This is a genomic window from Streptomyces sp. NPDC096048, assembly GCF_044763415.1.
GTDB lineage: Bacteria > Actinomycetota > Actinomycetes > Streptomycetales > Streptomycetaceae > Streptomyces.
The window spans coordinates 393,373-440,038 of sequence record NZ_JBIWGG010000006.1; the positions used below are offsets into that span (position 1 = coordinate 393,373).

The window sequence follows — 46,666 nt, forward strand, 5'->3', positions numbered from 1 at the left end:
GTGCTGCTGCTCGCCCGCGCCGCCCGCGACCTGGACGACCCCGGCGTGGCCGAGGACGTCACGCCCACCGCACTGGTCGTCCTGGAGCAGCGGCTGCGCCCGGACGCCGCCGACACCCTGCGCTACTTCGCCGACCAGGACGTCCGCGCCAAGGTCATCTCCGGTGACAACGCGGTGTCGGTCGGCGCGGTGGCCGCCAAGCTCGGGCTGTCCGGCGCCACCGTGGACGCGCGCCGGCTGCCCGCCGGGCGGGAGGAGATGGCCGAGGCGCTCGACGGGGGGACCGTGTTCGGGCGGGTCACCCCGCAGCAGAAGCGGGACATGGTGGGCGCCCTCCAGTCGCGCGGCCACACGGTCGCGATGACCGGCGACGGCGTGAACGACGTCCTGGCGCTCAAGGACGCCGACATCGGTGTGGCGATGGGCTCCGGATCGGAGGCCACCCGGGCGGTCGCGCAGATCGTGCTGCTCGACAACAGCTTCGCCACGCTGCCCTCGGTGGTGGCCGAGGGCCGCCGGGTCATCGGCAACATCACCCGGGTCGCGACCCTGTTCCTGGTGAAGACCGTGTACTCGGTGCTGCTGGCGATCCTGGTGGTCTGCTCACAGGTCGAGTACCCGTTCCTGCCCCGCCACCTCACCCTGCTCTCCACGCTCACCATCGGCGTCCCCGCCTTCTTCCTGGCCCTCGCCCCGAACAAGGAACGGGCCCAGCCCCACTTCGTACGGCGCGTGATGCGGTACGCGATCCCGGGCGGGGTACTGGCCGGGGCGGCGACCTTCACGACGTACCTCGTCGCCCGGCAGCACTACTCCGGGCCGGGCGCGCTGGACGCGGAGACCAGCGCGGCGACGCTGACGCTGTTCCTGATCTCGATGTGGGTGCTGGCGATCATCGCGCGGCCCTACACGTGGTGGCGGGTGGCGCTGGTGGCGACGATGGGACTGGGCTTCGTGGTGGTGCTGGCGGTGCCGTGGCTCCAGGACTTCTTCGCGCTGAAGCTGGTGGGGGTGACGATGCCGTGGACTGCCGTCGGCATCGCGGTGGCGGCGGCGGGCCTGCTGGAGCTGACCTGGAGGTGGGTGGACCGGCGCCTTCCGGCGTAGCGGTCCGTGGTTCGCCGCGGGCCCGTTGTGGCCGGCCGCGCCCACGCCGTGGAGCCGCATGCCGTACACCGCCCCGCGCCCCCTTCGGGGCGCGATGCACCCCCGTCAGTCGAACCAGCGGTCCCGCGCCAGCTCCTCCGTGCGCGACTCGTCCTCCAGCAGCGCCGCGACCTCGAAGCGGCGGGGCCACTGACCGGCCGCCCAGGCCAGCCCCGCCGCCACCCCCTCCAGCGTCGCGGCGTGCAACGCCCCGTCGGCCGTCAGCCGCCAGTCGATCTCCACACCGTCGACGACCAGCTCCTCGTGCTCCACGTACGACGCCGGGGTCCGCGCCCCGAGCAGCGTCCGCACCGGCTCCGGTACGTCGTGCTCGGCACCCTCGGAGTCCACCTCGCCGGTGACGGACTCGCTCAGCCGCCGCACCTGGAACAGCTCCGCCAGCTCGGCGGCCCGGGACGGCCGTACGGGCAGCAGCGGTACGCCCGACGTGAAGGGCAGCAGGTCCGGCGAGTCGACGACCACGGCGTCGGCGGCGTCCACCACCTCCACCCGGCCGTCGACCACGGCCCGCACCTCGTCCGGCAGGGTGACCTGATCCGGGTCCAGCTCGGCCAGCGCGCCGTACAGGGCGTGCAGCTGGGCGGCCGTGACCGGGCGGTCGGGGTCGGCGAGGCGGTCCAGCAACTCCGCCGCGCCGCCGGGTTCGTCGAGCAGGGCGGCCACCGACGTCCGTACGCCCAGCGCCCGCAGCACCTGCTCGTCCTCGAAGCCGGTGGCGTCGGCCTCGTCGTACAGGCCCCGCAGCAGCGGGTCGCCGCCCGCCGCGCGCAGACCCGCCGGGCGCCGCCCGCCGAGCACCGGGTGCCCGCGCAGCCACCACGCGGTGTACGGCCGTACGACCTCGTGGGTGCCGTCGGGCAGGAGCACGCGCACGGACTGGACGAGCGCGTCGCGCAGCGGGGGCCGCGACAGCAGGGCGAGGGCCTCGGGCCACCGGTCGTCGTCCACGAGGTCCAGGTCGCGCACGGCGACGATCTCGGTGGCGACCGGCGGGACGGTGCTGTCCGGGAAGCGGTCGAGGATGTCCTCGCTCCACACGTCCACGGCGTCCAGCAGACCCGCGTCGTCCGGTTCGGCGAAGTCGCCCTCGCGGGGCTCCAGTTCGTCCGGGTCGAGCACGACGTCGGTGGCGCGGACGAGGGCGAAGGTGACGAGCACCCCGCAGGCGGCCAGGGGCTCCGGCCCCCACTTCTCGGCCAGCTCCGCGTCCACGGAGGCGAGTTCGTCCTCGCGCATGACCTGGGCGAACGGGCCGCCGGGGAAGACGAGTTCGCCCGCCGGGGAGAGTTCTCCGTCCTCGTCGGGCAGGGCCAGCGCACCGAGCCAGGGCTCGTCCCCCGGGTCGAGTCCGGCGTCGCGGACCAGACCGAGGACGGTGTCGGCCAGTTCGTCGGCGTCGAGGACGTCCTCCTCCCAGTTCGTGCCGCCGTCGTCCTCCAGGGAGGCGGCGACGGCGGCCCGGACCTGCGGGGTGGTGAGCACGGCACGCGGGGTGGCCGGGAGGGCACCGAGCTTCTCCAGCAGCCCGTGGGCGGCGTCCGGGTGGGCGACCTTCAGACCGAGGCGGGTGAGGACCTCCGGGTCGAGGGAGGCGGCCGCCCCGGAGGGCAGCAGCACCTGCCGGGGGCCGATGGTGGTGCGTCCGTCGGCGAGGGGCACGGGCAGCCCGGACAGCCGGTCGGGGTCGACCCCGGCGAGGCTGTCGTAGAGCCGCCGCCACCAGTCGGGGGCCTTCTCCAGACCCGCCAGCCGGTCGATCGCGTCGGTCAGCGGCACCCGGGCCACGCCCAGCGTGCGCAGTTCCGCCCGGCGTTCGAGTCCGGCGGGCAGCAGGGTCGGCAGCACCTCGGCGAGGACCCGCACGGTGTCGGCGCCCGCGCCCTCCACCACTTCGGCGTCGCGGGGCCGCAGGGACTCGGGCAGGTCGGGGTCGTCCTCGCGCGGTCCGGCGGCGGGCGGCAGGAAGGAGGTGCGCGGCAGCCGTTCGAGGATCGCCTGCCGCAGCGCGCCGTCCAGCTCGCCCTTGCCCAGCGGGCCTGGCACCAGGTCGATGAGGCCGGCCGTCACCGGCCGCCAGTCGGCGAGGAGCCCGGCGTAGGCGTCCGCGGCCCGTTCCGTCAGGAAGTCGGTCAGCGGGCCGCGCGCGGCGTGCCGGCGGGTGGAGTCCAGCGGGAAGGACGCGATGAGCAGCGCGGGCACGCCGAGGGGCTCGTCACTGGGCGTCGGCGCGTGGACGAAGGGGCTGGTGCGGGGGCGTTCGGGGCCGCCGTCCGCGTCCACGGGCACCGCCCACGTCACCGACCAGTGGGGGCGCAGCCGCTCCTCCACCGGCCGGTCGGCGAGGAGGTCGGGGGTGAGGGGGCCGTGCGCGGCGACGGTGCGCCAACGGGTGACGCCCTCCCGGGAGTCGTCCACCACGGTCAGGACGCCCTCGGTACGGCGGCCCAGGGTGCGCACGTCGTCCGCCACCTCGACCACGACCTCCTCCAGCCCCGGCAGGGCGAGGAGCAGGGCGTCGTCCACCGCGTGCAGGAGCCGTTCGGCGAGGTCGGCGGCGGCCGTGTCGCGCAGCGGGAGGATAACGGCCGTGTCGTACGGGCCGGGGGCGGTGCCCTCGGCCGGGAACGGCAGCCGCAGCAGCGGGACGTGCCCGTCGCGCCGCCGGATCTCGTCCCCCAGGCCGGGACTGTGCAGGGCGGTGTCGGCGGCCAGGCCCCGGGCCTCGACCAGGGACCAGCGCACACCGCCGTGCCGGCCGACGACGGCGGGCTCGTCGGTGACGGCCAGGACGGCGGCGAAGCCGACCCCGAACCGGCCTACCGCGCTGTCCCCGGCGTCCCGCTTGGCCGAGGCCCGCAGCGTGGACAGCGACTCGACACCGGCCGCGTCCAGCGGGGCGCCGGTGTTGGCGGCGACCAGGACACCGTCCCGCAGAGTGAGACGGAGCCGGCCGGGCACACCGGCCCGTGCGGCGGCGTCGGCGGCGTTCTGCGCCAGCTCGACGACCAGCCGGTCGCGGTAGCCGCCGAGGACGAGGTCCTCCTCCGCGTTGGCGTCCTCACGGAACCGGGCCGGGCTCGTGGCCCAGGCGTCCAGCACACCGCGCCGCAGACGCGCCGTACCGAACGGATCCGCGCCCTCGGCGGCAGGCCGCACGAACATGCTCACGGTGACTCTCCTCTTCGACGGACCATGAAGGTACCGCCCCGGCACTCACCCGTTGGAACGCCGACCGGCACCATCAGCCCGTCCGGCGCCGGAGGACGAGGGCGACAAGGCCGAAGCGGGGTCCGGGGGCGCGGCCCCCGGGAGCCCGGCCGCAAGCCCGCGCGCGCTACGAGTGCCCCAGCTCCGCCGACGCCTCGTCCTCGGCCGCCGGAACGGACCCGGAGTCCGCCGCCGGCCGCAGCGGGAACGGATCGACCCGCGTCTCGTCGATCACCGGCGGAGCCACCCGCGGCGGCTTCGGCATGACCGCGGCCTCGGAGTGCCCGCCGCACCCGTAGGCCAGCGACACCACCCGTCCGTCCGCCGGGGAGAACTCGTTGGCGCACACCCCGAAGGCCTGCCCCAGCGAGCCGCCGATACGGGCCAGGAAGCCGCAGCTCACGCAGGACGCGGGGGCCGCCTGGGCCATCGCGGTCTTGGGACCGAATTCGTCCTCCCAGCGGTCCGCGGCGATATGCAGGCCGTACCGGGACAGGACCCGGGTGCGGCGCAGGCCCAGTTCCTCGGCGACGGCCGAGATCGTGCCGCGGGCCGGGACGGCCGACAGCTCGGCGGGTCCGGCCGTGACCTCGGCGTCCTCCGCCTCCGCCAGTTCGGCCATCTCGTGGGAGACGGCGGAGTTCGGCGGCGGCTCGTCCTCGCCGGTCCAGCCGGGCTCCAGCCGGAGGTCCTCCGCGTCGGTGGGCAGCAGGTCGCCGGGGCCCATGTCGCCGGGGCGCAGCCGTTCGCTCCACGGCACCCACTCGGGGGCGAGGAGCGCGTCCGGGCCGGGCAGCAGTACCGCCTCGTCCACCGTGACGATCTTGGCGCGGGAGGCGCGGGCCACGGTCACGGCCCAGCGCCAGCCGCGGTATCCCAGCTCCTTGCAGGCGAAGTGGTGCGTGACGACCCGGTCGCCCTCCGACACCATGCCCTCGTGCTCGCCGACGACGCCTGGTGCGGCGGCCTCCTCGGCTGCGGCGCGGGCGAGGTCGACGGCCTCGGCGCACAGACGGTCAGGGGTGCGGCTTCGCGTTGTCGCTGCGCTCACAGGTATCGCTTCTCTCCATACGCCGTCTCACGAGTGCGCCGCTGCCTGCGAGGGGCGGACGGAGCGGACCTGTGGACCGCGTCGACGTCCGCGCCCGATCGCGCTCGGGCACACCTACGTCATCCATTCTGCGGGATGGCCGTAAGGCGCGCGGCCGAGAACGTTCGCCACGGCGCGCTAGGCACGCTACCTGCTCATGTGCGCTGGGCCTACACCGACGGGAGTTTCGGCCGGGTAAGGTCCCGCGTTCCCCGGTGCCGCCGGGGCCGGTGTCACCCGACTCGATCACCGCCATCCGTGCCGTATCGACGCTATAGTCCCCGCTCTCGGGGCACTATGACGGGGTGGCAGCCGCGCGGACAGAGTTCAAGGGCGGGAGCCGGAGGCGCGGCCCCGGCTCCCGGTTCCGTGCGGTCGGCCGCGCCCTGCGCCTGCCGGTGACCGGGACCGCGCGCGGCATCCGCAAGGCGACGCACGCGCACGGCGCGGGCGAGTCCGGCCTCGGCAAGCTGATCGAGCTGCACGGGGTGAACGGCGCCGGCGACGTCATGATCACGGTCGCCCTCGCCTCCACCGTCTTCTTCTCCGTCCCCACCGACGAGGCGCGCGGCCGGGTCGCGCTCTACCTGGCCATCACCATGGCGCCCTTCACGCTCCTCGCGCCGGTGATCGGCCCGCTCCTGGACCGGCTGCCGCACGGCCGCCGCGCGGCGATGGCGGCCGCCATGGGCGCCCGGGCGCTGCTCGCGCTGGTGCTGTCCGGGGCGGTGATCAGCGGCAGCATCGAGATGTATCCGGCCGCGCTCGGCGTGCTGGTCGCCTCGAAGGCGTACGGCGTGGTGAGAAGCGCGGTGGTGCCCCGGCTGCTGCCGCCGCGCTTCTCCCTGGTGAGGGCGAACTCGCGGGTCACGCTGTGCGGGCTGCTCGCCACCGGCGTCGCCGCGCCGATCGCGGCGGGGCTCCAGCAGGTCGGGCCGCGCTGGCCGCTGTACGGCGCCTTCGTGATCTTCGTGGCGGGCACCGTCCTGTCGTTCACGCTGCCGCCGAAGGTGGACTCGGCGCGCGGCGAGGACCGGGCGCTGCTCGCGGCGGACGAGCGGCATCTGCACGGCCCGCACCGCAAGCCGGTCAAGCGGCCCGGGCTGCGCACGGTGGGCCCGGCGGTGACGCACGCGCTGGCCGCCAACGCCGGCATCCGCTGCCTGTCCGGCTTCCTGATCTTCTTCCTGGCCTTCCTGCTGCGCGTGCATCCGCTGTCCGGGCAGAGCGCGGCCGTGTCGCTGGGGATCGTGGGCGTCGCCGCCGGTACGGGCAACGCGCTGGGCACGGCGGTCGGGGCGTGGCTGCGGTCCCGGGCGCCGGAGATCATCATCGTGACGGTCGTCGCGATCGTGCTGGGCGCGGCGGTCACGGCCGCGGTGTTCTTCAGCACCGTCCTGGTGGCGTGCCTGGCCGCGGTCGCCGGGTTCGCGCAGGCGCTGGCCAAGCTGTCCCTGGACGCGCTGATCCAGCGGGACGTGCCCGAGCAGGTCCGCACGTCGGCGTTCGCGCGCTCCGAGACGCTGCTCCAGGTCGCCTGGGTGTTCGGCGGCGCGGTGGGCATCGTGCTGCCGCTGAACGGCACCCTGGGCCTGTCGGTGGCCGCCGCGATCATCGCCGCCGGGTGGCTGACGACCGTACGGGGCCTGATCGGCTCGGCCCGGCACGGGGGACCGGCGCGGGCGAGGGTGGCGTGACCACGCCACGCCGTACCCAGGTGGGGGACGGGCCGGAGGCGCCGTATAGCCTTCGCCCATGACCACGTTGCAATCCTCTGTGCGACGCCGCCGCGCCGTCGCCGCCGCAGGCGCCGTATCCGCTGGACTGCTCCTGCTGTCCGCCTGCGACCAGCCGACGCCCATGGCGACGGTCACGGTCGGCAGTGACTCGGTCAGCTCCGAGGCCACCTGTGGCGGTGAGGGCAAGGTCCTGAAGGCCGCCGACATCCAGAAGTGCCTCCAGAAGGACGACGTCGAGTCGATCACGGTCAACCCCGACGACACGGTGCGCTTCGGTGTGGACCCCGAGGTCGCCGACGAGCGGTGGACGATCCTGATGAACGGTCAGCAGCTGACCGACGACACGGACAACACGTACCGCACGGTCCCGGGCAGCGTGTTCTTCAACGCCCAGTACGGCGCGCAGGGCGACTCGACGCTCGTCACCATCAAGGCCGGCGACGGCAAGGACGACAGCGAGGAGGCCACCGGTCTGTGGTCCTTCAAGCTGAAGAAGGACGACTGACCACGTCCTCCGTGCGCGTCCTCGTGGCCACCGCGGTCCCCGTCGAACGGGACGCGGTGGCTCGGGCGTTCCCGGAGCGGGGCACCGAGGTGTCCCGCCCCGGCGTGACCCTCCACCGGCTCCCGGGCGGCTTGGATCTGCTGGCCGCCGGTGTCGGCCCCGCCCTGGCCGCCGCCTCCACCGCCGCCGCCCTGACCGCCGCGGCCCTCGACGGCGCCCCCTACGGGCTGGTCGTCTCGGCCGGCATCGGCGGCGGTTTCGTGCCGGACGCGCCCGTCGGCTCACTCGTGGTCGCCGACGAGATCACCGCGGCCGACCTGGGCGCCGAGACGGCCGACGGCTTCCTGCCGGTCACCGACCTCGGTTTCGGCACCGTCACCCACCGGCCGCCCGCCGGCCTCGTCGCCGCCGTCGCCGCCGCGACCGGGGCCCGCCCGGGCACCGTCCTGACCGGGTCCACCGTCACCGGCACCGCGGAACGCGCCGCGCTGCTGCGCGCCCGCCATCCGCGCGCGCTGGCCGAGGCCATGGAGGGCTTCGGCGTCGCCGAGGCCGCCACCGCGCACGGGGTGCCGGTGCTGGAGCTGCGCGCGGTCTCCAATCCGGTGGGCCCGCGCGACCGCGCCGCCTGGCGCATCGGCGACGCGCTCGGGGCCCTGTCGGACGCCTTCGGGAAGCTCGCACCCGTCCTCACGAGTTGGAACCCACATGACGACTGAGCCCTTGCAGACCGCGTACTCGCCCTGCCCCAACGACACCTTCGTCTTCGACGCCCTGGCCCACGGCCGGGTCCCCGGCGCCCCCGCCCTCGACGTGACGTTCGCGGACATCGACATCACCAACGGCATGGCCGAACGCGGCGAGTTCGACGTCCTGAAGGTGTCGTACGCCGTGCTGCCGTACGTCCTCGGCGAGTACGCCCTGCTGCCCTGCGGTGGCGCGCTGGGCCGGGGCTGCGGGCCGCTGGTGCTGACCCGGGAGGCGGACGCGGACCTGAGGGGCCGTACGGTCGCGGTGCCCAGCGAGACCTCGACGGCGTACCTGCTGTTCCGGCTGTGGGCGGCGGACAGCGTGCCCGGCGGGGTCGGCGAGATCGTCGTCATGCCGTTCCACGAGATCATGCCGGCCGTGCGGGACGGGAAGGTCGACGCGGGTCTCGTGATCCACGAAGCGCGCTTCACGTACCGGGACTACGGCCTGCACAAGCTCGCCGACATGGGCGAGCACTGGGAGCACACCACCGGGCTGCCGATCCCGCTCGGCGCGATCATCGCCAAGCGGTCGCTGGGCGCGGAGACGCTGACCCGCCTCGCCGACTCGGTCGTCGCGTCCGTACGCGCGGCCTGGGACGACCCGGAGGTGTCCCGGCCGTACGTCATGGAGCACGCGCAGGAGATGGACCCGGGCGTCGCCGACCAGCACATCGGGCTGTACGTCAACGAGTTCACGGCCGACCTCGGCGAGGACGGCTACGCGGCGATCCGGGGCCTGCTGACCCGCGCGGCGGCCGAGGGACTGGTACCGGCCCTCGGCCCGGACGCGCTGGCGTTTCCTTGACGTGCTTTCTGGCCTATAGGCCAGGGATTCCGGCCTGGGTCGTCTGACCCTTCCGGGGGCTTCCTGCTTCACCGCGCTGTGCGGGCACGGGTGCCCGTCTTAAGGTGCGGCCGTGCAGAGCCGCCTTGTACTCCAGCATGCCGACGAACGCGGACCATCCCGCGTCGTGCACGGACTTGGCGAGCCGGGTGCGTCCGAGACCGGACACCACGAGGTCTTCCACGTACACCGCTTGGTTGTCGCGAATGATCTGTGTGGATGCCTTGTGGTGGAGGTCCCGGCGCCGGTCTCCAGCTCGGGGAGGATGTCCGGCTCGGTGTCCACGACGAAGCTGAGGAAGTACCGGCCGCAGCTGTCCTTGGTGACGGTCAGGGAAGTCGGGGCTGCCGGAAGCCTGCGAGACCACTTGACCTTGAGGCTGCCGACCTTGGCCACGTACACCGTGCCGTCGCTCTGGAGGCAGAAGGCGTTGGTGTCGAGGCGGATCGACTGCCGGGTGTCCTTCTTCGACTTGTAGCGGGGCGGGCCGACCTTGCGGCCCTGCCGCTTGCCCTTGAGGCTGTCGAAGAAGTTCTTGTAGGCGGTGTCCAGGTCCCGCAGGGACTGTTGCAGGACGGACGACCGCCGACACATCGGCGAGCCAGGCACGTTCCTCTGTGCGTTGGCCTGGGTGATGCGAAGCCGGGACAGCTCGGCCGACTTCACATACGGCAGCCCCGCCGCGTGCGCTTCCTTCCGGTCGCGCAGGCAGTCGTTCCACACCACGCGGGCGCACCCGAACGCACTGGCCAGCGCACGGCGCTGTGCGGCGTCCGGGTAGGCCCGGTAGGTGTAGCGGAGCTGCATAACCAAGATCCTCATACCATTGGTCTCATGGATGGTCAGAACGCCTGTGGTCGCCCTCATACTTCTCCGCATCGTGCGGCGGAGCACCGTTGGCGATCGTCCGCCAGTACATCGAGCAGCAAAAACGTCCGCTCTGACGTGCGCGTCAGAGCGGTCTTGAGATGCATTCATCCCCGGCGTGAACGCCGGGGCTTTCTGCAAGAGTCCCGGTAAGGCGTGACGAGGTAGGACGTGCGGCGCGCGGGTCAGACGTCCAGCTGGTCGGCGACCGCGCGGAGCAGGCCGGCGATCTTCTTGCCGGCGGTCTTCTCGGGGTAGCGGCCCCGCTCCAGCATCGGGGTGATGTTCTCCAGGAGGGTGGTCAGGTCCTGGACGATGGAGGCCAGTTCGTCGGGCTTCTTGCGCTGCGCTGCCGCGACCGACGGGGCCGGGTCCAGCAGGGTGAGGGACAGTGCCTGGTCGCCGCGCTGCCCGGCGACGACGCCGAACTCCACGCGCTGGCCCGGCTTCAGTGCCTCGACTCCGGCGGGGAGGACCGAGGAATGGACGAAGACGTCACCGCCGTCGTCGCGGGAGAGAAAGCCGAAGCCCTTCTCACTGTTGAACCACTTGACCTTGCCAGTCGGCAAAGCACACGCTCCCTCGATCGCTCCCGGACTGGCCGGACACCCTTGTTCTGCCGTTGAGACAGCCTACCGGGGGTCTCTCCACCGGGACACGCCTTAAAACGACACTGAGCCCCTACCAGTGAAGGCAGAGGCTCAAAGTGGTGCAGGAAGCGTGAGGGGCTACCCAATGTGCCGGTAGAGCGTCGCGCGGGAGACTCCAAGAGCCTTGGCAATGGCAGTGATGCTCTCCCCCTTGGCCTTACGAGCCTTGGCCACAGTCAGCACGTCCCAGTGATGACGGTAGGACGGCCACCGGTACGCCCCTGAGCCTTGGCCGCATCCAGACCAGCATGAGTGCGCTCTACGATCATGTCTCGCTCAAGCTCAGCAAAGGCAACCATCATGGTGAAGAAGACAGGGGCTCTCTAGGTCGTGCCGGCTCTTCAGGCTTCCGGCTGGATGTTCCACCCCTCAAGTGCGGCCCTATTGGTGCTGGCGTCTTTGAACTCAAGGGTCCAGGGTCCCGTGTTGACGTCGAACTCCTTGCCGAACCCGAGCCACTTCCCGACCATCCGCCTACCGGTCGGCTCGATGAGCATCTGTACGGCACCGTGATACCGAGCCCCGGCGTAATAGCCATCGGTTGCCGTCTCCTCCACCCACGTACCGGTGACCACGTTCCCGTCAAGGGTCGGATCCATGGTGAGAGGGGAGTTCGGATTCAAGGAGGCATCCGGCAGAGAGCGCACCGTGAGCTTGTTCCCGCGCTGGAGAAGAACGACGTAGTGAAGCCCCGTGAACGTCTCATCCCGTCCGGAAGAGAAGAACTCGTACCGGCTGAGCCAGATGCCCGAGTAGTTCCCGTTCGGGGTCCTGGTGGCCGTCTGAGCCGTTGGTGCGGTGGACGTGGGAGCCGTTGCCGACGACGGCTCCACGTCGTGTCCCCCGTGGCCGTCCTCAGAGACACGGGCAAGAGGTACCGGGGAGGCGAACCCCAGAGCCTCAAGGGGGAGCCCTGTGACCCTCTCAAGGGCTCGGGCATAGACCGGGCGGGGAGCTTGTCGTCGTACCGCCCTCCCATCGCTGTACGAGCCTCTAGGAGGCGTCGTTGGGCTCTCCTGCTGACTGTCCGGCGTCACGGATAGCTCGGGCAAAGTCGCCTTGGCTCATGAGCATCCCCATACGGACCGCCCTGAGCTTGGCGTTAGGTACCGGCCGGACCGGAGTTTCTCATGCCGAGCCGTCCGGTAATTCACTGCCTGCCGGTATCGCGTATACCCAGAAGCTATTAGGGTGTCTTCCGGCTAGTGCCCATCCCCTGGGAAGCCCTAGGCACTCGAAAGACCGGGCCACCCCCAATTGTTATTCAACCGTTAAAGGTAGGGGGTCCGAATTCATAAACAAATAAGGAAGAGAATAAGGCCGGCCCTGCTATTCAGCGGAACCTTACCCCCATACCCCTTCCCTTTACATTGCTCCGAGTTCTTCCAGGAATGAGGGGACGGGCTTCAATTCCAGACCGGGAAATTTCCTTAGTTCGGGATCAGTCCAGTGCGCCGGTACGTTCTGGTTGATCAAGAGCCTGTCCATTCCCTCTTCCTTATTCAGGCGCAGCTCTTGTGCCATGGTCTGGATATCCCCTAGGTCAATTACCATTCCCAGGTCATTCGGCATATCTCCTTTCTTCCAAGCCCAGACCTTTACGTCGTAGGTGCGGAGGAATTCCCTACGGTCTTCCTGATCTTTGACTGCCCAGACTTCCCCGTACTTCTTTCCCATGGGCTTGAGAGCCGGGTTAGCCCTTTCCTCTTCCTGCTTGGCCAGGAGAGCAACCTTTGCCGACAGACTCTTATGCATACGGCGGTAGGACTCTTCCTGTCCCTCTCCGTCGTATTCCCCCGCCAGGAAGTCAGTTTCCAGCTTTTCCAGGCGCACCTTTGCCGACTGGAGTTCCCTTGCCTGAGAGGGCCCCGTACCGGCTCGCTCGTACATGTCCCACGTACCTACGCTGTCACGGATTGCCTGGTCAACCGCAGCATCGAGAGCGTCAGCACGGATGTACAAGCCGTCCGTACACGCTCCGCCCTTGAACTTATTGGAGCAGCGGTAATACCTGTTTCCTGGAATTCGCTCCCCGTCTTTCCTGGTGTGCCCTGAATTCAGAAGAGAAGTAACCGGCGCTCCACAGTTACCGCAGCGCGCAATACTGGAAAGGAGACTCTTTGCGCTGACTCGGGTTCCACCTGTGTAGGCATTGGGAGCCGGTTTAATTCTGTCGACCAGGTCTGTCCATTCTTCCATGGAAGCCAAAGGCTTCTCTGGAAGAATCACCGGCTCTCCCTGGTCATCCAGAACAGCCTCGCCCTTATAGGCGTAGATACCAGGAACCCAAGAGGAGCGGATGAACTTATTGATGATGGTGGACTGCCATTGAGTTCCCTTGGTTTCCTCCCCCTTCAATTTCCGGAGGTGGTCTCCCCATGTGAGTACGCCACGGCCATTGAAGTCTCGGGCAATCCTGTGTGTGGACTGTCCCTCACGGACGCGAGTGAAGATCTCTTCCACGTAGGGGTGGAAGTCCTGGTCAATCTCCAGAACCTTCCTCTTGCCACCCTCTACGGCTTTGATCCGGTAGCCGGTAGGCGGAGCACCAACGAGCCATGAACGGTTCTCCAGGCGGCTCTGTACGCCGTTCAGGATGCGTGCCTGGATCGTGTCCCACTCAGCCTCAGCGAATACGGCTGTCATGCGCGCCATCATCTTGCCTTGGGGAGTCGAGAGGTCGAACCCCTCTTCTACGCAGACGATGAACTTCCCGTTTTCCTGCGCCCACTCCAAGAGTTCGTTGAAGTGCATCGAGCGACGGGTAAGCCTGTCCATCCTGGCCGCAATGATCACGTCGAACTCATCGGCTCGGGACGTCAGCCACTTACCGAGTCTCGGACGCTTGAACGGGGAGATGGAGCCTGAGACGTCCGTGTCCTCTGCCTCCCCCACCAGGACGCCGGACAGGAGCGGAGAGCTGACGTGGTGTCGGATCACGCCACGCTGCCACTCGATGGAGGTGGAGCCGTCCGAGTCGGCAGAGAGACGGAGACAGGCGAGGTAGCGCAGACCAGGTGTCATAGCAGGAGCGTAGCGCTCTCTGTGTGCCTAGGTAACCGGCTTGACCTTGCCGGTAGGCACGTCTGTCCTCGTCCTCGTCCTCGTCCTCGTACTCGTCGGAAAACTGCTCGGAAACGGCTTCTGATAGCACTTGGGCGGGTCGTCCTGACCCGCCGGTACCAAGGCTAATGGTCTATGGGCCGGTGACAAGACGTCCCCCGGTCGTTCCCCAGGCCTGGGAACTACCCTGGTCGGGTGCGTGACAAAACCCAAACGAATTCCGCCGCTCCCGGTGACCGACTGATCCGTGCCGGTGCGATCGTCTTCTTCGTCGGTACCGTGGCCACTCTGGTCACGGTGGCCCCGCTGTTTCTGGGGACGACGCCCTTTCCCACCTACATGTTCGGATTGAGCATGCTGATGGGAGTGGGCTTCCTGATCGCCGGTGCGGGGGTCTTCCGGTCGATCGCGGCGGGCCGGCGTCAGGCGCGTGCCGCGTCGAGCCCTTCGGCGTCGCCCTCGCCCTCGCGGTAGCCCGCGAGCCATTCCGGGAACTCCGTCAGATCGGCGAGGACGACGTCCGCGCCGGCCGCGCGCAGTTCCTCGGCGCTGCACGGCCCGCTGGCCACGGCCACGGAGTGGGCGCCGGCGGTGCGGGCGCCGCGTACGTCGCCGAGGTGGTCGCCGACGTACACGTCCGCGCCGTGCTCGCGCAGCGCCACGGCCTTCTGCTCGGCCCACAGGTCGCCGATCACCGCGTCCGGCTCCATGCCGAGGTGCGCGAGGTGCAGTGCGGCGTTCGGCTCGTACTTGGCGGTGACGACGATCGCCCGTCCGCCCGCCTCGCGTACGGCGGCGATGGCCTCCCGCGCGCCGGGCAGCGCGGGCGTGGCGGCGACGGCGTACGTCGGGTACATCTCCCGGTACAGATCGGCGGTGGCGGCGATCGCCTCGGCCGGGAACCAGTGGGCCAGCTCCTCCTCCAGCGGCGGCCCGAGCCGCGTGACGGCCAGGTCGGCGTCGACGTACGTCCCCGTCCGCTCGGTCAGCGCCAGGTAGCAGGCGCGGATGCCGGGGCGGGAGTCGATCAGCGTCATGTCGAGATCGAAGCCGACGGTGAGCGCGGGACGGGTCGTGGAGGCCATGGGGCCCATTGTGCCGGGCGGGCCGGCGGGTCAGCCCCGGGGGCGGCGGGAGCGCCAGAGGAGGTACAGGGCCGTGGCGACGGCGGCGGTGCGCAGGACCCAGGGCCAGGTCTCGGTGACGGCGTCGTTCATGTGGCCCTCGGCGATCGGATCGCCCCAGCGGCCCTCCGTGCGGCCCCACAGCCAGACGACGCCGGCGGCGGCGACCGTACCGGGCAGGCCCAGTACCGCCCACTTCGACTGGGCCGGGGTGAGGCGGCGGGAGAGGTAGGCGATCAGCCAGCCCAGGCCCAGCGGGACGAGGCTGCCGAGGACGGCGCCGGCGATCAGCAGGGCGGAGGCGAGCAGCAGCAGCGGGTTGTTCCAGCCGCCCTCGGGCCACAGGCGGGGCAGGCGGCGGCGCGGGGCCCCGCCCGGCGCCCCGGCGACCGGCTCCGCGGCCTCCACCACCGCCCCGGCGGCCGGCTTCTCGGCGGCCGCGTCCGCCTTCGCCGCGCCGTCCTTCTTCCCGGCCCCGTCCGTCTCGTCCTTGTCCCGCGGCGGGGGCTTGAGGAGTTCCGGGATCTCCACGCCGCCGACGAACCCCGGCACGCTGTCGACGCCGCCTCCGAACGGGCCGTTGTCCACCCGCCACCAGTCCGGCTGTGCGCCGCCGCCGTCTCCCAGCTCGTGTGCGCTCGCCATGTGCGGCGGCGAGGGAGCGGGTGCGGGTGCGGGCCGGGGCGCGTCCGGGCGGGGGCCCGGTACGGCGCGCCGCAGGCCCTTGAGCCGCTCCGCCTTCCGCGGCCGGCCCTCCCGCTGTTCGGGGACGGCGGTGGGCGGCGGCACCGACGGCTGCGGGGCACCGCTCGTGCCGCCCGCCGCGTCGACGATGTCGGCCGGGCTGCCGAGCCGGTCCAGGATGCGGCGGACGGCGGCGGGACTGTCCACGGTCGTCCTGGCGCGGTGCCGGTCGATCTCGTCGCGCAGCTCGGAGACCAGCCGCATGCGGGTGGCCGACGGCAGCTGCCGTTGCTGGGCCACGTCGCCGACACGGCTCAGGTACTCGTAGACGACCTGGTCGCTCTCGATCCCCACGGAGCCCTCCGGGGCGGTGTGTTGTGGTACGCCGTCGGACGAAGGTACCGAATCCTCCCGGGTGCGGCGGACCCGCACCGCGCGACCGCACGCGCACCCCGCCGTCGCGCCCACCCGCTAACGTGGGCCGGATGAGCACCGAGGAGAAGTCCGCGGCCCCCCGGTCCCTCGCGGAGGCGCTCCGCGTCAGGGACGACGTCTCGCTGGCCGCCCTCCTGCGCAGCCGTCCCGACCTCATCACCCCCGTGCCCACGGACCTGACGCAGCTCGCCACCCGGGCGGGCACCCGCGCCTCGGTCGTACGGGCGCTGGAGCGGCTGGACCGGTTCGCGCTGCAGACGGCGGAGGCGCTGGCGGTGGCGGCGGATCCGGCGCCGTACGACGAGCTGCTCCGGCTCATGGCCGGTGACGAGCGGGACCCCGTCATCACGGCGGCCCTGCCCCGGGCCGTGGCCCTCCTGCGCGAACAGGCCCTGGTCTGGGGTGCCGACGACCGGCTGCGGCTGGTGCGCACCGCCCGTGAGCTGCTCGCGCCCTCCCCCCAGCACCCCTCCCCGACGGGGCTCGGTCCCTCCGTGCGGGAGGCGACGGCGGGGATGTCGCCGGGCCGGATCCAGGAGATCCTGGCCGCTGTCGGCCTGCCCTCGACCCACGACTCCGTCTCCGCCGTGTCCGCGCTCGGTGCGCTGTTCGCCGACCGGCCGCGGATGGCGAGGCTCCTCGCCGGTCTGCCCGAGGAGTCCCGCGAGGTGCTGGCCCGGCTGGTGTGGGGCCCGCCGTACGGCCAGGTCACCCACGATCCGGCGGCTCATCTGCGCCGGCTGCTGGACACCGGCCTGCTGCTGCCGACCGCGCCCGGCACGGTCGTCCTGCCCCGCGAGGTCGCCCTGCACCTGCGCGCGGGCCGGGCGCACCGCACGCCCGAGCCGGTGCCGCCGCCGGTGGAGGCCGCCGCCGCGCACCGTCCACAGGTTGTGGGCGCCACCGCGGCCGGGCAGGCCCTGTCGGCGCTGGCGACCGTCGAGGAGCTGCTGAAGGAGTGGGACGAGGGCGGCCCGACGGTGCTGCGGGCCGGCGGGCTGAGCGTGCGCGACCTGAAGCGGACGGCCGTCGCGCTGGACGTGCCGGAGCCGGTGGCCGCGTTCTGGGTGGAGCTGGCCTACGCGGCGGGGCTGGTCGCCTCCGACGGTGAGGCCGACGAGCGGTACGCGGCGACCCCGGCGTACGACGAGTGGCGGGAGCTGCCCACGGCGGAGCGCTGGGCGCGGCTCGCCGGGACGTGGCTGACGGCCACCCGCACGCCGGGGGTGGTCGGCGGCCGGGACGCGAAGGACCGTACGCTCTCGGCGCTGGGCCCCAACCTGGACCGCTCGGCGGCGCCGGAGGTGCGGCACCGGGTGCTGGCCCTGCTGGCGGGGCTGCCCGAGGGGGCCTCGCCCACCGAGGAGTCGGTGCTGGCCCGGCTGCGCTGGGAGCGGCCGCTGCGCGGGCCCCGGCGGGACGGGCTGGACGGGCGGGACGACGACCTGCGTACCCGGCTGGCGCGCTGGACGCTGTCCGAGGCCGAGCTGCTGGGCGTCACCGGGCGCGGTGCGCTGGCGGCGCCGGGGCGGGCGCTGATCGGGGCGCCCGAGCCGCCGCACCCGGCCGAGGCGCCCGTGGCGGCCGGGGGTCCCGGTGACAAGCTCCCCGTCCACCACCACCGCACCCCGCCCGTGCCCGCGCCCGCGACCCCCGCCGAGCGGGCCGCCGCCACCGCCCGGGCCGCCGTGCTGCTCGCCCCGCTGTTCCCCGAACCGCTGGACCACGTCCTGCTCCAGGCCGACCTGACGGCGGTGGCGCCGGGGCCGCTGGAGCGTGAGCTGGCCGACGTGCTCGGGGTGCTCGCGGACGTGGAGTCCAAGGGCGGCGCGACCGTCTACCGGTTCACGCCGGGGTCGGTGCGCCGCGCGCTGGACGCCGGGCAGACCGCCGCCGACCTGCACGCCTTCCTCGCCCGGCACTCCCGCACGCCGGTGCCGCAGCCGCTCACGTACCTGATCGACGACGTGGCCCGGCGGCACGGGCGGCTGCGGGTGGGCGCGGCCTCGGCGTACGTGCGCTGCGACGACGACGCGACGCTGGACGAGATCCTCGCCGACAAGCGGGCCGCCGGCCTCGGCCTGCGCCGCCTCGCGCCGACCGTGCTGGCCGCGCAGACCGACCCGGCGGCGCTGCTGGAGGGGCTGCGCGCGATGGGGTTCGCGCCGGCCGCGGAGTCCGCCGCGGGCGATGTGCTGATCGCCCGTGCCGACGCCCACCGCACGCCGCCGCGGGCGGCGCCGGAGCCGGTCCCGGACGGTCCGCCGGCGCCCGACGACACGCTCCTGGCGGCGGCGGTCCGCGCCGTCCGGGCCGGCGACCTGGCCGCCACGACCCCGCGCAAGCCGGGCCCCGGGAGCGAGGCGGGCGACGCTTCGGCGGCGGGCGAGCTGCCCCGTACCGCCGCCGCCGAGACCCTCGCCACCATGCAGGCGGCCGTCATGACGGGCGAGGCGCTGTGGATCGGCTACGTGAACGCCGAGGGCTCCGCCAGCCAGCGCGTCATCGCCCCGATCCGGGTCGAGGGCGGCTTCGTGACGGCGTACGACCACACGGCGGACGAGGTGCGCACGTATCCGCTGCACCGCATCACCGGCGTGGCCGAGCTCGCCGAGGACGCGACGTGAGGTGACGGGCCCCTCCCCCACCTTCGACGCGCCCCTCTTTCGGGGGTACGGGCCGGATCATGCACGCCACGCCGGGTGATTAGCACCTGCGAGGGAGCTTTTTTCATAATCCGCATCGATTTTTCGTCGGTCGGGCAGCCACCGGGTGTCCTGCACACCGAACCGGAAGGAATCACCTGATGCGTGCCGTTCGTCGAGTCGCCACTGTCCTGACCTCTACCGCCGCGCTGATCGCGGCGTTCGCCGCCGAGGCCGCCGCGGTCGGCATCGACCTCGGTGGGGGCGTGACCCTCTGACCGGTCAGTGACCGGTCAGCGACCGGTCTCCGGCCGCGCTCCGAGCACCCTCTGAACGCCACGTCGCACGTCCCCTGACGGCGGGCCGGGTCTCAGCCCCCCGGGCCCGGCCCGCCTTCCCCCTCCCCTCCCCTCCCCGTCCTCGGCCCTCGGCCTTTCGAAAGGCACGTCATGCGCTCCAAGCTCACCGATCCGGACGGCGCCGCCCGTTCCGCCGTCGCCGTCTCCGTCGCCGCCCTGATCACCGCCGCCGCGCTCTTCGGCGCGCTCGCCCCCGAGGCCACCGCGCTGCCGCTGCCCCTGCCGGCCACCGGCGTCGAGTCCCTGGTCACGGAGGGGGTCACGGTCGAGGGACCGCTGATCAACAACCTCACTCTCCGGTAGCCCCGCTCCGCGATCAGGCACACTGGACGTTTGGCCGATCCGTCCAGTCGCTGTCGGCCGTACGCGCGCGAAAGGGTGCCGCCCGTGAATGGTCCGCTCATCGTCCAGTCCGACAAGACCCTGCTCCTCGAAGTCGACCACGAGCAGGCCGGCGACTGCCGTCGGGCCATCGCGCCGTTCGCCGAACTGGAGCGGGCACCGGAGCACATCCACACCTACCGGGTGACCCCGCTGGGCCTGTGGAACGCGCGGGCGGCGGGCCACGACGCCGAGCAGGTCGTGGACGCGCTCGTCGAGTACAGCCGCTACCCCGTGCCGCACGCGCTGCTCGTCGACATCGCCGAGACGATGGACCGCTACGGCCGCCTCACCCTCTCCAAGCACCCGGCGCACGGGCTGGTCCTGACGACCACCGACCGGCCGGTGCTGGAGGAGGTCCTGAAGTCGAAGCGCATCGCGCCGCTGGTCGGGGCCCGTATCGACCCCGACACGGTGGCCGTGCACCCCTCCGAGCGCGGGCAGATCAAGCAGACGCTGCTGAAGCTGGGCTGGCCCGCCGAGGACCTCGCCGGGTACGTCGACGGCGAGGCGCACGCCATCGAGCTGGCCGAGGACGGGTGGGCGCTGCGGCCGTACCAGAAGCAGGCGGTGGAGAACTTCTGGCACGGCGGCAGCGGCGTCGTCGTCCTCCCCTGCGGCGCCGGCAAGACGCTGGTCGGGGCGGGTGCGATGGCGCAGGCCAAGTCGACGACGCTGATCCTGGTCACCAACACCGTCTCCGCCCGGCAGTGGAAGCACGAGCTGATCAAGCGGACCAGCCTGACCGAGGACGAGATCGGCGAGTACAGCGGGACGAAGAAGGAGATCCGGCCCGTCACCATCGCCACCTACCAGGTGCTGACGACGAAGCGGAAGGGCGTCTACCCGCACCTGGAGCTGTTCGACTCCCGGGACTGGGGCCTGGTCGTCTACGACGAGGTGCACCTGCTGCCGGCGCCGGTCTTCAAGTTCACCGCCGACCTCCAGGCGCGGCGGCGGCTCGGCCTGACGGCGACGCTCGTCCGGGAGGACGGCCGCGAGTCGGACGTGTTCTCCCTCATCGGCCCGAAGCGTTTCGACGCGCCGTGGAAGGAGATCGAGGCGCAGGGCTACATCGCGCCCGCCGACTGCGTGGAGGTCCGGGTCAACCTCACCGACTCCGAGCGGCTCGCGTACGCCACCGCCGAGACGGAGGAGAAGTACCGCTTCTGCGCGACGACGGCGACCAAGCGGAAGGTGACCGAGGCGATCGTGCGGCGCTTCGCCGGGCAGCAGATCCTCGTCATCGGCCAGTACATCGACCAGCTCGACGAACTGGGCGAGCACCTGGGCGCGCCGGTCATCAAGGGCGAGACGTCCAACGCCCAGCGGGAGAAGCTCTTCGAGTCCTTCCGCCAGGGCGAGATCAGCGTCCTCGTCGTCTCCAAGGTCGCGAACTTCTCCATCGACCTGCCGGAGGCGACCGTCGCCGTCCAGGTGTCGGGCACGTTCGGGTCCCGGCAGGAGGAGGCGCAGCGCCTCGGCCGGGTGCTGCGCCCGAAGGCCGACGGCCACCAGGCGCACTTCTACTCGGTCGTCGCCCGCGACACCCTCGACCAGGACTTCGCCGCCCACCGCCAGCGCTTCCTGGCGGAGCAGGGCTACGCGTACCGGATCATGGACGCGGACGAGCTGCTGGCGGAGAGCTGAGCGGACGGCCGGTTCACGGCGCGGGGAGGGTGAACACCAGCAGCAGCACGAAGACCGGCGGCAGCAGCGAGGCGGCGGCCAGCCAGGCGCGGGTGGCCGACCAGCGGCGGGTCCAGGGGAGCACCCAGGCGGCGAGCCAGGCTCCGAAGGCGAGGAAGCCGCCGAAGAACAGGGTGCCGTAGATCAGGGTGAGCGCGTTCGTCAGCGACTGCGGGCACTCGGTGCCGCAGCCGTCGGTCGCCATGACCGACATCAGGCCGAGAAGTCCCGCCGTCGGCCCCAGCACGCTCAGGAGCACGGTGGCGACGGTCGGCGCGATCCAGGCCAGCGGGTCGCGGTGGTCCCGCGGGGCCGGGTACGGCGGCGGGGACGGCGGGGGCCACGCCGCGAAGTGCTGTGGGCTCATGCGGCCAGTCAAGCCGCGCGGCCGGGCCCCGCGCACCGGCGTAGGTACTCAGACCGGTACGCGTCGGTACTCAGTCGGCGCGGCGGGGGACGCGGGCGTCAGCGGCGCCGGACGCCCGCCTCCTCGCCGTACTCGCCGAGCACGACCACGTCGAAGGCGGCGCCCGCGAACACCCTGACGACACGCAGGGCGTCGCCGAGCCGGTGCCGGTGGCTGCCGGCCACGGGCGTGGCACCGGACGCGCGGCCCGGTGCCGGGGCGGGGGAGATGGTTGCTGCGCTCATGTCTCCATGGTGCGACCGCGGCCCCCGGACCGGCATCGGTCCATGGACCGAACCCCCTCCCCCGCCCCGTACGCCTCCGGGTGGACCCGTCCCCTCAGCCCGGAGGGCGCCGACCCCTAGGGGTCGGAAAACCCGTTGGCCCGCGCCGTGCCCGCTCCCCTAGACTCTCCGCTCTTGCCCGCCTCCCCACGGAGTGCCGCCGTCCGGTCGGAAACCGGTCGGCCCACCGCGCGCAGCCAGCGCCCACCACACCGCAGGTCACCCGGAGGCACCCCCTTGTCCACGCCCGTCCACGACGACCCCCTGTCCAAAGAGCGCTCCCATCTGGCCGCCTCCCGTTCCGCCCTGCGCACCATGCGGGAGGACGTCGAGTCGCTCGACATCACCGACGTCACCGCGAACTGGGTCAACGCCGCCGTCCTGGAGAGCCAGATCGAGCAGCGCGTCAAGGCCCTGGCCGACCTCAGCGAGACGCCGCTGTTCTTCGGCCGCCTCGACTACCTGCACGCTCCGGGCGCGGAGCAGGCGGAGGGCGGGGAGGGGGAGCGCCCGCAGCCGGAGGCTGCTTATCAGACACTGCATGTGGGGCGGCGGCACGTGCACGACGCGGACGGCGATCCGATGGTGATCGACTGGCGGGCACCGGTCTCGCAGCCCTTCTACCGCGCGTCGAAGAAGGACCCGCTGGGCATCTCGCTGCGCCGCCGCTTCGGTTACACCGGCGGGGACCTCACGGCCTACGAGGACGAGCACCTGTCCGACCCGGCCGAGGCGGCGGTCACCAGCAAGCTGCTCCAGCAGGAGATCGAGCGGCCCCGCGTCGGCCCGATGCGCGACATCGTGGCGACCATCCAGCCGGAGCAGGACGAGATCGTGCGCGCCGGGCTGAGCGGTTCGGTCTGTGTGCAGGGCGGCCCCGGCACCGGTAAGACCGCCGTCGGCCTGCACCGGGTCGCCTACCTCCTGTATGCCCACCGCGAGCGCCTCGCCCGCACCGGCACCCTGGTCATCGGGCCGAACAAGTCCTTCCTGCACTACATCGAGCAAGTGCTCCCGGCCCTCGGTGAGCTGACGGTCCGCCAGGCAACCGTCGACGACCTGGTGGCGCACGTCGAGGTGCGCGGCGCGGACGAGGCGGCGACGGCGGTGATCAAGGGCGACGCGCGGATGGCGGAGGTGCTGCGCAGGGCCCTCTACTCGCACGTCACCCTGCCCACCGAGGAGGTCGTCGTCGTGCGCGGCTCGCGCCGGTGGCGGGTGGCCGCGTACGAGGTGGAGGAGATCGTCCGCGAGCTGCTCGCCCGCGACATCCGCTACGGCGCCGCCCGCGAGGCCCTCCCCCAGCGCATCGCGCACGCCGTGCTGGTGCGGATGGAGCGGGCCGGTGAGGCGCCGGACGACCGGGTGCAGAACGCGGTCGCGCGCGACGCCGCCGTGAAGGCGCTGGTGAAGACCGTCTGGCCGCAGGTCGACCCCGCGAAGCTCGTCCTGCGCCTGCTCTCCGACGCGGACTTCCTCGCCGAGCACGCCGAGGGCGTCCTCACCGAGGACGAGCGGAAGGCGCTGCTGTGGGCGAGGCCGGCCCGCTCGGTGAAGTCGGCCAGGTGGTCACCGGCCGACGCCGTGCTGATCGACGAGGCCATGGATCTGATCGAGCGCACCCACTCCCTCGGGCACGTGGTCCTCGACGAGGCACAGGACCTCTCCCCGATGCAGTACCGCGCGGTGGGCCGGCGCTGCACCACCGGCTCGGCGACCGTCCTCGGCGACCTGGCCCAGGGCACCACGCCGTGGGCGACCCGGAGCTGGGAGGAGGCGCTGGGGCACCTGGGCAAGGGCGAGGCGGTGGTCGAGGAGCTGACGGCCGGTTTCCGCGTGCCGACGGACGTCATCGCCTACGCGTCCCGGCTGCTGCCGGACATCGCGCCGGGCCTGACGCCGGTGGCGTCGATCCGTGAGAACCCGGGCTTCTTCGACGTCCGTGAGACGGCCGAGGGGGCGGCGGACGTCGTGGCCGCCTGCCGCGAGCTGCTGGAGCGGGAGGGCTCGGTCGGCCTGATCGCCGCCGACGCGCGGGTGCCGGAGCTGGCCGACGCCCTCGGGGCGGCGGGGATCGGCTTCATCGGCCCGGGCGAGGAGACGACCCACGCCACCCGCCTGACCCTGGTCCCGGCCTCCCTGGCCAAGGGCCTGGAGTACGACTACGTGGTCCTGGACGAACCGCGGGCCGTGGTCGACGGCGAACCGGACGAACGGACGGGACTGCGCCGACTGTACGTGGCACTGACCCGCGCGGTCTCGGGCCTGATCGTGACGCACTGGGGTCCATTGCCCCGCCAGCTTGCTACGCTTGACATGTCGTCCATGTCGGACAAGTAAGCACGTCTTACGGGGGGTTGACGGTGGAGACACTCGCACTGGCGGCGGGCACGGCGCTGATCGCCGCGATGGCGACCGACGGCTGGAACACGGTGCGCTCGGGAGCGGTGGCGCTGTGGCGGAAGGTGCATCCCGAGCGGGTACCGGCGATCGAGGCGGACCTGGCGGCCGCCCGCACCGAGCTGATGGCCGCCCCGCACTCCGAAACCACCGAGGCGGAGCTGGTCGCCGAGTGGCGGCGCAGGCTGGCGCGGCTGCTGAACGAGGAGCCTGGACTCGCCGACGAGCTTCAGAAGCTGCTGGACGAGCGGTGGCGTCCTCTGCTGTCCGAGAACGACCGGGTCCGCGTGCAGCGCATCACGATGACCGCCGACGTCCGCGACGAGGGCCGGGCCTACCAGGCGGCCCGGGACCAGCACTTCCACCGGGACTGACGGTGGCGACCCCGCCGAGCGACCCGGGCTCCCGGCATGTCGTCATGCACGGGAACGCCCACGACGCGGCGACGGTCTACCAGGCCGTCAACATGTACATCTACGAACCGGGGTCGGCTGCTCAGGGGGCCGCCCGCCCCGGCACGGACGCCACCGAGCGGCTCGCGGAACGCGTCATCGCCCTCGCCGAGCAGACGAGGATCCGAGCGTCCTTCTGCATCACGCCCTACCTGCACCGGCCGCTGATCGAGCACTACGTCGCCCAGCACACCATGGAGGACGACGAGAAGATCCTGGTGACCTTCGGGAGCGACCCGAAGACGGGCAAGGTGAGGCCCGATCCGTACCCGGACGCCCTGCGGGGCCCCACGTACCTGCTCGTCACCACGTACGGGATCCGCTGGGTCAGCACCCGGGAGTGCGGCTTCCTGCGCTACTCGGACAGCGACGCGTGGTGTGTCGGCGAATACAGCCGCCGACTCCCCTACCCGGGCAGCAAGGGCGGCTACTGGCCGAAGCACCACGGCGTCCGCTTCACCTTCGACGACGGCAGCGTCTGGCTCACCGGCCGCAGCCACTGGTGGCGCAAGGCCCGGGACGTCGGTCTGCTGGCCCACTTCCTGACCCTGGTACGGGACATCGGCAGTGAAGGGTCCTAGCCGCTCACTCCCCCAGCACCCGCCGCCACTCCCCCACCGCCGCCGCCGAAACCGGCCCGTCCCACCCGGAGGGCCGCGCCGCCCCGCCGATGTGGAAGCCGTCGATCCCCGCGTCCAGCAGCCCGGGTACGTGGTCCAGCCGCAGGCCGCCGCCGACCAGCAGCTGCTGCTCGTACCCGGGCTCGCCCCGCCGTCGCGCCTCGGCGAGCAGCAGCGGCAGCCCGTCGTCCACCCCGTCGGCCGACCCCGCCGTCAGATACGTGTCCAGGCCCGGGAAGTCCGCGAGCTGCTTGCGCAGGGCGTCCCGGTTCGAGGCGCGGTCGATCGCGCGGTGGAACGTCCACCGGCACCCGTCCAGCACCCCGGCGACCCGCTCCACCGCGCCCAGGTCCACGTCACCGTCCGCGTCGAGGAACCCGAGCACGAACTGCGTGGCCCCGGCCTCCCGCATCTCCGCGGCGACCCGCGTCAGCCGCTCGACGTCCCCGGCGGCGAACCCGTCCGCGAGCCGCAGCATCACCCGTACGTCGATGTCGACGGCGGCGCGGATCGCGGCGACGGTCTCGGCCGACGGGGTGAGTCCGTCGGCCGCCATGTCGGTGACCAGTTCGAGGCGATCCGCGCCTCCGGCCTGGGCGGCGACCGCGTCCTCGACGTCGAGGGCGATCACCTCCAGGACTGCACGCTTGCTCATGGGACCCCATTCGTCGGCCTGCTACAGGTCTAGTCCAATCCAAGACTACGCCCCGATGGCAGGCCAGGGGTCCCCCTCGCCCTCGGTCGGGCGCCCTCAGCCGCCGAAGAGGTTCAGCTCCTCCGCCTTCACCCCGGCCAGCTCGTACCCGGCCGCGTCGTCCACGGATCGGCCCGCGTACAGCCGTACGAGGGTGGCGGCGTCCCCGATGAACCGCCCCGGCGGCCGCTCACCGCTCACCTCGCCCAGCTTCAGCGGCTCGTCCACGTCGTCGAGGTCGGCGTGCAGCGGCACGTGACCGCGGTCGCGGGTGAGCGTGCCGAGCAGCGCGAGCGCGTCCGGCAGGCCGGGCCCGGCGTACGCACCCGGCTCGCCGAGGGCCACCCGCACATCACCCGCGTGGACCCATTCGCCCAGCGCGATCGCGTCCAGGGCACCGCCCGCGCGGCCGATCACCGGGCCGGCCTCGGTCATGCCGCGTTCCAGTTCGTCGAGGACTTGGGCGTTGGTCCAGTCGGCGCGGTCGGCGATGTCGCGGTCGTTGGAGGCGGGGGAGAACACCCCGTCCTCGAAGCGGTTCTCCACGACCCGGATCAGCGCGCTGGAGCAGTGCGCCAGCACGTCCCGCACGGTCCAGCCCGGACACGCGGCCACCGGCAGCGCGAAGTCCGCGTCCGCACGGGAGCGCAACAGGGGCACCAGTTCGTCGCGTTCGAGGATCAGCAGCCGGCCGGGCAGCTCGGGGTCACGTACGTCGTACACGTCTGCGGGAGTCGTCATGGCTCCACGTTAGGACCCGAGCAGGTCCTCCAGTTCGGCGGCGAAGAGAAGGGCGGGGTCGAATCCCATGCCGGTGAACTGACCGGCGAGTTCCAAGGAGAGGACGCCGTGCAGCCGGGACCAGAAGGACAGGGCCCGGTGGAGCGCGGCGGAGGGCGCCGGGTGGTCGCCCGCCCACCGCCGGTGGGTCTCCAGATGCGCGTCGAACGCACCGGCGGCGCCGTCCGGCGCCGGTGCGGACGGCAGCGCGGCACAGGCGTCGACGATGACCGCCATGGTCTCGGCGGCGATCTCGGTGATGTCACCGGGCGCCCGGTAGCCGGGGACGGGGGTGCCGAAGACGAGGAAGTAGCGCTGCGGGTCGTCCAGGGCCCAGGCGCGCAGGGCGTGCGCGAGGCCGGCCAGGTCGGCCCCGGCCTCGGCGGCCGCCCGGAAGGTGTCGGCCTGGCTGCGGTAGGCGTCCCGGACGAGTTCCGTGATCAGCTCGTCGCGGCCGTCGAAGTAGCGGTAGAGCGCGGGTCCGCTCATGCCCATCCGCTTGGCGATCGCGTTGAGCGACAGCGCGGACGCGCCCGCCGTGGCGATCTGCTCCCAGGCGTGTTCCTTGATCTCCGCACGCACCTGGGAGCGGTAGCGCTCGCGCGGGGTGCTGGTGCGCGCCTCCGGCATGTCCGCCCGCCGCCTTTCGCCCTTCGCCCAGCCCGCCCGCCGGGAACGCCGACACTTCAGTTAGAAGCTATCACGAACGTTATCTGGAAGAATGTACCCATGGCCGACCCAGACGCCCTGCGCTCTCGCTTCGCCCGCGCCCTGGCGGGAACCACCGCACCCGGTGCCGCGTCCGCCGGGGCCCCCGGTCCCGACCCCGCGCCCTACGCCGACAACCTGCTGGCCCGCTGGCAGGAGCCCCAGCGGCGCTACCACACGCTCACCCACCTGGCGGCGGTCCTGGACCACATCGACGTACTGGAGGCGTACGCCGACGACGCCGACGCCGTACGCCTCGCCGCCTGGTTCCACGACGCCGTCTACCTCCCCGACCGCTCCGAGAACGAGGAGCGCTCGGCCCGCCTCGCCGAGCGCGCCCTGCCCGAGGCCGGTGTTCCGGCGGAGAAGACCGCCGAGGTGGCCCGGCTGGTCCGCCTCACCGTCGGCCACGACCCGGCCGGCGACGACCGGAACGGGCAGGTGCTGTGCGACGCGGACCTGGCGGTCCTCGCCTCGCCGCCGTCGGCGTACGCCGCGTACACGGCGGCCGTCCGCGAGGAGTACCACTTCGTGCCGAACGACGCCTTCCGCGAGGGCAGGGCCGCGGTGCTCCGCCGACTCCTCGACCTGCCCCGGCTGTTCCACACCCCGCACGGGCGCCGCGAGTGGGAGGCGACCGCCCGCTACAACCTCACCGGTGAGCTGGAAATGCTGTCGCTCGGGGACAGCCCGGCCCCGTAGCCTGCCCGGCATGCGGAGCATGGGTGGGGAACAGGTGGAAGAGGCCGTCGCGGGCGCCGTCGCGCTGCTGCGGACGGCGACGGACCGGGACTGGGAGGCGGCACCGGCCGGGCAGCTGGAGTGGAGCTGCCGAAACACGGCGGAGCACATCGCGAGCGACCTCATCGCCTACGCGGGCCAGCTCGCCGGACGCGCCACCGAGGCCTACGTCCCCTTCGAGATCACCCTCGACGACGGCACGGACAACGAGGGCGTCCTGCACGTCATCGAGACGACCGGCGCGCTGCTCGCCGCCACCCTCCGCACCACCCCGCGGGAGATCCGCGCCTTCCACCCGTACCCCTTCCGCAGCGCGAACCGCGAGGGCTTCGCCGCCATGGGCGTCACCGAGGTCCTCGCGCACACGCAGGACATCGCCGAGGGACTCGGGCTGGCCTACGAGCCGCCCGCCGAACTGTGCGCGGACGTCCTCGCCCGGATCTTCCCGCACGTCCGGCCCGGCGCCGACCCCTGGCGCACCCTGCTGTGGGCCACCGGCCGCGGCGAACTGCCCGGGCGCGCCCCGGTGACCGAGTGGCGCTGGCGCAACAACCTGGTGATCGAGGCCGAGCGCCTCACCCTCCAGGGCGTCACGCCCGCCGCCGCCACCGACCTGGCCGCGGGCGGCGACGGGGGCTTCGAGTGGGTCGAGGGCGGCCCGTTCCAGGGCACGCGGGACGCCGCCGGAATGCTGCTGAAGGCGTACGAGGCGGGGGTGCACCGGCCGGAGTGGGGCGTGTTCGCACTCGTGCGCCGCGAGGACGGCCGCGCGGTCGGCGGCATGGGCTTCCACGGAGCGCCGGACGAGGACGGCCGGGTGGAGATCGGCTACGACCTCGCCGAGGCCGCCCGCGGCCACGGCTACGCCACCGAGGGCCTGCGGGCACTGTCCGCGTGGGCGCTGGCCCGCGAGGAGGTGACGTCGGTGTTCGCGACGACCGAGCACGCCAACCTCGCCTCCCAGGCCGTGATCGTCCGCGCCGGTTTCACCCGGGTCGCCGGGGACGAGGAGCAGCTCGCCTACGAGCTGCGGGGCCCGCGCGGCTGAGTCCCGCTCTTTCTGCGTCGCAGCCCCGCCCCGTGCAGCAGCCGCACCACCTCGCGGCTGCTGACCTCCCGCGCGCCGGCGGACACGGCGTCGGCATACCGCTGGGCGGGGACGTCGTAGTGGTCGCGTTCGAAGGCGCGGCGCGGCACGCCCAGCGTCGCGGCGAACGAGTGCAGTTCGGCGTAGGAGACGTCGCTGACGAGGTGCGACCACATGCGGCCGTGGCCCGGCCAGGTCGGCGGGTCGATGTAGACGGTCACCGGGTCGTCCTCATCACGTCCGCGGGCCGCCGATGGCCGAGCCCAGTGAGCCGACCGCCGCGACCTTGACGCCCGCCTTGCCGCACACCCAGTGCGGGTCGGGGCCGAGTTCGGGCTCCACGTCCAGCGCGTGCGGGTCACCGGAGCCGCACACCGGGCACAGCGGCCAGCGGCCGTACCGCTCCAGCAGGGCGTCCTGCACGTCCTGCGCGACCAGCCCGGCCACGAACTCCACGCCCTCGGGCCACTGCTCGACCCACCAGCGCCGCTGCACGACGGACTCCTCGACCAGCGACACGACGTCCGGCTCGGCGACCTGGCCCGCCACCAGGTCGGCGAGCACGAGGGCGCGCGCGGCGTGCAGCGCCTGCTCCAGGGGGCTGATGGGGTCCATGCACCCATTGTGCGCACTCTTGACCCGCGGACCGAAACGAAAATATCTTTCATGAGTGACCGATGAAGTGAAGGAAACTTTCGGCCGCGCGGGCGGCGGCAGTGCGACCGGTAGCACCGGTGGCCGCCGGGGCGCCGGAAGCGGCGGCGCGCCGCCCGCGCCCGCCGCCCTCGCGGCCAAGGTGCGCACGCTGGCGCCGTCGATGACCCGTTCCATGCAGCGGGTCGCCGAGGCCGTCGCGGGCGACCCGGCCGGCTGCGCGGCCCTCACGGTTACCGGCCTCGCCGAGCTGACCGGCACCAGCGAGGCGACCGTCGTGCGCACCGCCCGGCTGCTCGGCTACCCCGGCTACCGCGACCTGCGCCTCGCGCTCGCCGGACTCGCCGCCCAGCAGCAGTCCGGCCGCGCGCCCGCCATCACGACCGACATCGCGGTCGACGACCCGATCGCCGACGTCGTCGCCAAGCTCGCCTACGACGAGCAGCAGACCCTCGCCGACACCGCCGCCGCCCTGGACACCGTCCAGCTCGGTGCGGCCGTCGCCGCACTCGCCGCCGCCCGCCGCACCGACGTGTACGGCATCGGCGCGTCCGGGCTGGTCGCGCAGGACCTCACCCAGAAGCTCCTGCGCATAGGGCTCATAGCCCACGCCCCCAGCGATCCGCACCTCGCCGTCACCAACGCGGTGCAGCTGCGCGCCGGGGACGTCGCCCTCGCCATCACGCACTCCGGTTCGACGGGGGACGTCATCGAACCGCTGCGGGTCGCCTTCGAACGCGGCGCGACGACCGTCGCCGTCACCGGCCGCCCCGACAGCCCCGTCACGCAGTACGCCGACCACGTGCTGACCACGTCCACGTCGCGGGAGAGCGAGCTGCGGCCGGCGGCGATGTCGTCGCGGACCAGTCAGCTGCTGGTGGTGGACTGTCTGTTCGTGGGGGTGGCGCAGCGGACGTACGAGTCGGCGGCGCCGGCTCTGGCGGCGTCTTACGAGGCATTGGCTCATCGGCATGGAGTGCGCGGGAGACCGTAGGGGTTGAGCTTTGTGGGTGGCTGCGGGCCGCGGTGTGGCTGGTCGCGCAGTCCCCGCGCCCCTAGGTATGTACAGCCACCGGAAGTTGAAAAGGGCCGCATCCTCATGACTGCAACCCCCCATCACCCTGACCTCCGTTCTCAGCTGGAGAGCCTCACCACCGAGGCATTCCGCCCTGACCTGGCCGAGATCGACCAGATGCCCACCCTCGACATCGCGCGCGTCATGAACGGCGAGGACACCGCCGTGCCCGTCGCCGTCGCCGAGCGGCTGCCCGAGATCGCCGCCGCCGTCGACGCGATCGCCGCCCGGATGGCGCGCGGCGGACGGCTGGTCTACGCGGGCGCCGGTACGGCCGGCCGCCTAGGCGTGCTGGACGCCTCCGAGTGCCCGCCCACCTTCAACACCGCACCCGGACAGGTCGTCGGCCTCATCGCGGGCGGCCCGGACGCCATGGTCGCCTCCGTCGAGGGCGCCGAGGACTCCGCCGAGCTGGCCCGCGCCGACCTGGACGCCCTCGGCCTGACCGCGGACGACGCGGTGGTCGGCGTCTCCGCCTCCGGCCGCACGCCGTACGCCGTCGGCGCCGTCGAGCACGCCCGCGCGCGGGGGGCCCTGACCGTCGGGCTGGCGTGCAACCGGGGCAGTGCCCTGGCCGCCGCCGCCGAGCACGGCATCGAGGTCGTCACCGGGCCCGAGCTGATCACCGGCTCCACCCGCCTGAAGGCCGGTACGGCCCAGAAGCTGGTCCTGAACATGCTGTCGACGATCACGATGATCCGCCTGGGCAAGACCTACGGGAACCTCATGGTGGACGTCCGCGCCTCCAACGAGAAGCTGCGCGCCCGCTCGCGCCGCATCGTCGCGCTCGCCACCGGTGCCGCCGACGACGAGATCGAGCGCGCCCTGACCGCCACCGACGGCGAGGTCAAGCACGCGATCCTGACCCTGCTGGCCGATGTGGACGGCCCGACGGCCGCCCGCCTTCTGGAGGACTCCGGCGGCCACCTGCGCGCCGCGCTGGCGGCGGCGAAGGGCTGACCGCACGCTCGGGGGGTGCACAAGGACACCCCCCACGCCACGGCCGCCGCGCTGCTCCCCCTGGTCGGCGGCGCCGCGAACGTCATCTCCGTCGCCCACTGCATGACCCGTCTGCGCCTGGGCCTGGCCGACCGCACCCGGGTGGACGACGAGGCGCTGCGGGCGCTGCCCGGCGTGCTCGGGGTGGTGGAGGACGGCGACTCGTACCAGGTGGTGCTGGGCCCCGGGGTGGTCGGCCGGGTGACGGAGGCGTTCGAGGCGCTGCTGACGGCCGGCGGGGGCGGCGCTGCGGACGCTCCCGCCGGCGCTGCGGACGACCCCCTCGGCACGGCGGACGCTCCCGTCGGCACGGCGGACGCCCTCGCCCTGCGCGGCGCGGAACTGAGGGCACGGCAGAAGCAGCGCAACGCGACCCCGCTCAAGTCGTCCCTGCGCCGCGTCGCGAACATCTTCGTCCCGCTCATCCCCGCCCTGATCGGCTGCGGAATCGTCGCGGGCATCGCGGGACTGCTGACGAACCTGCGCTGGCTCCCCGGCATCACGCCCGCCCTGGCCGCCCTCTCCTCCGCCTTCATGGCGCTGATCGCGGTGTTCGTCGGCCACAACACGGCGAAGGAGTTCGGCGGCACGCCCGTGCTGGGCGGCGCGGTCGCCGCCGTCGTCGTCTACCCCGGAGTGGCGAAGGTGACCGCGTTCGGCGCCGCCCTCGCCCCCGGCCAGGGCGGCGTCCTGGGCGCACTGGCCGCCGCGCTGCTCGGCACGTACGTCGAGAAGTGGTGCCGCGCCCGCCTCCCCGGCACCCTGGACGTCCTGCTCACCCCGACCCTGACGGTCCTGGTCTCCGGCCTGGTCACCCTCTACGTCCTCATGTACGCGGCCGGCGAGGTCGCCACCGCCATCGGCACGGCGGCCGACTGGCTCCTGACGACGACGGGCGCCCTGGCCGGCCTGGTCCTCGGCGGCCTCTTCCTCCCCCTGGTGATGCTGGGCCTCCACCAGGCCCTCATCCCCATCCACACCACCCTCATCGAGCAACAGGGCCACACCGTTCTGCTCCCCATCCTGGCCATGGCGGGCGCGGGCCAGGTCGGCGCGGCGGCGGCGGTCTACGTCCGCCTGCGCCACGACACGTCCCTCCGTACGACGATCAGGTCCGCGCTCCCGGCCGGCCTGCTCGGCGTCGGCGAGCCCCTGATCTACGGCGTCTCCCTCCCCCTCGGCCGCCCCTTCCTCACCGCCTGCGTGGGCGGGGCGGCGGGCGGCGCCTTCGTGGGCATGTTCGCGATGCTCGGCACCGGCGTGGGGGCGACGGCCATCGGCCCGTCGGGCTGGGCGCTGTTCCCGCTCCTCGCGGGCGGCGGAGGCTGGGCGGTGACGGCGGGGGTGTACGGCGGCGGGCTGCTCACCGGGTACGTGGTCGGCTTCGCGGCGACCTACTTCTTCGGCTTGGGCGACGGCGCCGAGCGGGCCGTGTGCGACTCTGGGGAGCATGAACCACGCCCAGCTGACCGCCCTGGGCCGCGCCCTGCGTCTCCTCGGTGAGCACGGCGAGGCCCTGACCGCCGACACGCCGGACGCCAAGCTGCACGAGGTCCGCGCGGACCTCAAGCGCGCGATGGACCAGCTGGAGGAGAGCGTCTCGACGACGGCCCCCAGCACCCGCTGCCCCGAGCACCCGAACGGCCCGGTCGACAAGGCCGCCCCCGACCTCTGCCTCCTGTGCGAGACCCGCCGCCGCTCCGCCCGCCGCGCCGAGTACAACGGCGGCCCGCTCCCGGCCCGGCCCGCCACCGAGCCGGTCCAGTCCCGCTACGGCGTCCGGGGCGAGCGGCCGCAGCCCCAGCAGCGCTGGCTGCCCGAGCTGTGGAACGGGCAGGCGTGGCAGCTGTGCGGCACCCCGCGCCGCGACCGCCGCGAGGCGGAGCTGTACATCGCGGCCCAACTGCGCGCGCCCCGCGCCGCCATGGCCTACCGGCTGGTCCAGGAGTTCACCGACTACGAGGTGCTGCGGGTGTGGGGCACCCCGGTCCGGGTGGACATCGAGCCGATGGGCGGGATCTGAGGCCTCCGCACACCGAACTCGTAGTACTCTGCCTGGAGTGGTCTGAGCGTACTACACGTGGAGTGTCACCCCATGGTGAGAAGGAACGACGAGCGTCGCGCCGCCCTCGTCGACGCGGCGATCGAGGTACTGGCCAGGGAGGGCGCCCGGGGCCTGACCTTCCGGGCGGTGGACACGGAGGCCGCCGTCCCGGGCGGCACCGCGTCCAACTACTTCGCCAACCGCGACGACCTGCTCACCCAGGCCGGCGCCCGCGTCTACGAGCGGCTCCACCCCGACGAGGCCACGATCGCCCGCCAGCGCACGGCCGGCCGCGACCGGGACACCTACGTCACCCTGATGCGCGAACTGGTCGACCGCATCGCCTCGTTCCGCACCGGCTACCTCGCCCTGCTGGAACTCCGCCTGGAGGCCACCCGCCGCCCCGGCCTGCGCGCCGTCCTCACCGAGCGTATCCGCGCCGACGTCGCCGCCAACGTCTCCTACCACGAGGCGTCCGGCCTCCCGGGCGACGCCATGGCCGTCAAGCTGCTCTACCTCGCCCTCAACTGGCTGATCGTCGAACAGCTGACCCTGCCGGACGTCTTCACCCCGGAGGAGCGGGACGCGCTGGTGGCGGCGGCGGTCGAACGCATCGTCGCGCCGGACTAGGGCCGCACGCTCTCGTGGTTGGTCCGGCGCAGCCGGGCCCGCATCAGCTGCTCGGGCCGCGCGGCCGCCAGCGAGGCCTGCGGGCAGTCCCACTCCCGGCCACCGGCGACCGGGCGCAGTCGCACGCTGCCGCCGACGTGCCCCATCACCTCCCCCACACGCCCGTCCCGCGCGTCCACGGCATGCGCGCCCACCGGCGGCCGCTCACCCCGCACCACCGACGCCAGGCGCTCGGCGACCCGCACGTTGCAACGCCCCAACTCGACCAACGCGAACGGCTCCTCGCTCGCGCCGGTCACCGGATCGACGCACAGGGACGGCAGCACGATGCCGACGTCCACGAGGGCCTGCCGCAGGGACTCGACGACTTCTTCGGTCGACCGCACGTTCTCCCACCTCCACGCTGAGTTCGTGATTCACGACACAGCGTGTCCGGCGCGGCTCTAACCTGGCCATACAGGGCGCCCCAACAACCCTCGTTGTACGACCGGGAGTTCCGTTGCCATGCCTGGACCGAAAGACCTCGACCCCGCCTCGTCCCCCCGCGCCCTGCTGGGCGCCGAGCTACGGCACGCCCGCGAGAAGGCCGGGCTGAGCCAGGAGGAACTGGGCGGGCGGCTGTTCGTCAGCGGCTCGTTCATCGGCCAGCTGGAGTCCGGTACGCGCAGGATGCAGCCGGAGTACGCACGCCTGCTGGACGAGGCCCTCGGGACGGAGGACTTCTTCCAGCGCAACTGCGCGGCTTCGGCGAAGTCGAAGTATCCCGAGCACTTCGCCGAGGCGGCGGAGGCGGAGGCGACCGCCACGGAGATCAGGGAGTACGCACCCCTGCTGATCCCCGGCCTGCTGCAAACGCCCGCGTACACCAGGGCGGTTTGCCGTGCCTACCAACCCACGGCGCCGAGCGAGGTGATCGAGGAGCTGGTGACGGCCCGGATGGAACGGACCCGCCTCCTCGACGATCCAACAGAGCCTCTGTTGTGGGTCGTACTGGACGAGGCCGCGCTGCGTCGGATGACCGGGGGCCGTGAGGTGATGGCCGAGGCACTCGGCCACATCGTCGGCCTGATCAGCAGGAACCGGATCATCATGCAGGTGCTGCCGTTCGAGGCGGGAGCGCATGCCTCACTGGAAGGCGCCATCAAACTGATGGACTTCGAGGACGCGCCACCGCTGGTGTACTTCGAGGGTGTCGGCACCGGGCGGCTGGAGGACGAGCCCGCTGTCGTGCGCTACCAGCGGCACACGTACGACCTCCTCTCAGCCTGTTCCCTGTCCCCGAAGAACTCCCTGGCCATGGTCGAGGCGATGGCGCAGGATTACGGCCATGAGGACCATCCCTGAGCACCACCTGGACTGGCGCAAGTCCAGCTACAGCGGGGGCAGCGGCGGCAACTGCCTGGAGGTAGCCGTCGGCCGCACGGTTGTCGTCCCCGTCCGCGACAGCAAGAACCCCCACGGCCCGAACCTCCTCTTCCGGGCTGACGCCTGGGCGGCCTTCGTCAGCGACCTCAAGGCAGCCCCGGCCAGCAAGTGACCGTTGCTACGGAGGCCCCCACCCCCCTCTCCAAAACCGAGGACACTTCGGGCCCAAGTGTCCTCGATCTCGGAGACCACCCGCCGAAGGCCGCCGAGACGGCCCGGCGTGCATGTGAGGCGCGAGCGCGCTCCCGCACGCCGGGGCACTGGGCAGCCCACGTACGGGACCGACGTACCCGGGCCACCACTTTCCCCGGGCCGCCCGCTCGCTTCTCACCCGTGCTGGAGCGACCCGAGTCAAGGGTCGGCCGCAGGCCGATCGGCGCAGCCGACGCGCAGCGCCCTTTACTCGGGTCGCGGAAGCACGACACTGGCAAAGAAGCGGGCGGCCCCTACGGCCTCACCCCAGCAGAGGCAGCGCAGCGAACTCGTACCCCTCCCACAACCGCCGCGACGCCTCCTCCGGGTACGGCGTCACGACCGGCTCCGCGTCCAGGACCTGGACCAGGCGCCGTTCCGTGTCGTACGCGGGCCAGCCGGGGTCGCCGGTGCGGGCGAAGGACGTCCAGGACGAGCGGAAGCGGGACGACAGGGCCAGCGCCTCCGCCGAGGGCGCCGCGCCCTCGAACAGGAGCAGGCCGAGGTCGGCCTGGAAGGTGCCGAAGAGAAGGGGCACGTCCAGGGCGTGGCACGCGCCGAGGGCGCCGCCGCTGCCCGGCGCGGACCAGGTCAGCTCGTAGACGTGGGACCGGCCGCCGCCCGAGAGGTGCGCCTCGGCCAGGTGCAGGGACGGCATGGCGAACAGCCAGTCGGTCTGGACGCGTTCGTACAGGTCGTTCGCGGAAGCATCGGGGTACGCGGCGCGGTAGGCCGCCTCGCCGCCCGGCGCGTACAGCCGCAGCGCCTTGCTCGCGCGCTCGTCGCCGATCTGGCCGAGCTTGCCCGCCATGGCGGTGAACAGGCGGTTCTCGTCCCGGTTGTGGCCGACTATCAGGTCGACGTCCCGGGACGCGCCGGACGCCAGCGCCTGCCACGGCGTGACCGGCAGGACGTCGCCGTCGACGACCGGCGAGTACGGGGTGACCGTGGGCGCGGCCTGTCCCCAGCGGTCCACGTACTGGGGCATCCGGGGCGCGAGGGTCTGGCCCGCCTTGACCAGTTCGGCCGGGTCCACGGCCGCCAGGTCGGCGACGGTGGGGCGCAGGCCCAGCTCGGCGGCGAGGACGGTGCCGACGTCCCGGGCGAGAGCGTCGGAGAAGAAGGTGCCCGGCACGCTCTGGGCGATGGCCCGGTGGAAGAGTCCGGCCGCGCGGGGCATGGCGAGCAGGGAGGCGACGGAACCGGCGCCCGCCGACTCGCCGAAGACCGTGACCAGGTCCGGGTCGCCGCCGAACGCCGCGATGTTGTCCCGCACCCACTCCAGCGCTGCCACCTGGTCGAGCAGGCCCCGGTTGGCGGGGGCGCCCTCGATGTGGGCGAAGCCCTCCATGCCGACGCGGTAGTTGAGGGTGACGACGACGAGGTCGCCGTCCTCGGCGATGCGGCGGGCGTCGTAACCGGGACTGCCGGAGTGGCCAAGCTTGTAGGCGCCGCCGTAGATCCACACCATCACCGGGCGGCGGGCCGCTGGGTCGGGCACGGGGGTCCAGATGTTGACCGTCAGCCAGTCGTCGCCCTCGGGGAGGGCGCCGGGCGGGCCCGCGACCCCCATGTCCTGCGGGGGCGGCGGGCCGAAGGCGTACGCCTCACGTATACCGGCCCAGGGGCGGACGGGACGGGGGGCGGCGAACCGGGCCTCGCCCACGGGCGGTTCGGCGAACGGGATGCCGCGGAAGACGGTCAGGCCGTCCTCCGCCCGCCCGCGCACCGAACCGGCGGCGGTGCGCACCACGGGGTCCGGGACCTCGGGATTCGTCATGGATCACTCCCTCACTGGACGCCGCGGAACGTACGTACGGCAGTAGTTGGTGATCCCACGGACTTTACGCCGCGGTGCGCGTGGGGACCGGGCCGGGTCAGCTCAGGGTCTTCAGCGAGGCCGCGTCGTACGGGGCGAGCGCGTCGAAGTTCCCGGCGAGGACCTTCTCGGCCCACCGCGGGTCCTGGAGCAGCGCGCGGCCGACGGCGACGAGGTCGAACTCGTCGCGCTCCATGCGGTCGAGGAGGTTGTCGAGGCTGCCGATCGGGGCGCCCTGGCCCTGGAAGGCCTTGGTGAAGTCGCCGTCGAGGCCGACCGAGCCGACGGTGATGGCGGTCTTGCCGGTGAGCTTCTTGGTCCAGCCGGCGAGGTTGAGGTCGGAGCCGTCGAACTCGGGGCGCCAGTAGCGGCGGGTGGAGGCGTGGAAGGCGTCGACGCCGGCCGAGGCGAGCGGGGCGAGGATCGCCTCCAGCTCCTCGGGGGTCTCGGCGAGACGGGCGCCGTAGACGTCCTGCTTCCACTGGGAGTAGCGGAAGATGACCGGGAATTCGGGCGACACCCTCTCCCGTACGGCGACCACGATCTCGGCGGCGAAGCGGGTGCGGGAGACGGGGTCGCCGCCGTAGGCGTCGGTGCGGCGGTTGGTGCCCGCCCACAGGAACTGGTCGAGGAGGTAGCCGTGGGCGCCGTGCAGCTCCACGCCGTCGAAGCCGATGCGCTCGGCGTCGGCGGCGGCCTCGGCGAAGGCGCCGATGACGTCGTCCAGGTCGCGCTGGGTCATCGCCTTGCCGGTGACCTGGTCCTCGCCGATGCGCAGGCCGGAGGGGCCGACTGCGGGGGCGTCCGCGAAGGGGGGCTCGCCCTGCTTGCGGACCATGCCGATGTGCCACAGCTGCGGCACGATCGTGCCGCCCGCCGCGTGCACCGCCTCGGCCACCTTCGCCCAGCCGGCCAGCTGCTCCTCGCCGTGGAAGCGCGGGACGCTGTCGCTCTGCCCGGCCGAGTCGTGGCCGACGTACGTGCCCTCGGTGACGATCAGGCCGACACCGGCGGCGGCGCGGCGGGAGTAGTACGAGACCACGTCCTCGCCGGGGACGCCGCCCGGCGAGAACATCCGGGTCATCGGCGCCATCGCGATGCGGTTCGGCACGGTCAGGCCGTTGAGGGTGGCCGGGCGGGCGAGGATCCGGGCGGCGCGCGAGGCGGCGTCGGGGGCGGTGACGGTCACGTGTGGGCTCCTGGGGGGGGTACCGGTTGGTATGTGCGTATGCATGAAACGTGCCTCCACGACAACGGACGCACCCCTCGTGGCCATTCCGCCCGCGGCCCCCGACCCGGCGTGATCCACGGCACACCGCGGGTGCGCCGGTGGGCCGGACGCGGGAAACGCCCGAGGGCGGCACCCCCTGCCGTAACAGGGGGTGCCGCCCTCGGTGTGAAGGACGGTGATCGACCGGGGTCGATCAGAAGTCCATGTCACCGCCCGGCATGCCGCCCGGAGCGCCGCCCGCGGCGGCCTTCTCCGGCTTGTCGGCGATGACGGCCTCGGTGGTGAGGAACAGCGCGGCGATGGAGGCGGCGTTCTGCAGGGCAGAGCGGGTCACCTTCGCCGGGTCGATGATGCCTTCGGCGATCATGTCGACGTACTCACCGGTCGCGGCGTTCAGGCCGTGGCCGACGGTCAGGTTGCGGACCTTCTCCACGACGACGCCGCCCTCGAGACCACCGTTGACGGCGATCTGCTTCAGCGGGGCCTCCAGGGCGAGCTTCACGGCGTTGGCGCCGGTCGCCTCGTCACCCGACAGCTCCAGCTTCTCGAAGACCTGGGAGGCCTGGAGCAGGGCCACGCCACCACCGGCGACGATGCCCTCCTCGACGGCCGCCTTCGCGTTGCGAACGGCGTCCTCGATGCGGTGCTTGCGCTCCTTGAGCTCGACCTCGGTGGCGGCACCGGCCTTGATGACGGCCACGCCGCCGGCCAGCTTCGCCAGGCGCTCCTGGAGCTTCTCGCGGTCGTAGTCCGAGTCGCTGTTCTCGATCTCGGCGCGGATCTGGTTGACCCGGCCCTGGACCTGGTCGGCCGAGCCGGCGCCGTCCACGATCGTGGTCTCGTCCTTGGTGATGACGACCTTGCGCGCGCTGCCCAGGAGGTCGAGCGTGGCGTTCTCCAGCTTGAGGCCGACCTCCTCGGAGATGACCTCACCACCCGTGAGGATGCCGATGTCCTGGAGCATCGCCTTGCGGCGGTCGCCGAAGCCCGGGGCCTTGACGGCGACGGACTTGAAGGTGCCGCGGATCTTGTTGACGACCAGGGTCGACAGGGCCTCGCCCTCGACGTCCTCGGCGATGATCAGCAGCGGCTTGCCCGACTGCATGACCTTCTCCAGGAGCGGCAGCAGGTCCTTGACGTTGCCGATCTTGGAGTTGGCGATCAGGATGTACGGGTCGTCGAGCGACGCCTCCATACGCTCCATGTCGGTGGCGAAGTACGCCGAGATGTAGCCCTTGTCGAAGCGCATACCCTCGGTGAGCTCCAGCTCCAGACCGAAGGTCTGGGACTCCTCGACGGTGATGACGCCTTCCTTGCCGACCTTGTCCATGGCCTCGGCGATGAGCTCGCCGATCTGGGTGTCGGCGGCGGAGATGGAGGCCGTGGAGGCGATCTGCTCCTTGGTCTCGACGTCCTTCGCCTGCTCCAGCAGGGCGGCGGAGACGGCCTCGACGGCCTTCTCGATACCGCGCTTCAGGGCCATCGGGTTGGCACCGGCGGCGACGTTGCGCAGGCCTTCCTTGACCAGGGCCTGGGCGAGAACGGTCGCGGTGGTCGTACCGTCACCGGCGACGTCGTCCGTCTTCTTGGCGACTTCCTTGACCAGCTCGGCGCCGATCTTCTCGTACGGGTCCTCGAGCTCGATCTCCTTGGCGATGGAGACACCATCGTTGGTGATCGTGGGGGCGCCCCACTTCTTCTCGAGGACGACGTTGCGGCCCTTGGGGCCGAGCGTCACCTTGACGGCGTCCGCGAGCTGGTTCATGCCGCGCTCGAGGCCGCGCCGCGCCTCCTCGTCGAACGCGATGATCTTGGCCATGTGAAGTGGTCCCTCCAGGACTGGGGGTGATTCCTTCGGACCGCGCCCGCGCCCGCGACGGACGGCTCGCCGGCCTGGCGGTTCCTTCCCCACCCGGCCTGCGGGCCTCACCGACCCGGTCCTTCGTTGTCACTCTCACCTTCAGAGTGCTAACGCAATGATTAGCACTCGCCCCTGCCGAGTGCAAGCGCCTCTCGGGGATCGGCACGGGTTCCGGGCAGACCGAAGGGCCCGCACCCCATGGGGTGCGGGCCCTTCGGAGAAGACCGCTGACTTGCCGTGGTCGCGCGTCTCAGGCGCTGAGGCGAACCATGTCGGCCTGCGGGCCCTTCTGACCCTGCGAGATCTCGAACTCGACCCGCTGGCCTTCTTCGAGGGTGCGGTAGCCGTCCATCTGAATCGCGCTGTAGTGGACGAAAACATCCGCACCACCGTCGACCGCGATGAAGCCGTACCCCTTCTCCGCGTTGAACCACTTGACGGTGCCCTGAGCCATGCCTAACTCCCCTATTACTGGCCCTTGCACAGATCCGCACTTCGCGGACCCGGGTCAGACCTCACCCCCCACGACTGGGGGCGTGCGCCGGAACGCGTCGACCGCGGCTGAATGTATCTGCCCAACTGCCGTCTGCAACAGGTCAATCGGACGAGAAATCTGGACGAACCCGGTCCGGAATGTGGCGCGAATTCGCCTGAATTCGGGTCAAGTCGGGGCACACAAAGGGCACAAAAGCCGCGAAACACACCCACACTTTGGCTACATCTCGTCGGGCGGGCGGCAGGAATTCAGGGTTTCCGATCTTTCGATCGGGAGCGCGTTCCCCAACTCTACCGCGCTCAATCACATGGAATTGCCCCCTCCGCTTCTCTTACGGAGGGGGCAATTCGATGAACTGAGCGTTACCGTGATTACCAGAGGTAATCGAGGGCCGGGTCAGCCGCCGGCGACCGCCGGGATGATGGAGACGCCGACGCCGTCCGGGGTCGCGGTCTCCAGGCCCTGCTCGAAGCGGACGTCGTCGTCGTTGACGTAGACGTTGACGAAGCGACGCAGCTTGCCCTGGTCGTCCAGGACACGGGCGGCGATCCCGGTGTGGTTCTTCTCCAGGTCGGCGATGACCTCACCGAGGTTCGCGCCGTCGGCGGCGACCTCGGCCTTGCCGCCGGTGTAGGTGCGCAGGATGGTCGGGATGCGAACGGTCACGCTCATGCGAGGCCAGCCTCTCGGAAGGAGTCCAGGTTCGGGCGGATGGTGGCGGTGAGGCCGGTGCCGGCCACCGCGTCGAGGGTCTTCAGACCGTCGCCGGTGTTGAGGACGACGGTGGTGAGGGACGGGTCCAGGAGGCCGGCCTCGATCAGCTTCTTCGTGACGCCGACCGTCACGCCGCCCGCCGTCTCCGCGAAGATGCCCTCCGTGCGGGCCAGCAGCTTGATCGCGTCCACGACCTGCTCGTCGTTCACGTCCTCCACGGCGCCACCGGTGCGGCGCGCGATGTCGAGGACGTAGGGGCCGTCGGCCGGGTTGCCGATCGCCAGGGACTTGGCGATGGTGTCCGGCTTCTGGGGGCGTACGACGTCGTGGCCGGCCTTGTACGCGGTGGACACCGGCGAGCAGCCCTCGGCCTGGGCGCCGAAGATCTTGTACGGCTTGTCCTCGACCAGACCGAGCTTGATCAGCTCCTGCAGACCCTTGTCGATCTTCGTGAGCTGGGAGCCGGAGGCGATCGGGACGACGAGCTGGTCGGGCAGCCGCCAGCCGAGCTGCTCGCAGATCTCGTACGCGAGGGTCTTGGAGCCCTCCGCGTAGTACGGCCGCAGGTTGACGTTGACGAAGCCCCAGCCCTCGCCGGCCGGGTCGCCGATCAGCTCGGAGCAGAAGCGGTTCACGTCGTCGTAGTTGCCCTGGATGCCGACCAGCTCACCGCCGTAGACGGCGGCCATGACGACCTTGCCCTGCTCCAGGTCGTGCGGGATGAACACGCAGGAGCGGAAGCCGGCGCGGGCGGCGGCGGCGCCGACGGCACCCGCGAGGTTGCCGGTGGAGGAGCAGGACAGGGTGGTGAAGCCGAAGGCGCGGGCGGCCTCGATGGCCTGCGCGACGACACGGTCCTTGAAGGAGTGCGTCGGGTTGCCGGAGTCGTCCTTGACGTACAGACCGCCGGTGACGCCCAGCTCGCGGGCCAGGTTGTCGGCCTTGACCAGCTTGGTCCAGCCCGGGTTGATGTTCGGCTTGTCCGCCACGTCGGCGGGGACGGGCAGCAGCGGGGCGTAACGCCAGATGTTCGCGGGGCCCGCTTCGATCCGCTCGCGGAGTTCCTCGGTGTCGTACGCCGAGAAGTCGTAGGCGATCTCCAGCGGGCCGAAACACTCCTCGCAGGCGAAGACCGGGCCGAGGGGCACGCGGTGGCCGCACTCGCGGCAGGTGAGCGCCGAGGCGGGACCGAGGTCGACCGGGGAGGCGGCGGAGGGGGTGGAAGCGGTGGTGTCGGTGGTGCTTTCGACAGTCTGCACAGCCATGTGAGGCGAGGCCCTTTCTCCTCATCTTCCTCACGACGCATCTCGCCGTGAGACGGATTTGGCACCTTCCCTAGCCGGGAGCCTCGCCACGTCCGCGTGACAAGAACCGACTGGAGGGTTGCCGGGGCTTCAACGGGCCGTATCCCTCTGCCCCTCTGGATGAGCGGTCTTCAGTTGTCGTTCGCGCGGCGACCCCGGCATGCGATGGTCACCCGCGTTGTTCAAGACTGTAACCGACGTCCATCACTGTTGAGATAGTCGTCCGAACCGCGAGATGGATCACAGAGGGAGCCGGAGACCGTGCTGGAAGAAGTCGAGCGCTGGCTGAGCGCACGCTCCTGGTCCGTGGCGGACCGGCCGATCCAGCAGCTCATGGCCGCCAAGCACGCGGGCGGGCAGTCGGTCAGCGTGGTGCTCCCCGCCCTCGACGAGGAGGCGACCGTCGGCGGCATCGTCTCGGTGATCCGGCGGGAACTGATGGAGCGGGTGCCGCTCGTGGACGAGCTGGTGGTCGTGGACTCCGGGTCCAGGGACCGGACGTCGGCGGTGGCCGCGGCGGCGGGCGCCCGGGTCGTGCACCGCGACGCGATCCTGCCCCGCGTCCCGGCCGTGCCGGGCAAGGGCGAGGTGCTGTGGCGCTCACTGCTGGTCACCGGCGGCGACATCGTCTGCTTCGTCGACGCGGACCTGCGCGAGTTCTCGGCCGACTTCGTGTCCGGGATCGTCGGCCCGCTGCTCACCGAGCCGGACGTGCACCTCGTGAAGGCCATGTACGACCGGCCCCTCGGCACCGCCCCCGGCCAGGGCGGCCGGGTCACGGAACTCATGGCCCGTCCGCTGCTCAACATGCACTGGCCGCGGCTGGCCGGTTTCGTCCAGCCGCTCGGCGGCGAGTACGCGGCCCGCCGCTCCCTCCTCGAACAGCTCCCCTTCCCCGTCGGCTACGGAGTCGAGCTGGGCATGCTGGTCGACGCCCTGCACCTGGTGGGCCTGGACGCCCTCGCCCAGGTCGACGTCGGCGTCCGCAGGCACCGGCACCAGGACGGCCAGGCGCTGGGCCGCATGTCCGCCGCGATCTACCGCACCGCCCAGCTCCGGCTGGCCCGCGGCCACCTGGTCCGGCCGTCCCTCATCCAGTTCGAGCGGGGCGCCGACGGTTTCGAGCCGCGCACGTACTCCGTGGACACCGAGGAACGGCCCCCGATGACGGAGATCCCGGAGTACGCGACCCGAAAGGCGGCGTGAGAGTCAGCCGGCCACACCGTCCGAGCACGTTTGAGGGTTTCGGGGCCGGGCTAGGTTGAGGCGTATGGCTTCAAGCTTCGGTGCTGCTCAGGTGGTGGTCGCCTCCAACAGGGGGCCGGTCTCGTACGAGGTGCGCAAGGACGGTTCGCTGCACGCCAAACGCGGCGGTGGCGGGCTGGTCTCCGGACTGTCGGCCATCGGGCCGGACGCGGGGGCGCTGTGGGTGTGCTCCGCGTTGAGCGACGGCGACCGCGAGGCGGTACGGCGCGGGGTCGGCGAGGACGGCGTACGGATGCTGGACGTACCGGCCGACGTGCACGCGGACGCGTACAACGGCATCGCCAACTCCGTGCTGTGGTTCGTGCACCACATGCTCTACCAGACGCCGCTGGAGCCGGTCTTCGACGCGGAGTTCCGGCGGCAGTGGGCCTCCTACGAGGCCTACAACCGGGCCTTCGCCGAGGCGCTGGCCGAGGAGGCGGCCGAGGGCGCGGTCGCGATCGTGCAGGACTACCACCTGACGCTGGTGCCCGGGATGCTGCGCGAGCTGCGGCCGGACCTCAGGATCGGGCACTTCTCGCACACGCCGTGGGCCCCGGTCGACTACTTCCGGCTGCTGCCGGACGACATCGCCGAGCAGGTGCTGCGCGGCATGCTCGGCGCCGACCGGCTCGGGTTCCTCACCCGTCGGTGGGCGGACGCGTTCACCGCGTGCTGCGACGCCGTGGTGGGTGGGGTCGGCGGCACGGAGATCGGCGTGCACGGGCTCGGGGCGGACGCGGACTTCCTGCGACAGCGGTCGCACGAGGCCGACGTGGACGAGCGGATGGCGGCGCTGCGGGCGGAGATCGGGGCGGCCCCTGACGGGAGCGCGCGCCGGACGATCGTGCGGGTGGACCGGACCGAGCTGTCGAAGAACATCGTGCGAGGGCTGCTGGCCTACCGGGAGCTGCTGGCCGGGCGGCCCGAGTGGCGCGAGCGGGTCGTGCACGTCGCCTTCGCCTACCCCTCCCGGCAGGACCTCGCCGTGTACCGGGACTACACGGCCGAGGTGCAGCGGGTGGCCGAGTCGATCAACGACGAGTTCGGGACGGCCGGGTGGACGCCGGTCGTGCTGCATGTGAAGGACGACTTCGCGCGGTCGCTGGCGGCGTACCGGCTGGCGGACGTGGCGCTGGTCAACCCCGTCCGGGACGGGATGAACCTCGTCGCCAAGGAGGTGCCGGTCGTCTCCGACGAGGGGTGCGTGCTGGTGCTGTCCCGGGAGGCGGGGGCGTACGAGGAGCTGGGCGAGGACGCGGTGGTGGTGAATCCGTACGACGTGTCGGGGACGGCGGAGGCGTTGCACGAGGCGTTGTCGGTCGGTGCCGGGGAGCGGGCGGAGCGGTCGAAGAGGTTGGCGGCGGCGGGGACGGCGCTGCCTCCGGCGCGGTGGTTCCTCGATCAGTTGAGGGCGTTGCGGGGCTGAAGGGGCTGAGGGGGCGTCGCGGGGCCGAGGGGGCGTCGCGCTGCCCGGCGTGGCGGGGCGCCTCCCCCAGAGGGGGTGCCCCCAGAGGGGGTGCCCCCAGAGGGGGTGCCCCCAGAGGGGGTGCCCCCAGAGGGGGTGCCCCCAGAGGGGGTGCCCCCAGAGGGGGTGCCCCCAC

Annotated in this window: 44 protein-coding genes, 3 pseudogenes and 1 riboswitch (1 of these 48 cut by a window edge); of the genes and pseudogenes, 24 read left to right on the forward strand and 23 right to left on the reverse strand. The window is 72.2% G+C overall.

Annotated features, from left to right (window positions below; all coding sequences use genetic code 11):
* Positions 1-1,107 carry the end of an HAD-IC family P-type ATPase gene (locus ACIQ6R_RS19020; protein ID WP_404222541.1) on the forward strand. 1,293 nt of this gene lie to the left of the window's left edge, so 1,107 of the gene's 2,400 nt are visible here — the last part of the coding sequence; its start codon lies beyond the left edge, outside the window; it ends in the stop codon at positions 1,105-1,107.
* Positions 1,108-1,212: 105 nt separating this feature from the next.
* Here the strand turns inward: ACIQ6R_RS19020 and ACIQ6R_RS19025 are convergent, their stop codons facing one another.
* Positions 1,213-4,335, reverse strand: coding sequence for a sacsin N-terminal ATP-binding-like domain-containing protein (locus ACIQ6R_RS19025; protein ID WP_404222542.1), 3,123 nt, complete (start codon positions 4,333-4,335; stop codon positions 1,213-1,215).
* A gap of 166 nt (positions 4,336-4,501) precedes the next feature.
* Positions 4,502-5,425 carry a DUF3027 domain-containing protein gene (locus tag ACIQ6R_RS19030; RefSeq protein ID WP_404222543.1) on the reverse strand — a complete coding sequence of 308 codons (924 nt, stop codon included), beginning with the start codon at positions 5,423-5,425 and terminating at the stop codon, positions 4,502-4,504.
* A gap of 344 nt (positions 5,426-5,769) precedes the next feature.
* Between ACIQ6R_RS19030 and ACIQ6R_RS19035 the strand changes: the two genes are divergently transcribed.
* Genes ACIQ6R_RS19035 through ACIQ6R_RS19050 form a run of 4 tightly spaced genes read left to right on the forward strand, consistent with a single transcriptional unit; the run spans position 5,770 to position 9,265 of the window.
* The gene (locus ACIQ6R_RS19035) at positions 5,770-7,161 is read left to right on the forward strand and encodes an MFS transporter (protein ID WP_404176075.1); all 1,392 of its coding nucleotides are present in this window, start codon (positions 5,770-5,772) and stop codon (positions 7,159-7,161) included.
* 58 nt (positions 7,162-7,219) lie between these two features.
* A complete protein-coding gene (locus tag ACIQ6R_RS19040; protein WP_404222544.1) occupies positions 7,220-7,708 on the forward strand; it encodes a DUF2771 domain-containing protein in 489 nt (162 codons plus the stop codon).
* 11 nt (positions 7,709-7,719) lie between these two features.
* Complete coding sequence (locus ACIQ6R_RS19045; RefSeq protein WP_404222545.1) at positions 7,720-8,427, forward strand: futalosine hydrolase; 708 nt, start codon at positions 7,720-7,722, stop codon at positions 8,425-8,427.
* Complete coding sequence (locus ACIQ6R_RS19050; RefSeq protein WP_404222546.1) at positions 8,417-9,265, forward strand: 1,4-dihydroxy-6-naphthoate synthase; 849 nt, start codon at positions 8,417-8,419, stop codon at positions 9,263-9,265. The genes ACIQ6R_RS19045 and ACIQ6R_RS19050 overlap by 11 nt, the downstream gene beginning before the upstream one ends.
* A 99-nt stretch (positions 9,266-9,364) precedes the next feature.
* On the opposite strand, the gene ACIQ6R_RS19055 is transcribed toward ACIQ6R_RS19050, so the two are convergent.
* Positions 9,365-10,126: an RNA-guided endonuclease InsQ/TnpB family protein gene (locus ACIQ6R_RS19055; RefSeq protein ID WP_404176086.1), complete on the reverse strand. Its 762-nt coding sequence runs from the start codon at positions 10,124-10,126 to the stop codon at positions 9,365-9,367.
* Positions 10,127-10,143: 17 nt separating this feature from the next.
* On the opposite strand from ACIQ6R_RS19055, the pseudogene ACIQ6R_RS19060 reads away from it, so the two are divergent.
* A pseudogene (locus ACIQ6R_RS19060) lies at positions 10,144-10,248 on the forward strand (transposase); the annotation flags it as partial.
* 108 nt (positions 10,249-10,356) lie between these two features.
* Here ACIQ6R_RS19060 and ACIQ6R_RS19065 read toward each other — a convergent pair.
* The 4 genes and pseudogenes from ACIQ6R_RS19065 to ACIQ6R_RS19080 all read right to left on the reverse strand — a co-directional run bounded on the left by ACIQ6R_RS19065 (position 10,357) and on the right by ACIQ6R_RS19080 (position 13,845).
* On the reverse strand, positions 10,357-10,740 hold the full coding sequence (locus ACIQ6R_RS19065; protein WP_053132946.1) for a cold-shock protein: 384 nt from the start codon (positions 10,738-10,740) through the stop codon (positions 10,357-10,359).
* Between the two features lie 159 nt (positions 10,741-10,899).
* Positions 10,900-11,132 (reverse strand): annotated as a pseudogene (locus ACIQ6R_RS19070) (helix-turn-helix domain-containing protein); the annotation flags it as partial.
* A gap of 30 nt (positions 11,133-11,162) precedes the next feature.
* Positions 11,163-11,889: pseudogene (locus ACIQ6R_RS19075) on the reverse strand (XRE family transcriptional regulator).
* Between the two features lie 297 nt (positions 11,890-12,186).
* On the reverse strand, positions 12,187-13,845 hold the full coding sequence (locus ACIQ6R_RS19080) for a recombinase family protein (protein WP_404176089.1): 1,659 nt from the start codon (positions 13,843-13,845) through the stop codon (positions 12,187-12,189).
* A 234-nt stretch (positions 13,846-14,079) separates the two neighbouring features.
* On the opposite strand from ACIQ6R_RS19080, the gene ACIQ6R_RS19085 reads away from it, so the two are divergent.
* Positions 14,080-14,358: a hypothetical protein gene (locus ACIQ6R_RS19085; RefSeq protein WP_404176091.1), complete on the forward strand. Its 279-nt coding sequence runs from the start codon at positions 14,080-14,082 to the stop codon at positions 14,356-14,358.
* Here the strand turns inward: ACIQ6R_RS19085 and ACIQ6R_RS19090 are convergent.
* Positions 14,307-14,969 (reverse strand): HAD family hydrolase, encoded by a 663-nt coding sequence (locus ACIQ6R_RS19090; RefSeq protein WP_404222548.1) that lies wholly within the window; start codon positions 14,967-14,969, stop codon positions 14,307-14,309. The two genes, ACIQ6R_RS19085 and ACIQ6R_RS19090, sit on opposite strands and share 52 nt — an antisense overlap.
* Positions 14,970-14,999: 30 nt before the next feature.
* Positions 15,000-16,046 (reverse strand): hypothetical protein, encoded by a 1,047-nt coding sequence (locus ACIQ6R_RS19095; RefSeq protein WP_404222549.1) that lies wholly within the window; start codon positions 16,044-16,046, stop codon positions 15,000-15,002.
* 131 nt (positions 16,047-16,177) lie between these two features.
* Here ACIQ6R_RS19095 and ACIQ6R_RS19100 point away from each other — a divergent pair, with 131 nt between their 5' ends.
* From ACIQ6R_RS19100 to ACIQ6R_RS19110, 3 genes are all read left to right on the forward strand, one after another.
* On the forward strand, positions 16,178-18,754 hold the full coding sequence (locus ACIQ6R_RS19100) for a helicase-associated domain-containing protein (protein ID WP_404222550.1): 2,577 nt from the start codon (positions 16,178-16,180) through the stop codon (positions 18,752-18,754).
* A gap of 467 nt (positions 18,755-19,221) precedes the next feature.
* On the forward strand, positions 19,222-19,434 hold the full coding sequence (locus ACIQ6R_RS19105) for a hypothetical protein (RefSeq protein WP_404176103.1): 213 nt from the start codon (positions 19,222-19,224) through the stop codon (positions 19,432-19,434).
* An 84-nt stretch (positions 19,435-19,518) separates the two neighbouring features.
* The gene (locus tag ACIQ6R_RS19110) at positions 19,519-21,162 is read left to right on the forward strand and encodes a DNA repair helicase XPB (RefSeq protein WP_404176106.1); all 1,644 of its coding nucleotides are present in this window, start codon (positions 19,519-19,521) and stop codon (positions 21,160-21,162) included.
* A gap of 13 nt (positions 21,163-21,175) precedes the next feature.
* On the opposite strand, the gene ACIQ6R_RS19115 is transcribed toward ACIQ6R_RS19110, so the two are convergent.
* Both ACIQ6R_RS19115 and ACIQ6R_RS19120 read right to left on the reverse strand, forming a co-directional pair.
* A complete protein-coding gene (locus tag ACIQ6R_RS19115) occupies positions 21,176-21,568 on the reverse strand; it encodes a hypothetical protein (RefSeq protein ID WP_404222551.1) in 393 nt (130 codons plus the stop codon).
* Positions 21,569-21,666: 98 nt separating this feature from the next.
* Positions 21,667-21,852, reverse strand: a complete 186-nt coding sequence (locus tag ACIQ6R_RS19120) for a hypothetical protein (protein ID WP_375917620.1) — start codon at positions 21,850-21,852, stop codon at positions 21,667-21,669.
* Positions 21,853-22,128: 276 nt separating this feature from the next.
* On the opposite strand from ACIQ6R_RS19120, the gene ACIQ6R_RS19125 reads away from it, so the two are divergent.
* Genes ACIQ6R_RS19125 through ACIQ6R_RS19135 form a run of 3 tightly spaced genes read left to right on the forward strand, consistent with a single transcriptional unit; the run spans position 22,129 to position 25,324 of the window.
* Positions 22,129-24,231 (forward strand): HelD family protein, encoded by a 2,103-nt coding sequence (locus ACIQ6R_RS19125; RefSeq protein WP_404222552.1) that lies wholly within the window; start codon positions 22,129-22,131, stop codon positions 24,229-24,231.
* 23 nt (positions 24,232-24,254) lie between these two features.
* The gene (locus tag ACIQ6R_RS19130) at positions 24,255-24,665 is read left to right on the forward strand and encodes a hypothetical protein (protein ID WP_404222553.1); all 411 of its coding nucleotides are present in this window, start codon (positions 24,255-24,257) and stop codon (positions 24,663-24,665) included.
* Between the two features lie 2 nt (positions 24,666-24,667).
* A complete protein-coding gene (locus ACIQ6R_RS19135) occupies positions 24,668-25,324 on the forward strand; it encodes a hypothetical protein (protein ID WP_404222554.1) in 657 nt (218 codons plus the stop codon).
* Between the two features lie 4 nt (positions 25,325-25,328).
* On the opposite strand, the gene ACIQ6R_RS19140 is transcribed toward ACIQ6R_RS19135, so the two are convergent.
* The 3 genes from ACIQ6R_RS19140 to ACIQ6R_RS19150 all read right to left on the reverse strand — a co-directional run bounded on the left by ACIQ6R_RS19140 (position 25,329) and on the right by ACIQ6R_RS19150 (position 27,467).
* Positions 25,329-26,018, reverse strand: a complete 690-nt coding sequence (locus tag ACIQ6R_RS19140) for a copper homeostasis protein CutC (protein WP_404222556.1) — start codon at positions 26,016-26,018, stop codon at positions 25,329-25,331.
* A 96-nt stretch (positions 26,019-26,114) separates the two neighbouring features.
* Entirely contained in the window at positions 26,115-26,798 is a 684-nt protein-coding gene (locus ACIQ6R_RS19145) for a maleylpyruvate isomerase family mycothiol-dependent enzyme (RefSeq protein WP_404222557.1), read from the reverse strand.
* A gap of 9 nt (positions 26,799-26,807) precedes the next feature.
* Entirely contained in the window at positions 26,808-27,467 is a 660-nt protein-coding gene (locus ACIQ6R_RS19150) for a TetR/AcrR family transcriptional regulator (protein WP_404222558.1), read from the reverse strand.
* Positions 27,468-27,566: 99 nt separating this feature from the next.
* On the opposite strand from ACIQ6R_RS19150, the gene ACIQ6R_RS19155 reads away from it, so the two are divergent.
* Positions 27,567-28,247 carry a hypothetical protein gene (locus tag ACIQ6R_RS19155; protein ID WP_404222559.1) on the forward strand — a complete coding sequence of 227 codons (681 nt, stop codon included), beginning with the start codon at positions 27,567-27,569 and terminating at the stop codon, positions 28,245-28,247.
* Positions 28,248-28,257: 10 nt separating this feature from the next.
* The gene (locus ACIQ6R_RS19160) at positions 28,258-29,334 is read left to right on the forward strand and encodes a GNAT family N-acetyltransferase (protein WP_404222560.1); all 1,077 of its coding nucleotides are present in this window, start codon (positions 28,258-28,260) and stop codon (positions 29,332-29,334) included.
* Here ACIQ6R_RS19160 and ACIQ6R_RS19165 read toward each other — a convergent pair.
* Both ACIQ6R_RS19165 and ACIQ6R_RS19170 read right to left on the reverse strand, forming a co-directional pair.
* Complete coding sequence (locus ACIQ6R_RS19165) at positions 29,307-29,594, reverse strand: DUF4031 domain-containing protein (RefSeq protein WP_404222561.1); 288 nt, start codon at positions 29,592-29,594, stop codon at positions 29,307-29,309. The two genes, ACIQ6R_RS19160 and ACIQ6R_RS19165, sit on opposite strands and share 28 nt — an antisense overlap.
* Positions 29,595-29,607: 13 nt before the next feature.
* Positions 29,608-29,988: a hypothetical protein gene (locus ACIQ6R_RS19170; RefSeq protein WP_310872716.1), complete on the reverse strand. Its 381-nt coding sequence runs from the start codon at positions 29,986-29,988 to the stop codon at positions 29,608-29,610.
* Positions 29,989-30,043: 55 nt separating this feature from the next.
* Between ACIQ6R_RS19170 and ACIQ6R_RS19175 the strand changes: the two genes are divergently transcribed.
* The 5 genes from ACIQ6R_RS19175 (at position 30,044) to ACIQ6R_RS19195 (ending at position 34,775) form a co-directional block, all read left to right on the forward strand.
* Positions 30,044-31,021 (forward strand): MurR/RpiR family transcriptional regulator, encoded by a 978-nt coding sequence (locus ACIQ6R_RS19175; RefSeq protein WP_404222562.1) that lies wholly within the window; start codon positions 30,044-30,046, stop codon positions 31,019-31,021.
* A gap of 105 nt (positions 31,022-31,126) precedes the next feature.
* On the forward strand, positions 31,127-32,062 hold the full coding sequence (gene murQ / locus ACIQ6R_RS19180; protein ID WP_404222563.1) for an N-acetylmuramic acid 6-phosphate etherase: 936 nt from the start codon (positions 31,127-31,129) through the stop codon (positions 32,060-32,062).
* Between the two features lie 15 nt (positions 32,063-32,077).
* Entirely contained in the window at positions 32,078-33,604 is a 1,527-nt protein-coding gene (locus tag ACIQ6R_RS19185; RefSeq protein ID WP_404222564.1) for a PTS transporter subunit EIIC, read from the forward strand.
* Positions 33,552-34,124, forward strand: a complete 573-nt coding sequence (locus tag ACIQ6R_RS19190) for a hypothetical protein (RefSeq protein ID WP_404222565.1) — start codon at positions 33,552-33,554, stop codon at positions 34,122-34,124. The genes ACIQ6R_RS19185 and ACIQ6R_RS19190 overlap by 53 nt, the downstream gene beginning before the upstream one ends.
* Before the next feature lie 72 nt (positions 34,125-34,196).
* Positions 34,197-34,775, forward strand: coding sequence for a TetR/AcrR family transcriptional regulator (locus ACIQ6R_RS19195; protein ID WP_404222566.1), 579 nt, complete (start codon positions 34,197-34,199; stop codon positions 34,773-34,775).
* On the opposite strand, the gene ACIQ6R_RS19200 is transcribed toward ACIQ6R_RS19195, so the two are convergent.
* Positions 34,772-35,161 carry a hypothetical protein gene (locus ACIQ6R_RS19200; protein WP_404222567.1) on the reverse strand — a complete coding sequence of 130 codons (390 nt, stop codon included), beginning with the start codon at positions 35,159-35,161 and terminating at the stop codon, positions 34,772-34,774. The genes ACIQ6R_RS19195 and ACIQ6R_RS19200 overlap by 4 nt on opposite strands.
* A gap of 118 nt (positions 35,162-35,279) precedes the next feature.
* Here ACIQ6R_RS19200 and ACIQ6R_RS19205 point away from each other — a divergent pair, with 118 nt between their 5' ends.
* Entirely contained in the window at positions 35,280-36,119 is an 840-nt protein-coding gene (locus tag ACIQ6R_RS19205) for a helix-turn-helix domain-containing protein (RefSeq protein WP_404222568.1), read from the forward strand.
* Entirely contained in the window at positions 36,103-36,312 is a 210-nt protein-coding gene (locus ACIQ6R_RS19210) for a DUF397 domain-containing protein (protein WP_404222569.1), read from the forward strand. Before ACIQ6R_RS19205 ends, ACIQ6R_RS19210 begins: the two co-directional genes overlap by 17 nt.
* A gap of 342 nt (positions 36,313-36,654) precedes the next feature.
* On the opposite strand, the gene ACIQ6R_RS19215 is transcribed toward ACIQ6R_RS19210, so the two are convergent.
* The 6 genes from ACIQ6R_RS19215 to thrC form a co-directional block, all read right to left on the reverse strand.
* On the reverse strand, positions 36,655-38,172 hold the full coding sequence (locus tag ACIQ6R_RS19215) for a carboxylesterase/lipase family protein (protein WP_404222570.1): 1,518 nt from the start codon (positions 38,170-38,172) through the stop codon (positions 36,655-36,657).
* 97 nt (positions 38,173-38,269) lie between these two features.
* Positions 38,270-39,400: an NADH:flavin oxidoreductase gene (locus ACIQ6R_RS19220; RefSeq protein WP_404222571.1), complete on the reverse strand. Its 1,131-nt coding sequence runs from the start codon at positions 39,398-39,400 to the stop codon at positions 38,270-38,272.
* A 235-nt stretch (positions 39,401-39,635) separates the two neighbouring features.
* Positions 39,636-41,261, reverse strand: a complete 1,626-nt coding sequence (gene groL, locus ACIQ6R_RS19225) for a chaperonin GroEL (RefSeq protein ID WP_310872702.1) — start codon at positions 41,259-41,261, stop codon at positions 39,636-39,638.
* A 292-nt stretch (positions 41,262-41,553) separates the two neighbouring features.
* Positions 41,554-41,757 carry a cold-shock protein gene (locus tag ACIQ6R_RS19230; RefSeq protein ID WP_004929928.1) on the reverse strand — a complete coding sequence of 68 codons (204 nt, stop codon included), beginning with the start codon at positions 41,755-41,757 and terminating at the stop codon, positions 41,554-41,556.
* A gap of 438 nt (positions 41,758-42,195) precedes the next feature.
* Positions 42,196-42,471, reverse strand: coding sequence for a MoaD/ThiS family protein (locus tag ACIQ6R_RS19235; RefSeq protein ID WP_404176163.1), 276 nt, complete (start codon positions 42,469-42,471; stop codon positions 42,196-42,198).
* Positions 42,468-43,778, reverse strand: a complete 1,311-nt coding sequence (gene thrC, locus ACIQ6R_RS19240; RefSeq protein WP_404176166.1) for a threonine synthase — start codon at positions 43,776-43,778, stop codon at positions 42,468-42,470. Before thrC ends, ACIQ6R_RS19235 begins: the two co-directional genes overlap by 4 nt.
* Positions 43,779-43,796: 18 nt before the next feature.
* A riboswitch (SAM riboswitch) is annotated at positions 43,797-43,944 on the reverse strand.
* A gap of 134 nt (positions 43,945-44,078) precedes the next feature.
* Here thrC and ACIQ6R_RS19245 point away from each other — a divergent pair.
* Both ACIQ6R_RS19245 and ACIQ6R_RS19250 read left to right on the forward strand, forming a co-directional pair.
* A complete protein-coding gene (locus tag ACIQ6R_RS19245) occupies positions 44,079-45,023 on the forward strand; it encodes a glucosyl-3-phosphoglycerate synthase (protein WP_404222572.1) in 945 nt (314 codons plus the stop codon).
* A 64-nt stretch (positions 45,024-45,087) separates the two neighbouring features.
* Positions 45,088-46,491: a trehalose-6-phosphate synthase gene (locus ACIQ6R_RS19250; RefSeq protein WP_404222574.1), complete on the forward strand. Its 1,404-nt coding sequence runs from the start codon at positions 45,088-45,090 to the stop codon at positions 46,489-46,491.
* Positions 46,492-46,666 lie beyond the last annotated feature (175 nt).

Coding starts and splice junctions, on each gene's coding strand:
- ACIQ6R_RS19195 (WP_404222566.1), top strand. CDS start 34,197: ATGGTGAGAAGGAACGACGAGCGTCGCGCCGCCCTCGTCGACGCGGCG.
- ACIQ6R_RS19050 (WP_404222546.1), top strand. CDS start 8,417: ATGACGACTGAGCCCTTGCAGACCGCGTACTCGCCCTGCCCCAACGAC.
- ACIQ6R_RS19105 (WP_404176103.1), top strand. CDS start 19,222: ATGCGCTCCAAGCTCACCGATCCGGACGGCGCCGCCCGTTCCGCCGTC.
- ACIQ6R_RS19215 (WP_404222570.1), bottom strand. CDS start 38,172: ATGACGAATCCCGAGGTCCCGGACCCCGTGGTGCGCACCGCCGCCGGT.
- ACIQ6R_RS19115 (WP_404222551.1), bottom strand. CDS start 21,568: ATGAGCCCACAGCACTTCGCGGCGTGGCCCCCGCCGTCCCCGCCGCCG.
- ACIQ6R_RS19230 (WP_004929928.1), bottom strand. CDS start 41,757: ATGGCTCAGGGCACCGTCAAGTGGTTCAACGCGGAGAAGGGGTACGGC.
- ACIQ6R_RS19205 (WP_404222568.1), top strand. CDS start 35,280: ATGCCTGGACCGAAAGACCTCGACCCCGCCTCGTCCCCCCGCGCCCTG.
- groL (WP_310872702.1), bottom strand. CDS start 41,261: ATGGCCAAGATCATCGCGTTCGACGAGGAGGCGCGGCGCGGCCTCGAG.
- ACIQ6R_RS19040 (WP_404222544.1), top strand. CDS start 7,220: ATGACCACGTTGCAATCCTCTGTGCGACGCCGCCGCGCCGTCGCCGCC.
- ACIQ6R_RS19145 (WP_404222557.1), bottom strand. CDS start 26,798: ATGACGACTCCCGCAGACGTGTACGACGTACGTGACCCCGAGCTGCCC.
- ACIQ6R_RS19150 (WP_404222558.1), bottom strand. CDS start 27,467: ATGCCGGAGGCGCGCACCAGCACCCCGCGCGAGCGCTACCGCTCCCAG.
- ACIQ6R_RS19090 (WP_404222548.1), bottom strand. CDS start 14,969: ATGGCCTCCACGACCCGTCCCGCGCTCACCGTCGGCTTCGATCTCGAC.
- ACIQ6R_RS19080 (WP_404176089.1), bottom strand. CDS start 13,845: ATGACACCTGGTCTGCGCTACCTCGCCTGTCTCCGTCTCTCTGCCGAC.
- ACIQ6R_RS19250 (WP_404222574.1), top strand. CDS start 45,088: ATGGCTTCAAGCTTCGGTGCTGCTCAGGTGGTGGTCGCCTCCAACAGG.
- ACIQ6R_RS19235 (WP_404176163.1), bottom strand. CDS start 42,471: ATGAGCGTGACCGTTCGCATCCCGACCATCCTGCGCACCTACACCGGC.
- ACIQ6R_RS19160 (WP_404222560.1), top strand. CDS start 28,258: ATGCGGAGCATGGGTGGGGAACAGGTGGAAGAGGCCGTCGCGGGCGCC.
- ACIQ6R_RS19140 (WP_404222556.1), bottom strand. CDS start 26,018: ATGAGCAAGCGTGCAGTCCTGGAGGTGATCGCCCTCGACGTCGAGGAC.
- ACIQ6R_RS19210 (WP_404222569.1), top strand. CDS start 36,103: ATGAGGACCATCCCTGAGCACCACCTGGACTGGCGCAAGTCCAGCTAC.
- ACIQ6R_RS19120 (WP_375917620.1), bottom strand. CDS start 21,852: ATGAGCGCAGCAACCATCTCCCCCGCCCCGGCACCGGGCCGCGCGTCC.
- ACIQ6R_RS19100 (WP_404222550.1), top strand. CDS start 16,178: ATGAGCACCGAGGAGAAGTCCGCGGCCCCCCGGTCCCTCGCGGAGGCG.
- murQ (WP_404222563.1), top strand. CDS start 31,127: ATGACTGCAACCCCCCATCACCCTGACCTCCGTTCTCAGCTGGAGAGC.
- ACIQ6R_RS19155 (WP_404222559.1), top strand. CDS start 27,567: ATGGCCGACCCAGACGCCCTGCGCTCTCGCTTCGCCCGCGCCCTGGCG.
- ACIQ6R_RS19055 (WP_404176086.1), bottom strand. CDS start 10,126: ATGAGGATCTTGGTTATGCAGCTCCGCTACACCTACCGGGCCTACCCG.
- ACIQ6R_RS19170 (WP_310872716.1), bottom strand. CDS start 29,988: ATGGACCCCATCAGCCCCCTGGAGCAGGCGCTGCACGCCGCGCGCGCC.
- thrC (WP_404176166.1), bottom strand. CDS start 43,778: ATGGCTGTGCAGACTGTCGAAAGCACCACCGACACCACCGCTTCCACC.
- ACIQ6R_RS19190 (WP_404222565.1), top strand. CDS start 33,552: ATGAACCACGCCCAGCTGACCGCCCTGGGCCGCGCCCTGCGTCTCCTC.